Below are 44,276 nucleotides of genomic sequence, written 5' to 3'. Positions count from 1 at the left end.
AGAATTAAATATGATATCAACACATTTGAAACACTACCAAATTAACGATTGCCAAACATCAGGCTGGCTCACCTTATTTCGGTAAATTTCCAAGTGAACCATTATCTAGGTATAACATGAATCCAAATAAAACCATACCTTTAAGACTTGTGCTAGTAGTTCCGTTTGTATTGCAAGTCTTTGCCACCGTCGGACTGACTGGCTATCTGTCCCTGCGAAATGGACAGATAGCCGTCAATGATGTTTCTAGTCAGTTGCGTGAAGAGATCGGCGATCGCATTAACCAGCAAGTCCTGAGCTATTTGGAAAGACCTTATATTGCTGGACAAGCGATCGTCGCGGCTGCTCAAGAGGGGCAGTTAGATTTAACAGATGTCACCAAACTAGAACGGACTTTCTGGCGGTTAGTTAGCCAAGGTACGATCGAATTTATGCAAATTGGCTTGGCTGATGGCACGGGTATCACCTTAGAGAATACACCCAAGGACGGCATCGTTTCTCGTATTGGTTCCAAAGCGAATCTACCTCAGCGTGAAATCTACCAACTGAACGATCGAGGTCAACAAACTAGGTTGGTAGAAACTCAAGCAAAGTTTGACCCCCGGACTCGACCCTGGTATAAAACTGCAGAGAAAGCCGGAAAACCAACCTGGTCATCTCAGCCCTATTTAAGCCAGGTGGATAAATTGGTGACAATTTCTCTATCTCAGCCAATCTACGACAACAATCGAGTATTGTTGGGAATTCAAAACAGTAACTTTCGGATTAGCAAGATTCATACCTTTCTCAGTCAGCTAAAGGTGGGCCAAACAGGACAAACATTTATCATCGATCAATCCGGCAACTTGATTGCCAGTTCAAAGATCGAAAATCCTTACATTATTGACCTTAAAAAACAGGATTTGCAACAAATTCCTGCCGTCAAGTCGGAAAATTCTGTAATTAGTGCCACAGCGCAAGCAATCCTCGATCGATTTGGTAACTTTAACGCCATTACACAGAGTCAACAGCTTGATTTTTGGCTGGCAAATCAGCATCAGTTAGTTCAAGTTTCAGCCATTCGAGACGAACGAGGTATCGATTGGCTCAGCGTCATTGTCGTGCCCGAATCAGATTTCATGGCACAAATTAATGCCAACACCCGCACCACTATTCTGCTCTGTTTGGTGGCGTTGGGTTTGGCAACTATTCTAGGCATCTATACTTCTCGCTGGATTACCAGTCCGATTCTGAAATTACAAAAGGCAAGTGAGGCGATCGCCTCTGGCTCTCTTGACCAAACAGTGGCAGTTAAAGGGATTGATGAATTAGAAGCCCTGGCTGGTTCCTTTAACCAAATGGCAGGACAATTGCGAACTTCCTTTACAGAACTAGAAACTCGTGTAGAAGAACGCACCGCCGAACTCACTATTGCCAAAGAAGCTGCCGATAATGCCAACCAAGCCAAGAGCGATTTCCTCGCCAACATGAGCCACGAACTTCGCACACCTCTCAACGGGATTCTCGGCTATGCCCAAATTCTCGAACGTACTAAAACTATACCCGAAAAAGAACGTCATGGTATAAATATCATCCACCAATGCGGTTCTCATCTACTAACATTAATCAACGATATTTTAGACCTTTCCAAAATCGAAGCCCGCAAACTCGAACTTACCTCCCAAGCCATTTACTTGCCATTTTTCTTGCAAGGAGTAGTAGAAATCTGTCGAGTGCGTTCAGACCAAAAAGGTATCGAGTTCATTTATCAACCAGATACAAACTTACCCACAGGAATTATAACAGACGAAAAACGACTCCGCCAAGTGCTACTCAATCTCTTAGGAAATTCGATTAAATTCACCGATAAAGGCAGCGTGACCCTCAAGGTAGAAGTGATAGAATCAAATGCAACGAGGCCATTGCCTCAGCTTAAATTTCAAGTGATCGATACAGGAGTTGGCATCGCATCTGACCAAGTAAACAAACTATTCCAAGCATTTGAACAAGTAGGCGATCGCAAACGCCACGCGGAAGGCACAGGCTTAGGTTTAGCCATCAGTCAAAGAATTGTGGAATTGATGGGCGGAAAAATTCAAGTTGAAAGCCATCTGGGAATAGGCAGTAACTTCTACTTTGAAATAGCACTGCCGATCGCCACCGACTGGGCTCAAAAAAGTTCAGTCAAAGACGGGCGCACAATTATCGGCTATGAAGGGCCACCACGCCACATATTGATCGTGGATGACCGTTGGGAAAATCGGTCAGTATTGGCGAACCTGCTAGAGCCTCTAGGGTTCACATTTACTGAAGCAGAGAATGGTCAAGAAGGCTTAGAAAAAGCTATAGAAAAACTGCCAGATTTAGTTATAACTGACTTAGCGATGCCAGTAATGGATGGCTTTGAAATGCTCAAACAGTTACGAAAATCGGAGGATATCAAGCATTTACGGGTGATAGTATCTTCGGCATCGGTGGCAGAAATAGACCAGCAGAAAAGCTTAGATATGGGTGGAGATGACTTTCTGGCCAAACCCGTTGATGCAGAGGAATTGTTGACTTTGCTTGCCAAACATTTACAACTCATCTGGAAATATGATGTAACTGAGTTAACAACAAGCAATAATGAAGTATCCACGAAAGAACTACTTCCCCCATCGGCGGCGGACTTGCAAATTTTACTAGAACTGGCAGAGGATGGCTTCCTCATAGAATTGGCAGAAACCGCCGCTCAAATTGGGCAAAAGGATCAGCGCTATCAGCTTTTTATTCAGCAAGTAATACAATTAGCTAAGCAATTCCAAACTGAGAAGATCGAGGAATTAATTCAACAACATCTCACTAATAATAGTTAAAAGTTGGATGGCTATGACTATGACCACAGGTTTAACTGGCTTAATTTTAATTGTTGATGATACTCCCACCAATTTGGATGTCATCTCGGAAGCGTTGAGTAATGCGGGGTATAAGGTGGCTATCGCTACCAGTGGCGAACGCGCTCTGCAACAAGTTGAGCGGCGACCGCCCGATCTGATTTTACTGGATGTGATGATGCCGGGAATTGATGGCTTTGAAACCTGTCAACGCCTTAAAGCTAATTCAAAAACTTGCGATATTCCAGTTATGTTCATGACCGCTCTGGCTGATGTAGACAACAAAATTAAAGGGCTTAACCTTGGTGCAGTAGACTACGTTACCAAGCCCTTCCAAGAACAAGAAGTGTTAGCGCGAGTGAAAACTCATTTACAGTTGCGTCTCTTGACTCAAAACTTAGAACAGCAAGTGGCTCAAAAAACTGCTGAATTACAAGCAGCTCATATCCAAGTCATTCAACGCGAAAAATTGTCTGCTTTGGGCAACTTGGTGGCTGGTGTTGCCCACGAAATTAATAACCCTGTTGGCTTTCTTTATGGCAATATTCAGCCCGCTTTAGACTACATCAAAGATTTGTTTGGATTGCTCGATCTATTTCAGCAAGAATCTGCTAATTTCAGTGTGGCAATTCAAGAGGAAATTGAAGCGATTGACCTCGACTACATCCGTGAAGACTTACCTAAGTTAGTTGGCTCGATGCAAGAAGGAGTAAACCGGCTTAAAGACATTAGCATCAGCTTGCGGACATTCTCGCGTGCTGATAGCGATCGCCCCGTTGCCTGCAATATCCACGACGGCATTGATAGCACAATTATGATCCTCAAACATCGCCTCAAGGCAAACGACACTCGCCCTGAGATTCTGGTCATTAAAGAGTATGGTGATTTACCGGAAGTAGAATGCTATGCAGGACAGATCAATCAGGTATTTATGAATTTGTTGGCTAATGCGATAGATGCTTTAGAAGAATCAAATACGGGACGTAGTTATGCAGAAATCAAAATTAATCATAATCAAATTATTATCAAGACTGAATTATCGGAAGATCGGCAGAAAGCAATAATTCGGATCAAAGATAACGGTATTGGCATGAGTGAGACGGTGAGGCAGAAGGTTTTTGATGATTTATTTACTACCAAGGGAGTAGGGAAAGGCACGGGGTTGGGATTGGCGATCGCACGGCAGATTGTAGTTGAAAAACACGGCGGTACAATCGAGGTAAATTCTCTATGGGGAGAAGGGACGGAGTTTACGATATCATTGCCTACAAACGGATGAAGTTAATTATGCGATCGCCGCATTTAACTCTTACACACAGAGGCGCACATTAATTTTTAGCAGTCAATATTTAAGATGAGGATAGCCAAAATGAATGCAGGTATAGATTTAACCAGTCCAATTGCCGGATACCGTCTAATCGAGCAACTGTACAGTGGTTCTAAAACTCTGGTTTATCGAGCCATTCGAGAAATCGATCGGCTTCCAGTTGTTATTAAACTATTAAATAGAGACTATCCCAGTTTCAGCGAACTGCTGCAATTCCGCAACCAGTACACCATCGCCAAAAATCTACGTCTGCCGGGAGTTGTTGAACCTTACAGTCTGGAATCCTACCGCAATAGCTATGCCCTAGTGATGGAGGATTTTGGCGGTATTTCTCTACGAGACTACGCCCAAGAACGCAAGCTGACTCTAGCAGAAATCTTGGAAATTGCCATTCAAATAACTGATATCCTTGACGGACTGTACCGAAACAGAGTCATTCACAAAGATATTAAGCCAGCTAACGTTCTGATTCATCCCGAAACCAAACAAGTCAAACTGATTGACTTTAGCATCGCCTCCCTACTTCCGAGAGAAACTCAAGAAATTCAAAATCCCAACATCTTAGAAGGAACCCTCGCCTATATTTCTCCCGAACAAACCGGACGAATGAACCGAGGCATCGACTACCGCACCGACTTTTATTCTCTGGGAGCCACCTTTTACGAACTGCTGACAGGAAAACTGCCATTTGAATGTGACGACCCGATGGAGTTGGTTCACTGCCATATTGCCAAACAGCCTCCTGCAATAAACAGCCAAGAAATTCCGCAGGTGGTTTCGGATATGGTGATGAAGCTGATGGCAAAGAATGCCGAAAAACGCTATCAAAGTGCCTTGGGATTGAAACATGACTTAGAAAAGTGTTGGCAGCAGTGCCAAGAAACTGGAAAAATTGAAAGCTTTGAATTAGGAACGCGGGATATATGCGATCGCTTTCTCATCCCCGACAAACTCTATGGAAGAGAAACCGAAGTGAAAACGCTCCTACAAGCCTTTGAAAGAGTCAGCGAAGGTGCAACAGAAATCATGCTAGTTGCGGGTTTTTCAGGAATTGGAAAAACCGCAGTTATAAACGAAGTTCATAAACCCATAGTGCGGCAACGTGGTTATTTTATTAAAGGAAAATATGACCAATTTCATCGCAACATTCCCTTCAGCGCCTTTGTGCAAGCATTCCGCGATTTAATGGGGCAATTGCTCTCAGAATCAGATTGGCAATTAGAAACATGGAAAAGCCAGATATTAACTGCATTAGGAGACAACGGACAAGTCTTAATTGACGTAATTCCTGAGTTGGAAAATATTATCGGTAAACAGCCAGCCGCCCTTGAATTATCGGGAACAGCCGCCCAAAATCGCTTTAATCTCCTGTTTCAAAAATTTGTGCAAGTCTTTACCAGTCAAGAACATCCGTTAGTCATGTTTTTAGATGACTTGCAATGGGCCGATTCCGCATCACTTAACTTGCTGAAATTATTGATGCAAGATGCTGGGCATCTATTAATATTAGGCGCGTATCGAGATAATGAAGTCTCTCCCGTACATCCATTCATTTTAACAGTGGATGAAATTGTCAAAACTGGGGCAACGGTGCATACAATTACTTTACCACCCTTAAGGCAACCTGATATGAATCAGTTGGTGGCAGATACACTGAATTGTAAATCATCTCTAGCCCAGCCTTTAACAAAATTGGTCTATCAAAAAACTCAAGGTAATCCTTTTTTTGCGACCCAGTTTCTCAAAGCATTACATGATGACAAGTTAATTAGCTTTGATTTCGAGATTCAATATTGGCAATGCGATATTGCCCAAGTGAAGGCCTTAGCAATTACTGATGATGTCGTTGAGTTCATGGCATTGCAATTACAGAAATTGCCCAGAGAAACTCAGGATAGTCTCAAACTAGCGGCTTGTATAGGGGCGCAGTTTGATTTGAATACCTTAGCAATTGTCAGTGAGAAATCACCAGACAGTAGCGCCACAGCTTTATGGAAAGCCTTGCAGGAAGGTTTGGTAATTCCTACTACCGAAATCTATAAGTTCTTTACCCAATCTGATAGCGAGGAACTTTTCAATGATTCCGCTAATCCGACTTATCGATTTTTACACGATCGCGTCCAACAAGCGGCTTATTCATTGATTCCTGACGAGCAAAAACAGCAGACCCATTACCATATTGGGCAACTACTCCAACAAAACTTATCAGAGATAGAAAAAGAGGAAAAGCTGTTTGATATTGTCGGGCATTTAAATTTAGGAATTGAGTTCATGACTCAAGCAGAGGAACGGGAAGCCTTAGCCAGATTGAACTTAGCAGCCGGACAAAAAGCCAGAAATTCTACAGCCTATGCAGGCGCCAGAAGTTTTGTGAAAACAGGGCGGGAGTTACTCACTGAAAACTGTTGGCAAACTCAGTATGAATTAACCCTGAATCTTTATGTGGCTGCGGCTGAAACGGCTTACTTAAATGCCGATTTTAATGGCATGGAAGAAATGGCAGCCCAGGTTTTGCGATCGGCGAAAACAATACTAGATAAAGTCAAGATATTTGAGATTCAAATCAACGCACTGACAACTCAGAGTCAGATGTTAGAAGCGATCGCGATCGGCACCAATGCCCTAGCACAATTGGGGATTGAACTCCCCTATGAAACTGACGAAGCATTGACACGCATTGCATTACAAAACCTTGCCAACCAACTGGAGGGCAAACAGATCGAGGAACTGGTTAACCTTCCCGTGATGAGCGATCCTCGGACAATCGCGGCGATGCAATTGTTAGGCATCTTGTTTCCGGCTATTTTTATGGGAAATCCTGCCTTGCAGCCTCTGCTTTGTGCCACAATGGTCAGTATATCACTTCAATTTGGCAATGCACCAGCATCAACAATCGGGTATGTGGGTTATGGCATTGTGCTATCTGGTTTTTTCTCAGAAGTAGAAAAAGGTTATCGCTTTGGGCGAGTAGCACTTAGCTTACTCAATCAGTTGAATTGGCCAGAATTTAAATGTATCACTTTACTTTGGTTTGGCTGTTTTATTCAGCATCGTCAAGAACCACTGAGGGCAACAATCCCAACTGCGAAAGAAGGGTATTTAGTCGGAATGGAAACAGGTGATTTTCTCAATGCTGGCTACTGCGTCAGTAGTTATTTATATAATAATTTTTTTTCGGGGGTAGAGATTGATGATTGGCACGCAGAAATAGAAAATTATTGTGTTGTCTTAACGACTGTGAAGCAATATTCTCCTATGGTTTACGTGAATATGGCACAACAGGCGGTGCATAACTTGAGGGAAATTGTCAATCAACCGGATTTATTAATCGGTCAGGCTTATGATGAAACAGTGATGTTTCCTCAGCATAATCAGAATAGAGAGCTTACTGCACTCGCTCTTGCCTATAACTACAAACTAATGCTTGCCTATCTCTTTGGCAACTACACCAACGCCCTAGACTACATTGCTCAAGCAAGCCTCTATTTGAGGGTGGCGGCAGCAATGATTCATACTCCGGTTTTCCATTTCTATGCCGGGTTAACCTACTTGGCAGTCTGCTCTACGCAGTCAGAAATTGAGCAAGCGAACAGTCTCGCTTTGGCAGAAACCCATCAAACCACTTTGGCTCAATGGGCACACCAGGCGCCGATGAATCACAAACATAAAATTGACTTGGTAGAAGCAGAAAAATGCCGGGTTTTAGGCAAGAATTATGAAGCTGGAGATTGGTACGATCGCGCAATTGCCGGAGCCAAGAAAAACGAATATATCCAAGAAGAAGCTTTAGGCAACGAACTAGCTGCAAAATTCTACTTAGATTGGGGGAAAGAAAAAGTTGCACAATCTTACATAATTGAGGCGTATTACTGTTATTCCCGTTGGGGTGCAAAGGCTAAAGTCGCTTATTTAGAACAACACTATCCACAACTACTAAAAGCTATTCTCCAACCTGCTAACTTTGTAATAACATCTGGGACAACAATCAACCCTACCTGGATGGGAAGCCTAGCTAGCGTCAGTAGTAGCGAGAATTTATGGTTAGATTTTCCAGCAGTAATGATGGCGGCACAAGCTATTTCACAAGAAATTGAATTAGAGAAACTGTTAGCCACTTTGATGCAGATTACGCTGGCGAATGGGGGAGCACAAATCGGTTGTTTAGTGCTTCGCCAAGACCGACAATGGTTAGTCGTCGCTCAAGCCGCACAAAAGCAGACAAAAATATTAGAAATTCCTCTGGAACAATATCAGGAAATTCCTCAGAGTTTGATTTATGCCGTGGCACGAACTCAAGCGACTGCTGTTTTTGACAACTTAAGTACAGCCGACCAATTTGCAGGCGATCGCTATATTATCGCTCATCAACCTAAATCAGTTTTATGTACTCCAATTATTCGGCAAGGAAAACTCGTCGGTATTGTGTACTTAGAAAATAACTTAACACTGGGAGCATTTACTAATGAGCGAGTAGAAATTATCCAGATACTCGCAGCTCAAGCGGCGATCTCTATTGAGAATTCTCGTTTATATAAACAAATAGAGAAATATTCCCAAAGCTTAGAAGCAGAAGTAGCGCAAAAAACGGAAGATTTAAGCCAAAAAGCTTTTGATTTAGAGCAAGCATTTAAAAACTTGCAACAAACTCAAGCACAATTAATTCAGAGCGAAAAAATGTCATCTCTCGGTCAACTGGTAGCTGGGATTGCTCACGAAATCAACAATCCAGTAACATTTATTCGTAGTAATGTTGCACATATAGAGGATTATGTCAAAGATTTGCTTATTTTACTTGATATTTATCACCAAGAGTATCCTGAAGCCAGTGGAGTAATTCAAGCGAAAATAGAAGAAATGGATTTAGAATTTGTCTGGAAAGATTTAATTAAAATTCTAGAATCTATGAAATCAGGGAGCGATCGCATTAGCCAAATTATCGTGAGTTTGCGTAACTTTTCCCGCTTAGATGAAGCAGAAATGAAAGCAGTAGATTTACATACCGGAATTGAAAGCACTTTGCTAATTTTACAAACTCGCTTAAGACTAAGGGATGGCAAATCAGAAATACAAGTTATTAAAGATTATGGAAATCTGCCCAATGTCATTTGTTATGCTAGTGAGATAAATCAAGTATTTCTGAGTATTATCAGTAACGCTATTGATGCTCTTCAATCAATTAATAAAACCGATAAAAATCCTGTCATCACGATTCAGACTGAAGTCATAGAAAAAGACAGGGTTAGAATTAAAATTACTGATAATGGTGCTGGTATCCCGGCGAGTATTCAATCCAGAATATTCGATCCATTTTTTACAACTAAACCAGTGGGTAGCGGTACAGGTTTGGGTTTATCTGTTAGCTATGGTATTGTCAAAAAACATGGCGGTAAATTAACCTGTAATTCTAGAGTTGGAGATGGTACAGAGTTAGCGATCGAGATTCCTATCAACTATATTAGAGCCTAAAGTAGCTTCTTACTGCTACGCCCGTTGGGATGTAAAACAAAAAATATTCGATCATTTATTGACGACGAAAGAAGTGGGCAAAGGAACGGGTTTAGGATTGGCTATCGCACGTCAAATCGTTTTTGAAAAACATAGCGGTTCTATTCACATCAACTCTCGACAGGGAGCCGGAACAGAATTTATCATCACCTTACCCACTAACGCCTAACAAAAAAGTTAATTTTTTTCTCTTCTTCAGACACATTTAACCGCTCGTTAACCCACCAATTATTAAATAACAACAACCATGAATAACTCTCACCAAAACCGTAACCCAAACACAAGCATTCAAATTCCTAACTATCAAATTCTCCAAACAGTTTATTCAGGAAGTCGCACCTTAGTTTATCGGGCCATCCGTACCAGTGACCGATTACCTGTCGTTATCAAACTGCTGAAAAACGAGTATCCCACCTTTAGCGAGCTGGTGCAATTTCGCAATCAATATACCATTGCTAAAAACCTTTGTCAACCCGGAATTATCCAAACGTATAGTCTCGAACCCTCTCGAAATGGCTATGCATTAGTCATGGAAGACTTTGGGGGAATTTCGCTTCAGGAATGGGCGATTAAAGGGAAAAACGCACTATCTTTGAGAGAGTTTTTGGAAATCGCGATCGCTCTTTGCAATACCTTAGATATTCTCTACCGAAAGTGCATCATTCACAAAGACATAAAGCCCAGCAATATCTTAATTAATCCCGAAACCAAACAAGTCAAATTAATTGACTTTAGTATTGCGTCTTTACTTCCAAGAGAAACACAAACCTTGATAAATCCCAATGTATTAGAAGGGACACTTGCTTATATTTCCCCAGAACAAACTGGTCGAATGAATCGGGGGATTGACTACCGGACAGACTTTTATTCTTTGGGTGTGACTTTCTACGAATTACTCACAGGGAAATTACCATTTGAATCAAATGACCCAATGGAGTTGGTACATTGTCATATTGCCAAAGCAGCACCATTAGTACATGAAAATAACCCACAACTCCCCTCGGTAGTCTCAGAGATTGTCAGTAAATTGATGGCAAAAAACGCCGAAGATAGATATCAAAGTGCATTAGGACTGAAATATGATTTAAAAAAATGTTTACATCAACTACAAAAAATTGAGAAAATTCAGAGCTTTAAAATTGCACAACGGGATAGGAGCGATCGCTTCATCATCCCCGACAAACTCTACGGACGAGAAACCGACGCAGCAACCCTGCTCCAAGCCTTTAAAAGAGTCAGCTTAGGCGCAACAGAAATGATGCTAGTGGCAGGTTTTTCTGGAATTGGCAAAACCGTCGTCGTCAACGAAGTTCATAAACCCATTGTGCGGCAACGCGGCTACTTCATCAAAGGTAAATATGACCAGTTCAACCGCAACATCCCGTTGAGTGCCTTTGTGCAAACCTTCCAGGACTTGATGGGACAACTATTGAGTGAAAGTGATACTCAGGTGGCGCAGTGGAAAGACAAAATCCTCTCAGCTTTGGGTGAGAACGGGCAAGTCCTAATTGAAGTCATTCCCGAACTCGAACAGATTATCGGCAAACAACCTGCTGCCCCTGAACTTTCAGGTAGTGCCGCCCAGAACCGCTTCAACTTGCTATTCCAGAAATTCATTGCCGTATTCGCTAAAGCAGAACATCCTTTAGTGATGTTCCTCGATGACTTGCAGTGGGCAGATTCAGCCTCATTGAGCTTGATGCAAGTGTTGCTGAGTCAAAGCGAGGTGGGCTATCTGCTAACGATCGGGGCATACCGAGATAATGAAGTCTTCCCCGCTCATCCACTAATGCTGACATTGGAAGAGATGAAGAAAGACTCAGCAACTATCAGCACCCTTACCCTCACCCCGTTAAGTCAATCTCACATCAATCGTTTGGTTGCCGACACCCTCAGTTGTTCCACAGTTCTAGCGCAACCGCTGACAGAGTTAATCTATCAAAAAACCAAAGGCAACCCTTTCTTTGCCACGCAGTTTCTCAAAACCCTGCATCAGGAGGGCTACATTGCCTACGATCTGCAAGTCGGACACTGGCAGTGCGATATGGTAGCAGTGCGATCGCTCTGGCTCACTTCGGATGTGGTGGAGTTCATGGCGCTGCAATTACAAAAGTTGCCAGAAGCCACTCAAGAGATACTGAAGCTAGCTGCTTGTGTGGGGGCACAGTTCGATCTGGAAACATTGGCGATCGTTTCACAACGATCGCCAACCGATGCCGCAACAGCATTGTGGAAAGCCTTGCAGGAAGGCTTGATTTTACCCACGAGTCAGATTTACAAGTTTTTTCAGGGTGCGGGACAGTCTGAGGCAGAGGATACTGTTAATCCGACCTATCGATTTTTGCATGATCGCGTCCAGCAAGCCGCCTATTCTTTAATTCCCGCTGACAACAAACAAGCAACCCACCTGCAAATTGGACAACTGCTCCAGCAAAAACTCTCAGAAATAGACCGAGAAGACAAGTTATTTGATATTGTCGGGCATTTGAATTTAGCCATTGAGTTAATCGCGCCACCGGAGGAACGGCAAGCTCTAGCACAACTGAACTTGAAAGCGGGAACTAAGGCCAGAAGTGCGACCGCTTATGCTGCGGCAAAGGTTTATTTGCAAAGCGGGTTGGAGTTACTTTCGCCAGACTGCTGGGAAACTCAGTACGAATTGACGCTCAATCTGTATGTAGCCGCCGCCGAAGCCAGTTACTTGAATAGTGACTTTGAGGGCATGGAGCAGCTTGCCACATTCGTCTTGCAGCAGGCACAGACGATTCTCCACACAGTGAAAATCTACGAAATTCAAATCGCAGCACACACGGCTCGCAACCAAACATTGCAGGCGATCGCAGTCGGTGCAAAGGCGTTGAAGCAATTGGGGGTAGAGTTTCCGACAGAAGCAGACTCAGCCAGGATTGGCAGTGCTTTACAGCAGCTTAAGGAGCAACTCCAGGGCAGAGAAATTGCCGAACTGGTTGATTTGCCCGCGATGAGCGACCCCAATGCTCAAGCCGCCATCCAACTGTTAGGAAGGTTATTTTCACCCGTGTACCAGGGGATGCCGGCATTGCTGCCTCTGTTGGGCGCGACGATGGTGCGGTTATCCCTGGAGTTTGGTAATGCCCCCGCTTCAACGATCGGCTATGTGGTTCACAGCATGGTACTGTGTGCCTTTTTCGGCGAAGTCGAAACTGGCTATAAGTTTGGTCGATTAGCACTCTCAATGCTGGAGCAGGTGACTACTCAAAGTATGAAGTGCATCACTTTGGGGATGTTTGGGTTTTTCATTCAACCTCACCAGGAAGCTTTGCGGGCAGCACTTGTGACGTTGAAAGAGAGTTACAAGGCAGGTATGGAAACAGGTAATCTGCTCAGTGCCGGCTACGACATAGGAAGCTACTCCCATCTGGCTTTTTTCGCAGGTGTAGAGCTAGATATGTTAGAACCCGAATTGGCAGCTTACAGTGCTGCTATGGCTCAGATGAACAATGATTCGGCGGGTTTTCTTTTGGACATGACGTGGCAAACGGTACAGAATTTGCGAGAAACGGTGAGCCAGCCCGATCGCCTAATTGGTACTGCCTATGATGAAACCGTGATGCTGCCCAAGCACCAGCAGGATAACGAACTCATGATGATTGTCGTTGTCTACATCTTCAAACTGCTGCTTGCCTACTCATGCGGCAATTATCCGGCTGCTCTCGATATCCTCATCCAACTCCAGCCCTGTTGGATGGTACTATCGGGAACGGTTTTTATTCCCATTTTCCATTTCTATGCGGCGCTGACGCATCTGGCACTCTTCCCCACCGGGTCAGAACCAGAGCAAACTGAACTGTTGACTGTGGTTGCTACCCATCAAGCGGCTCTGCACCAATCGGCGCACAATGCCCCGATGAATCACTTGCACAAATGGCATCTGGTGGAAGCAGAGCGATATCGGGTGTTGGGTGACAAAGCCGCTGCCATTGAGCATTACGATCGGGCGATCGCGCTGGCTCAAGAACACCAATTCATCCACGAAGCAGCTTTAGGCAATGAACTAAGTGCTAAGTTCTATCTGGAATGGAACAAAGAGCGCATCGCCCAGGAATACATGACCCAAGCCTACTACGGCTATGCTCGCTGGGGAGCCAAAGCCAAAGTTGCAGACGTAGAACGTCGCTACCCGCAACTGCTGGCTGCTATCCTTGGGCAAGCTCACTCTGCCCTCTCGGTCAACGAAACCGTCTTTGCAGTAGGAACCGTCACCTCCACCACTTCCTCCTTCAGTGTCTCCAATTCCCTCGACATCTGTGCCATCCTCAAAGCTTCTCATGCTATTTCCGGTGAAATCGAACTGGAAAAACTACTTTCATCGTTACTTTCGATCGTCATCGAAAATGCTGGAGCCGATAAATGCGTGTTAATGCTGTTGCGAGACGATCGCCTGCTGATCAAAGGGTCAATTACTGTAGGGAAAGAGCCAGTCGTGTTGCAGCGCCTTCTGGTTGAAGAGAGTCAAGAAATTCCCCTGAAGCTGATTTACAAAGTCAAGCGTGACAGGCAGACTGTTGTGCTACTTGATGCCAGTGCCGATCCTACTTTAGCCAATGACCCGTATATCATGCGTCAGCAGCCGAAGAGTATCTTGTGTAGCCCGATTTTGCATCAAGGTAAGTTGATGGGCATTTTATATCTAGAGAATAATTTAGCAACGGGGGCGTTCACGAGCGATCGCGTTGAACTACTTAACTTACTCTGCGCTCAAGCAGCAATTTCCTTAGAAAATGCTCGACTTTACGAGCGATCGCAGAACTATGCTCAACAGCTAGAACAGTCTCTGGAAGAGTTAAAGATTAGTGAAGCCCGCTTTCAGAAACTTGCCAACAACGTGCCTGGCTTGATTTATCAGATTCGGATTCAAGCCGATGGTTCTGCTTCAATGCCCTACGTCAGTTCTGGATGTCAAACACTCTATGAAGTGGCGGCAGAGGATATGATAGTAGGAAAATACAGCCTACGCGATTTTGAACATCCCGACGATCGAGCAGAGGCGTTTCGGGCAGTTATCGAGTCCGCTCAAACGCTCACCCCATTTCAACATGAGTGGCGGATTATTACTCCCAGTGGGAAAGTGAAATGGGTGAAAGCCGCTGCTCAGCCAGAACGTAGAGAAGACGGAGAAACCGTTTGGGATGGAATGCTGATTGATATTACCGATCGCAAGCAAGCAGAAGCAGGTGTGATTCAAAAATCACAGGAACTCGAACAGACTCTGGCAGATTTGCAGAACACCCAACTGCAAATGGTGCAAAGCGAAAAAATGGCATCACTGGGAAATCTGGTAGCAGGTGTTGCTCATGAAATCAATAACCCCGTCGGCTTTATTTGGGGCAATTTGAATGAAACCCAGCAAACGGTGCAAGACTTAGTGGAGCATCTCAATCTCTATCGCGATCGCGCTCCAGAAACAGAGGTTGCAGACCATGCCGAAGATATCGATTTAGACTATATCATCGAAGACTTGCCTAAAATGATTGACTCCATGAAAGTGGGATGCGATCGCATTAAAAGTATCAGCACTTCGCTCCGCACCTTTTCTAGAGCTGACAAAGACTATAAAGCGCCCTTCAACATCCACGAGGGCATAGATAGTACGCTCTTAATTCTCAAATATCGATTGAAAGCGAACGATGAGCGACCCGCCATTGAAGTAGTGAAAGACTACGGCAATATTCCGGAGATCGAATGCTTCCCCGGACAGCTTAACCAGGTATTTATGAACATTCTAGCCAATGCGATCGATGCGTTAGATGAATCAAATACTGGTCGAAGTTTTGCGGAAATTCAGGCGAATCCCAACTGCATTACAATTACAACCTCACTAGAAGATAACCAGGCGAAAATTACCATTACTGATAATGGAAAGGGTATGACTGAATCAGTCAAAGAGAAAATATTCGATCATTTGTTTACGACGAAAGCGGTAGGGAAAGGAACGGGATTAGGATTGGCGATCGCACGGTTGATTGTAGTTGAGCAACACTTTGGTATGCTCGAAGTCAACTCAAATTTAGGTCGCGGTACAGAATTTATAATTTCATTGCCATGTTGAGCATTAGCTGGGTAATTTATAGCCAATTTTGGAATTTTTCTTGAAAATAGAAAGTTTTTTACACCCTACTTTACACTTTATAGTAAGCGATAACTTCTGCCAAATTCTTGATACGTCCCTCGCACTAATTTATAAAGGAATCTCGATCGCAAATTCCGTACCTTCTCCTACGGTAGAACGGCAGCTCAAGGCTCCGGCGTGTTTTTCTGCGACAATTCGGTAACTGATGGCTAACCCCAAACCAGTGCCTTTTCCCATCGGTTTTGTCGTGAAAAACGGGTCAAATAATCGGCTACGCACGTCTTCTGTCATGCCGATCGCATTATCGGCAATGCGGATGCAAATACTATTTTCGTTTAGGGCTTCTGTGCGAATGCTAATAGTTGGTTTCCAATCGTCGCCGACCGCCGCAGATCGCCTTTTTTGGTTGCAAGCATCTTCCAATGCGTCAATACTGTTGCTAAGCAGATTCATAAAGACCTGATTGAGCTGACCTGCATAACATTCTATTAAAGGAAGTTGACCGTAATCTTTGATTATTTTTATTTCTGGATAGTCGCCTCTGGCTCGGAGTTTGTTGTGCAATATTAAGAGGGTATTATCTATGCCTTCGTGAAGGTTCGTAGGTTTTTTTACCGAGTCGTCTAAACGCGAGAAATTTCGCAAGCTCAGAACTATTTCGCGAATGCGATCGGCTCCCATTTTCATCGAAGATAATATTTTTAGTAAATCTTCTCTCAGAAATTCTAAATCGATCTTGTCAATACATTCTCGAACTTCTACCACGGGCTGAGGATAGTGTTTTTGATAAAGTTCCACAAGCTGCAACAAGTCTCGGATATATTGGCTGGCGTAGGAAATATTGCCGTAGATAAAACTGACAGGGTTATTAATTTCGTGAGCTACTCCAGCTACCATTTGACCGAGGCTTGACATTTTTTCGGTATGAATTAGGTGAGCTTGAGTTTCTCTAAGTTCTTTGAGAGCGATTTCTAGCTGCTGGGCTCTGTTGTTGGCGATCGCCTCGGAGAGCCGCAAAGCATCCTCCGCTGCTTTGCGTTCTGTTATGTCAAAAATGGCGCCGTTGAGGGATACAACTTCATCGGCTGCGTTGAAAAGGGCTTGACCTTTCTCTGCAACCCACCGCACATTTCCGTCGCAGTGCATCAGGCGATATTCGATGATGTAAGGTTGTTTTGTCTTAATAGCCCGATCGATAATTGTCTCGATCTGCTCAGCGTCATCGGGATGAACTATACTCGGAAAAGCCTGCACCGGTTTTTGCATAAAGTTAGCGGCAGGATAGCCGGAAATAGCTTCTATGCCACTGCTGATAAAAGTTAGGCTCGATCGCCCAGCAGCACTGCACCGGTAAACCGCACCGGGAATGCTAGAAACTAATGACCTAAACTCTTCTTCCCTTTCTCGCAAAGCGGCCTCAATCCGCTTGCGTTCGCTAATGTCACGAGCAAACGCGCACTGATATTCTTTGCCGTTAAATTCCAAATGGTTTATCGTAATTTCTACCGGAAAAATGCGACCGTACTTAGTGATGTGGTGAACTTCAATATTAACCGAACCGCAGCGTTTTAAGACTTTCCAGTGCAAACTCCAAGCAGTTTGGGGAAAATCTGGATTGATGTCGTGCACGGTCATCGAGAGCAATTCTGCAGCAGAATATGCCAATGAAGTGCAAGCAGCGTCGTTGACGTACAAAAATTTACCGTCGGGCCCGATCCAGAATATCGCATCTGCAGATCGGTCGATCGCAAATTGAGTCAGTTGCAACTTTTCCTCAACCCGTTGGCGATCGGCAATTTCTTTTTCTAACTGTTCATTAAGCGAATTGAGAGCTAAAGTGCGATCGACAATAGTATCTGAAGGGTAAAAATTGAGCGCTTGTTTTGCCAATTCTCCTTTCTGGATATCATGGTGGTGCTGATGTTCCTCTACCTGTTTTAACGACTGTTTTTGAAGTTTTTCTTTTTGATTAAAACCAGACTCGGCAAGTGCTTTGGGCATGAGGGCAAGGGCGACTGCGACTAAAAACCACGCAATCAAAGCACTTGCAGCTTTGAGAGTTACTGACAGCCAATATATCGAGTGCCACAGCGTCCAAACTTCCGTCAATTTAGCAGCGCCCCAGGCAAAAAAAACAACGGCAAATACCCGGAAAATCTTGCGGTGAGAACCTTGGCGGGTAAAATAAACTAAAGATAGGGCGATCGAGCAATAAGCCAGTGCCGTCAGCGAGTCAAAAACAGCGTACAATCGCAACTCCGGCACCACGTTGCAGGCGAGTGTAGAAGATACAGCAAGTGTGGAAAAAAAAATTGTTAATTGTTCTTGCATAAAGTTCAAGAAAAAAATTATCTGTACCAATGCAAATCAGATCAAATCTAATTATTTGATTTCGGCTAGTGAAATATTTACATAATTATATACTTTTTTCATTTTTTATGAAACAGCTATTTTTTCAGGAAATCTCAAAACTATCGAGGTGGGGCCCTAGGAACGAAGCTTTTCCCAAGTATGAGCAATGGTGAGCGTCACGGCTAGCAACGCTTACGTTGCTCCCTGTGACGGAATACATAGGTTCGCCTACCTATTGATTCAGAAACATTTAAATTGTTAATGATCGCTATTAAATTTTCTTTTAGATTACTTAAGCAGTGAGCCAGGAGTTTTTAACCCCTGGCTCACAGATGGACTAGCAGACTTTTAAGGCAGAGAAAATCTCAATTTTTGCGCTGGAAATCCACACTTAAGCACCGCCCAGCGCCCAATGCACCAAAGTCCGAACTCCAAAACCGGTAGCCCCAGGGCCATTGTAGCCATTTTCTTTGTCACTCCAAACCGGACCGGCAATATCTAAATGCGCCCATGCAGTATCCTTTACAAACTGCTTCAAAAATAGCGCCGCTGTAATCGAACCGCCGGGACGTGGACCTGTGTTTTTCATGTCGGCGTGCAATGCTTTCAAGCCCTCAAAATATTTTTCTTCCATCGGCATTCGCCAAAATTTTTCGCCGGCCAATTCTGAGGCGGCGACTATTTCGGCGGCGACGCTATCTTGAGGACTCCACAAACCCGCGATATCGTCGCCTAAAGCAATTACGCAGGCCCCGGTTAGAGTTGCTAAATCGACAATCGCGTCAACTCCCAATTTATCAGCAAATACCAACGCATCAGCCAGGGTTAAACGGCCTTCTGCATCGGTATTGTTGACTTCAATTGTTTTGCCGTTGGAAGCTGTAAGGATGTCTCCAGGGCGCATGGCGCGGCCGCTGATCATGTTTTCAGTGACGGCGCTGATAAAGTGAACTTCCACATCGGGTTTGATGTGTCCGATCGCCTTTGCCGCTCCCAAAGTAGCCGCAGCGCCGCCCATATCTATTTTCATCATTTCAATGCCGCTGCCCGCACCTTTGATGTTCAAACCGCCGGAATCAAAGGTCAATCCTTTGCCCACAATTGCTATTTTGCGGCGCGGTGTGCCCTCTGGTTTGTAAGTTAAATGGATGAACTTGGGTGGTAAATCCGATGCTAGGGCTACGCCGAGAAAGGCTCCCATTCCTAGTTTTTCACAGTCTTCCCGCTCCAGTATTTCTAATTCTAAACCGCATTCTGCAGCCAGACTTTGAGCAGTTTCTGCCATGGTAATTGGGGTGACAAAATTTGCCGGCGCTGCGACTAATTCGCGTGCTAAAATGACTCCGGCAGTGATTTGGCGGGCGCGGGCGATCGCACTTTCGGTACCGGCAAAACCGAGCAAATGAATTTGTTCGAGTTGCGGGCTTTTGTCTTCATGTTCCGATTTGAAACGGTTGTCTTGATTCAGGGAGAGTTCTACACCTTCGGCGATCGCGCTTGCTGTAGAATCCGGCGCGTTTTTCCACACCGGAAAGCTAATTCCGAGAGTTTTGCATTTCTCTTTTTTGGCTAACTTGGCGCAAACGCCCGCAGCTTGCCGCACGGTGTCTAATTTTAAGTCCTCTGTTTTGCCCAAACCCACGATCGCAATTTTGCGAATGGGATTATTGCCGCCGACGCGGGTGATGGCGCTCGTACCCACTTTGCCCTTAAAATCTACTTCCAGTAGCAGCTCTTTCAAAGTGCCTGCAAGCTTTTCATCTAATTGTGCCAGATCGCCGGTGAGTTCCAGGGCGTCCTCAAATAGACCAATTGCCAAGGCGTCTCCGGTCCAAACAGAGCGGGGCGTATCGGTGACTAGAAATTCCATGTTTTGATTTAGAGTTGAGATTTTAGACTTTAGATTGTACTTTTTGACACTCCCCCGGCCCAAGCGCGAGGGATTCTAGCGGTTGTCTAAGACGAGGCTGAAGCCGTCGTCAAAGACGCATCACCAGTTAAGGGACTGTCATTGACCCCATCCTCTGAATCAACGATTTCCATTGCAGATACCGCTTTCTGAAGATTCAAAGGACACGCAAATCCTACCCACTGCCCAATATTTTGCGAAGCGTTCCAGTCCGCGTTACAGCGATACCCATCAAATCCTTTGAATTGGTGCTTGACTCGTTTGCCGATAACACCATTTCGATGATCCGATTTACTGGTATAGGGTGCCGGCACCGACTCAACGGGAACACCTGCACGAATCGCTTTATAGCGGGTGAAGATTTCAAGCTGATAGAACGCCCAAGCATCTCGGTTCTGAGCTGCATCCGATTTGGTTTTCTTGCGTTGCTTTGAGGTACTTCTGATTTCAGAAAGATCCTCAAACCGCAATCCCATTCCGAAGTATGAAGCAAACTGAACCAACTGCCTAGAAATCTCGTGATTGATCTGCGTCATGATGCGACGCTCACGCGATTCTAGCTGCTTAACCTTATTCAGCTTTTTCGCTTCTTGGAGAACCTTACGGGTTTTCTGAAACCGTCGTCGGGCGGCTTTAACTTTGCGACCATTCCAGAACTTGCCGAAGGAGTTGGGCAGTGCTGCGACTGCAATATTGTTTTGTCCTCGATCGACTCCAATCCAACCTTTAACATCACCTGCATCGGGAACTTCCATCGATACAGAAATGAGTGCATACCAAACACCTTTTTTGGACTTGCATAGCTTCAGACTGCCTAATTTGACAGAACCTTCGATCGCTTTATCCAAAACTTCGGTATGCGAGGCGGCATGAACATCAAGAGGAATTCTTCCTTTCCGCCCTCGATAGAGACTGAAAGACACAGTGAATAAATTGCCAGACTTGAGAACCTCATAACCTTGGTTGTTCACTTCAAGCCACATTTGCTTAAAGTGCTTCACCTTAGTTTTTGCATGGGTGTTCCGAATGGTTTGATTGATCCACATCGATCCAATCTCAATATGTCTAAACGCGGCACTCGTCAGCTTTTTACGCTCCTTGTTGTCAACTGCCAGCAAATCATTTGCAACAGCCGTATTGACGGCGGTGAGCCGCTCAAATTCAAGTGCTTTGCAGGCATTCAACCTGTGAAACGGAAGCTTTAACGTTAGTGTTAGCTGAGCCATATTAAGAACGACCTTAACTTGACCTGTTAATTGTATCCTGCAAATAGTCGTAGGATATGAAGAATGGTTAAAGATCCGACCCATACTGCGGGAAGACAGCCTGTTGTTAGCTTTCCTCCCCCGGCCCCAGCACGGAGGCTCTAAGCATAAGTTTTGGTAGTTAGTGGTTTGTCGTTTTTCCTTTGTGCGGGCAAATAGATCGATCGCACAAATTTTCCGCTCCACATCAAAATAAATTCTGCTACTATATCAGCCAAGTCCGCCTGCGATCGGATCTTCCACCAATCTCAATCATCTGTTTGGGGGTCGGCTGTCCGTTTTTGCCCCACTCTTAACATTTATTTCTCGTTAAACAGGTCTCCTGCCTGTGATGGCGTGGAACACCCATCCTGCCTCTGATGGCTTTTGACAAACGATCGCTTATCTATTGTTATTCTCTTAAATTTTCCCATGCTAAAACGACGCCGGGCCCGATTTTCTGTTTTAATCAGCGTTTCAGTTTGCGTTATTGCGATCGGCTCTTTGGTTGCTGCGATGAAATGGATGGGTTTTGGCTCGGTCCAGAAGGCTCAGCAGCCCCTGAATGCAGCGAATTCCGAATCGGAAGTCAAGATGCTGGTGTCGCTGTCACCGAGCGAGCGATCGGCGAAATTAGTTGAACTCGCAACCAGTCAGTCTGCAAGTACGAACCCGCAGCAGGAAATCTCCCCTCAAAGCCGCGCCCGCTACCTGCTTGCCAGCGATTTAATCCAGCAAGGAAATGCCGCCAAAGCATTAAAATTATTGGACAAATTAGAGCAAGAATATCCGGTTTTAGCTGCTCACATTGCCCTAAAAACGGCGCAAGCTTACCAATTGAGCGGCGACAAAGGCAAAGCCCAAAAAGCTTGGCAGGAACTGCTCAAAAACTATCCGAGCGACCCCGTAGCAGCAGAAGCTTTATATGTTTTAGGCAAGTCAAAACCGGAATATTGGCAACAGGCAATTACTGACTTTCCTGGTCATCCCCGCAGCGTAGAAATTGCCCTCCGCAAGTTAAAAGAAAATCCCAATCAGCCGCAGTTGATGCTGCTCGTAGCAAAACACGGTCATTATGTCAAAGATTACGGGACAATTTTGGAACAACTTGTGCAGCGAAACAGCGCCGCTTTGAAACCGGAAGATTGGGAAGAAATTGCCTTTGGCTATTGGGAAAAACAAGATTACGGCAAAGGAGCTATTGCTTATGGGAAAGCTCCCCGCAACGCCAAAAATCTTTACCGCAAAGCTCGCGGTTTGTGGCTCGACGGAAAAATCCCGGAATCGAGAATTGCCTATCAAGAATTAGTGCGCGAGTTTCCCGATGCCGAAGATACTGGTTTGGGTTTAATTCGGCTATCGCGGCTGAGCGAACCGAAAGAAGCGATCGTTTTGCTCGATCGAGTTATTAGCAAATTTCCCAATTATGCCCCCGAAGCTTTGTTAGATAAATCGCAAATTCTCGACAAAGCACGCAGCGGTCAATCCGCCTCAGATACCCGCAAGTTGCTCTTGACAAAATACAATAATTCTGATAAAGCAGGCGAATTGCGGTGGACGATCGCCCAGCAGTTTGCCAAAGGCGGAGATTTAAAATCAGCTTGGCAGTGGGCAAGAGAATTAACCACCCACAATCCCGACAGCGAACAAGCTCCAGAAGCCGCATTTTGGGTCGGGAAATGGGCACAGCAACTCGGTCGGCAACAAGACGCCAAGACTGCATTTGACTACACGATCTTACGCTATCCAGAATCATATTTTGCGTGGCGATCGGCTGTACTTATTGGCTGGCCAGTCGGCGACTTTACCACAGTCCGAGATTTGTCTCCCAATGTAGTGCGGCCCCCTCAGCGCCCCGAACCAACTGCGGGTTCTCCTGCGTTGAAAGAACTCTATCAATTAGGTCAAGATAGAGATGCCTGGACGCTGTGGCAAATAGAATTTATCGATCGCGTAGAACCAAGTATTGCCGAACAGTTTACCGACGGTTTAATGCGAGTAGGAGTCGGAGACAATTTAGACGGTTTGTGGATGGTTGGGAGTTTGCGGCAGCGCGATAAACCAGATGATAGAACCCAATACCTCGAACTCAGACAGCAACCGATTTATTGGCAAGCACTTTATCCTTTTCCTTACTTAGAAACCATTGTCAAGTGGTCGCAAGAACGCAAAATAAATCCCGTATTAGTAACAGCATTAATCCGGCAAGAATCGCGATTTATGCCCGCAATCAAATCATCAGTTGGCGCCACAGGTTTAATGCAAGTAATGCCGGAAACAGCAGCTTGGGTTGCCTCTCAAATCAGCCTCAAAAAGTATTCATTGGAGAATGTGGACGACAACGTTAAACTCGGTACGTGGTATTTGGATCACACTCACGACGAGTACAAGAATAACTCGATGTTAGCTGTGGCGAGTTATAATGCCGGGCCAAATGCAGTATCAGATTGGTTGAAGAGGTTTAATTTTAATGACCCGGATGCTTTTGCGGAAAAGATTCCGTTTCCTGAAACGAAAGGATACGTGAAATCGGTGTTTGAGAATTACTGGAATTATCTGCGGATTTACAATCCAGAAGTTAATCAGTTAATGAGTGAGCATTATGCGGCTGCTCAGAAAAAAGCAAAGCCTTAGTAAATTGGGTTTAGGCTAAGCTTTCAGAAACGGACTCTCCGGCCCGTTCCACAAACACCTTTATTTTGTGTATTGATTTTGTGGGGTGAGCTTCAAGCGCGCCCCTACCAATATTCCAGCAGTGAAATTATGGAATGATAAAATAAATCAGCGGCATCCCAAGGAATCACGAGTAGAAATCCCTGTTTGAGAATTAATACCGCTGGCTTTTGTGCACAATTCTTTAACTTGTGAGCCGTCCATAATTGCGTCTGTAAAGTCAGCGCCGGTGATATCTACACCCTCAAAAGTAGAACGCAGCAAAATTGTTTCGGCTAAAATTGCATCACTTAAATCGGCATTAGTAAATTTAACTTGATCAATCATTGCATTAGTTAAATTGGCTCCGTGCAAATTCGCCTGAGTCATCACAGAAGCGCTCATAATTGCTCCTCGCAAATCGGCATTAGAAAAATTAGTCAAATCCATATTAGCGTTAGAAAACTCAGCGGCGCGCAGCATTTGACCCGAAAAATCGCGTCTTGTCAGTTCGGCGTTGCTAAAGGACAACGGCGGAGCGTAATATTTAGATTGAGCCTGGGCTGGCTGCTGCAGGATGAAGATAGTTAGTGCCAAGAGGAATGCTGCTAGTTGCCGGAGTTTCATAAGTCTGATATTCTCGCAAGGTGGGTATTTCGTAGTGTATCCCGAACTTTGGTCGATCGACTAAACAGTTACAATCTTAATTAATAGTGATGGAGAGGGAAAAAAAGATATGCTAAGTTTTTTCTTAACTTGGATAGTAGCAGCGGTTTCGCTGATTATTACCGCTAACATTGTACCAGGTATTTCGGTGGTTAGCTTTCCGGCGGCGATGCTGGCTGCTGTTGTTATCGGATTGGTGAACGCGGTTGTCAGACCGATTCTTACATTGCTGACGCTGCCTTTGACGATTATTACTTTAGGTTTGTTTTTATTCGTTGTGAATGCAATTTCGCTTTCCCTGGCTTCGTGGTTGGCGGGTGCGTTCAATATCGGCTTTGTGGTTGGCGGTTTTTGGCCTGCTTTGGTGGGTTCCATTGTGTTGTCATTTGTTTCTGGGTTGATTGGTCGATTTGTGAATGCCAATACTTTGTCTCAGTAATACATTATCCCAGATACTCGATCGGGCAAACTGCAACCGCTACTGTTACCGCAGAACCCGCCCTAACCCCTCCTTGTGAAAGGGGGGGATTTTTGCTGCGAAATATTTTTTTAGGAACTAAGAGGGGATGTGAACCGCAGATGAACGCAGATGAACGCAGATGGTGGATGGATATCTGCGTATCTTTGTGTTCATCTGCGGTTAAAATTTCTTCGATCGCACAAAGTGCGGCAGCTTCTGCTACGCTGGGCGTGCCGACTTCTTTGACTACAATATTTGAAGGGTTGGGGACTTCTACGGAACTTAAAATGTCAGCAGCAAAGGTTTTTAACGGCCAGTTTCGCGCTTGACAAAGTTCTAACAAGCCGACTTCACCAGCTTTAGTGTCGATTGTAGCAATACCTGCGATCGCACTTTCCGCTAAATGATTAGCGCGACATACTTGTTTAATCGCTGTTTCGATTAATTCTCGCCCTGTTCCGCGTTCACAACCTATCCCTATCCACAACACTCTTGGATGCCACTGAACCTTTGGCAAAACAGATTCCGGCGAAAATCTTCTCTGCGTAAAACTAATCCAAATTCGGGCTTTGATAGTTGAGAGATTTTCCCCCTCCCAATACAAAGAATGTTTTTCTGGCAGACTGTTTTGCCACAAAGTAGAACCAACTTCTTGAATTACTTCGACAGTTTCCCCTCCAGCAAGAGCTGCCGCTACTCCAGTCCAGTCCCCTTCGCCTCGACTCCAACCGCTGGGAATGTCTAGCATATCTAAAGTGAATTCATCGCTCATTATTCAGTTATCTATTCTGTAGTTTCACTGCGACCGCAATCTTAAAAAAAAATTAACACTCTGTTTAGTGAAAATTTTGGTATAATTGTAGCACAAACTACAAAAAATCAAACATTTAAGATGGTAGAACTAAATCAGTTAGTGTTAGAGCTTGAAAGCAACCTCAAATCGGAAGGAGTGAAAAAAGAATGGAAAGAGCGCCGACCAAGTTGGGTGAGCGATGTGGCAGCATCAGTTAACCTGACTTATCTAGCAGAATTGCTAGTTGAATGGCAATCTCACTTGCAGGGTAAATCGGTGGATATTCAGTGGGAAGAACGTCGGAACCGTTGGGTAGAAGAATGTCTGGCAGCATCGATTGTTCAAGAAGTATCAAGTTTATTGCTGGAACTAGAAACCAATATAAATTCGGAAGCTATGGCTGATGAATGGCAGCAGAATCGCGATAATTGGGTACAGCAAATGCACAAGTTTAACGAGTAGTGTCGAGGAGCCAGAGCCTTTAGATATTGCGTTTTCAGGCTCTAAAATTTCCTCATGACTAATGACTAATGATTCATCTTTCTGCCAAACCCCATTCAGAAAAATATCAGCGAGTCCTTCAGCCATTTCCTGCATTTGCTACCGAGAAGGATTCGCTTCCATAATCGTATTTTGACTGAAAGGCGCGACTGCAAACATTCCCAAAAATACCTGAGTGACAATCTTCGGATTCATCTTTGGATAAACTTGTTTTTCCATCGCCGTTTCCAAAAAAGCCTCAGCAAAATTGCTCATTATAAAAAACCCACAGTCTAAATTACTAAAATTTGTACAAAAATAGCACAAACTGCAAACAAGAAAAAATTTAATATGGTAGAACTAAACCAATTACTGTTAGAGTTTCAAGCCCACCTAAACGGGGACGCAGTGACGGAAGAATGGAAAGAACGTCGCAACTGTTGGATGAGCGAGGTGTCAGCAGCAATTGACGAAAAACATTTAGCAAAATTGCTAGTTGAATTAGAATCAAATTTTCAGCGAGAAGCGGTACAAAGTCTCTGGAAAATGATCCGTGAAAGTTGGGTAGAAGAATGTCATATAGCATCGACGCTAGAAGAAGTATCAAGTCTATTGCTGGAACTAGAAAGCAATACAACTTGGGAAGTAGTGACAGATGAATGGCAGGATAATCGCGAGAAGTGGGTACAAAAGATGTACGATTTTATCGAGTAATAATTCACTTAATTAAAATCCACTTTCATGGTGAATGATGTCCCTCCTGTGCGGTTCATTGTCTCGCTTCCCTCAATTACTTTAAATCCCGATCGCTCGTACAAACTCAGGGCTCGATTCGAGCTTCTGACACTCAGGGATACCGATCGATAAGAGACTTTTGCTGCTGACAACAAACGATCGAGCAACTGCGTTCCTACACCCTGATTTGTATATTCTGGAAGAACGGCGATCGCCAATTCCGGGATAGTATCGTCAACCCAGCCAAAGCCCTTGTCATCCTCTGTAAACAAACGCAGCCAGGCCGCTCCTACTGGCTGGCTGTCGTTCAATTCGATCGCTGCGAAGCCCAGATCGTTTGCACGTCCCCAATTCTTGACATATTTCGCAATTAAAGGATGATTCACAACCGCTTGCACCGTTGATTCGCCTTCTTCTGCCATGTGCGCCGCTTCATATAGCATTTGCCAGAGAAAAGGCTCGTCTTCCTGGGTTAGCGATCGAATAGAATAGTGCAAAATTTTGCCCATAACAACTTTTCCCTGTTGCCCTAATTATTCATCTTTGACCAAAACCCCATTCAGAAAAATATCGGCTAATCCTTCAGCCATTTCCTGCATTTGCTGCGGCGAAGCATTCGGCTCCATAATCGTATTTTGACTGAAACCCGCGACTGCAAACATTCCCAAAAATACCTGAGCGACAATCTTCGGATTCATCTTCCGATAAACTCCTTTTTCCATCGCTGTTTCAAAAAAAGCCTCAGCAACATCGCTCATTTTTCCGATGACTTCCAATTGAATTCGATCGCGCAAATCCGGGTGAAATTGCGCCTCCAAAAAACACACCCGCATCATGTCGCTATTCTCGCGGATATTCAGCATCCGCCGCCGCATCACCTGAGCCACTGCTTTGTAACTGCCCATCTCGCTTAATTCAGTCAGCAAATCCGTCAGCAACTCCACCCATCCTTCCGTCGCCACCTCAATCAAAATCGCTTTTTTATTATCAAAATGCCGAAATAGCGTACCCTCGGCCACCCCCGCCGCCACTGCTAAATCGCGAGTTGTCGTGCCGTCGTATCCGCTGCGGGCAAACAACCGCTGAGCGGCTTGTAAAATCCGCTTCTTGGTTTCTGTTTCAGAAGGAGGAGACTGATTAAAAATTCGCATGGCTTTGCAATCGGTAATTTGCGACTTGGAACTACGGGTTCGGGACTGAAGCGCTAAATAATGTTAAGTTTTAAGTTGTGCGCGGCTTTTATCCCAAACTTAAAACTCCTCGCCGGGCCCCAGACCCTTTTTGAGATTTGCTGTATCAGCCTAACATCTGCGGCGCAACAGATCGCTTATGCCTCCAAAAATCTTTATCCTGAGAAAAGAATCTCTGGCCACCGAGCACAAACATTTTTTTGTTTGACCATCCAAAATCTAAAATCTAAAATCCAAAATCGAATGACCCCGCAGTTCCAAAAACCCCGTGAAGCGAAGCTATCCCGTAGGGAATCGCCCGATCGCCAAACTCGATTCATCGCCTCCCTGCTGGCCGCTGTACTGCTGTGGTGGGGCATTTCTCCCGAAATCGCCCTCGCCCGCCCCAACCCCGCTAGCGGCTCCCAAGCAGTCTCTGTTCAACCGTCGCTCGATCGAGTAATCAGCCAAGTCAGCGAATTTAAGCTCGACAACGGCATGAAATTCATCGTACTCGAAAGGCCCAGAGCCCCCGTAGCATCGTTTCTGATTCACGCCGATGTCGGCGGCGCAAACGAACCCGAAGGTCAAACAGGTGTCGCTCACTATCTCGAACATTTAGCCTTCAAAGGCACGCCAAAAATCGGCACTACCGACTACCAAGCCGAAAAGCCGCTGCTAGAAAAACAAGACCAACTCTTCGAGCAAATGCAAGCAGCCAAGGCCAGCGGCAAAATTGAAGAAGTCGCCCAATTAAAAGCAGAATTTGACAAAGTTGAAGCCGAAGCTTCGCAATTTGTCAAGCGCAATGAACTCGGCAAAATAGTGGAACAAGCAGGCGGAGTCGGACTAAATGCCGCTACTTCCACCGACGCCACAATGTATTTTTACAGCCTTCCAGCTAACAAGTTAGAAATGTGGATGTCGCTGGAATCCGAGCGATTTCTAGAACCAGTATTTCGGGAATTTTACAAAGAAAAACAGGTAATTTTAGAAGAGCGCAGGCTGCGAACCGAGAATTCTCCGATCGGGCAAATGGTTGAAGTTTTTGCCAACAAAGCTTTCTCTGCTCATCCCTACCGCCGCCCCGTAATTGGCTACACTGAAGACATTAAAAACCTCAGCCGCAGCGACGTGCAGAAGTTTTTCGAGACTCACTACGTCCCCAGCAAGCTGACTGTGGCGGTGGTAGGAGACGTGAAAGCTTCGGAGGTGAAGCGACTCGCTCAAATTTATTTCGGCCGTTACAAGGCGAAAACAGCGCCTCCAGAATTGCAGATTGTCGAACCTCCCCAAACTCAAACTCAGGAAGTCACGCTGAAATTAAAAACTCAACCTTGGTATTTGGAAGGATACCACAAACCGGCGATGAATCATCCCGACAATGCGATTTATGAAATGATTGGTTCTTTGCTCAGCGATGGCCGCACTTCTCGGCTTTACAAATCTTTGGTAGAACAACAGCAATTGGCGCTCGCGGCTCAAGGTTTCAGCGGTTATCCGGGGGAAAAGTATCCGAATTTGATGTTATTTTACGCTCAAACTGCTCCGGGTCGTACGGTTGATGAAGTAGCTGCAGCTTTGAGCAAGGAAATCGAGCGCCTGAAAACTGAGCCGGTTTCTGCTTTGGAATTGGATCGCGTGAAAACTCAGGCGAGAGCCGATTTGTTGCGATCGCTCGATTCTAATATGGGCATGGCATTTTCGCTGGTGGACTATCAAGTAAACACCGGTTCGTGGCGAAATTTGTTCAAGGAATTGGATGCGATCGCGGCTGTTACTCCCGCTGACATTCAGCGTGTCGCTCAGGCAACTTTCCGCCCGGAAAATCGCACGATTGGTAAGCTTTTGCCACTCTAATCAGAAGGTTCGGCAACGAGCACTGTACAAGATGTAACGGATGTAACGGATGTCAGTCCGATGTCCGTCGGAAGAAGGAAGAAGGAAGAGGGAAGAGGGAAGAAACACTCGTTTCCAGGCTCTGCCTGGGAACGCATATGGGCGAGGCTCTGCCTCGAATTGTCAACTTATGAAACATTGGAGAAAGAATGAAAAGGACTAAATTGAGACTGAAAAAAGTAAAGTTATTTCTGCTGTCGCTTTGCTTTTTTACTGTTTCACTGGGCACGTTTAATTTGTTACCTTCCTTTGCGGCGGCACCCAAACACTACGACGAATTAACATTCCCGGCGGTGCCAGAAATTAAATTACCTAAATATACTCGATTCGAGCTAAAAAATGGCATCCGGGTGTATCTGATGGAAGACCGGGAACTCCCGTTAGTCGGGGGAACTGCGCTATTTCGCACTGGCGAGCGCTTTGAACCTGCCGAGAAAATTGGATTGGGAGGATTGACGGGAGAAGTGATGCGAACTGGGGGCACGAGCCGACATACGGCTGATGAACTAAATCAATTGCTAGAACAGCGAGCAGCTTCCGTAGAAACGGGGATTGATGTTAGTTCGGGCAGCGCTAATTTTAGTGCTTTAGCTGAAGATGTGGAACCCGTGTTTGACTTATTTGCGGAAGTGATTCGGGAGCCAATATTTGCTCAGGAAAAGTTAGATTTAGCGAAGAATCAAACTCAAGGTGCGATCGCCCGCCGCAATGACGATCCTGACGATATTACCGGCCGCGAGTTTGAAAAGTTAATTTATGGATCTCGCAGTCCTTACGCGCGCACGGTAGAATACAAAACCCTCGCCAATATTTCCCGCGACGATGTGGTGAGTTTCTACCAGAAATATTTCCATCCCAAGAATATGATTTTGGGTATTTCTGGTGATTTTGATACAGCTAAAATGCGATCGCTCGTCGAGCAAAAATTCGGCAACTGGCAACCGAGTCAAAAAGCAGAAGTGCCTGCACTACCAACCGTATCGCCCGCAAATGGGGGCGGCATATTTTTGGTAAATCAGCCGCAATTAAGTCAAAGTTACGTGCAAATGGGACATTTGGGCGGAATGCTCAGCAGTCCAGATTACGGTGCTTTGGACGTGATGAACGGGGTTCTCAATGGTTTCGGTGGCCGTTTGTTTAATAACGTGCGATCGCGCCAAGGCTTAGCTTATTCAGTATACGCGGCTTGGAGTCCGAGATATGACTATCCGGGGGTGTTTGTCGCTGGAGGCCAAACGCGATCGGATGCCACAGTACCGTTTATCCAGGCGATTCGCGCCGAGATCGATCGTATCCGCACCGAACCAATTACCCCGGCAGAATTAGCTTTTGCTAAAGATTCCACCCTGAATTCTTTCATTTTCAAATTTGAAAATCCCAGTCAAACTTTGTCGCGATTAATGCGCTACGAATACTACGGTTATCCCGAAGATTTCATTTTTCGCTACCGCCGTAGCATCGAAGCAGCAACAATTGCCGACGTGCAGCGCGTAGCTAAGACTTACTTGAAACCGGAGAATTTGGTAACATTAGTAGTGGGAAATAGTGCGGCAATTGAACCGCCGTTATCGAGTTTGGGAACTTCGGTAAAAGTGCAATCTGTTGATATCACAATTCCCCCAGCCACTTAATTTATTTGTGATTAGGACTCGCAGATTCGAGTAAGGACACGGCAATGCCGTGTCCCTCCTCTTTGGCTCACAATTTTCAACTAAAAATCAATACTCAAAGGCGCTCTCGGAAACGGAATCACATCCCGAATATTCCCCATTCCAGTCATAAACTGCACTAAGCGCTCAAATCCCAAACCAAACCCAGCGTGAGGCACAGTACCGTAGCGGCGCAAATCCAAGTACCACCACAATTCCTCCTTATTCATACCCTGGGCTTCCATGCGCCGCTCCAACACATCCAGCCTTTCTTCCCGCTGCGAACCGCCGATAATTTCCCCAATATTAGGAGCCAAAACATCCATGGCTCGGACGGTTTTCTCGTCCTCATTTAAACGCATATAAAATGCTTTAATCCCGACGGGATAATCGCTGACAATCGTCGGCTTTTTAAACAAGTCCTCAGCCAAATAACGCTCGTGTTCCGACTGCAAATCTAAACCCCAACTCACTGGAAAATCAAACTTTTTGTCGGCTTTTTCCAAAAGTGCGATCGCCTCTGTATAAGTAATCCGCTCGAACTGATTATTAATGATATTTTCAGCAGTAGCCAAAACCGTTTTGTCAATGCGTTCGTTGAAAAACTCCATATCTTCGGGGCAATGCTCCAAAACGTATTTAAAAATGTACTTTAAAAACGCCTCAGCCAAATCCATATCTCCCTGCAAATCGCAGAAAGCCATTTCCGGTTCAATCATCCAAAACTCAGCTAAATGTCGCGAAGTATTAGAATTTTCCGCTCGGAAAGTCGGGCCAAAAGTGTAAACATTTCCGAAAGCCATCGCCATAACTTCCGCTTCCAACTGGCCGCTAACTGTTAAATAGGCGCGCTTTCCAAAAAAGTCTTTAGCATAATCAACCTCTTGCGAATCAGTGCGCGGCACATTCTTTAAATCAAAGTTGGTAACGGCGAACATTTCCCCCGCACCTTCGCAGTCGCTAGCAGCAATAATCGGAGTGTGAACCCACAAAAAACCGCGTTCTTGAAAAAATTGGTGTACCGCCGCCGAACAAGCATTGCGGACTCTAAAAACAGCACCGTGGGTGTTTGTGCGCGGCCGCAAATGCGCGATTGTCCGCAAAAACTCAAAGGAATGCCGCTTTTTTTGCAGCGGATAAGTTTGCGGGTCTGCATCCCCGTAAACTTGTACTTGTGAGGCTTTCAACTCTATTCGCTGTCCTTTTGCTGGAGATGCTACCAGCACTCCCGACACTTCTAGAGATGCACCTGTATTCAGTTGTTTCAGTACATTTTCAAAGTCTGGCAAATCGGAATTTATGACTACTTGCAAGTTAGCCATGGCCGAACCATCGTTGACTTCGACAAAGGCAAATTCTTTCAATTCGCGTTTGGTACGAACCCAACCTTGAACAGTTACAGTTTCGTCGGGTTCACCTGCGCGCAAAATTGCTGCAATTCGTTGATTTGTCATATCCACTCCTGTTTATTTAATATTTATTTTGCACCATCTTTCTCTCTTTTCTCTTCCTCTGCGTCCTCTGCGCCCTCTGCGGTAAATAAAAAAATCAAAAATCCCCACATTGTTCAACCTGCATAGGATTTCAAAATCCAACCGATCAAAATACCGAGTCCCCCAAAGCGAACTGCTTGCCAAAAAGGTTGTTTTATGCTTCCCCAAGAAAACAGGCTGCTTTCTAAATTCAACTCGATAGTTTCCAATTCTTGCTCAATTTCCCGCAATTCTTTTTTGAGTTGCGGCAATGGATTTCGGCGTCCCGACTGGCGGATTTCTTCGCGCCGATGGCCGAGTTCGACTTGGCGCTGTCGATCGACCTGAATTTGAGTGTACCGTTCTTTGAGTGCTGCGAGCGATCGCTCAACTGCTGCGATCGCTTGAACAAACTCACTTTCTTGCTCTTCCGGATTTAACTCTGACGGCTGTTGAGGCATTTCGATCTGCAAACCTGACAATAACAATAAAAAAAACCGATTTCCAATTAAGTTGTTATTATATGCAGTATATTTTTTAAATTCAGAAACGGCAGCCAAATCCGTATAATTGCCAATTATGCTTGAAACTACACAAACAACCCAAACTGTCAACCTCAACGAGCTGAGCACGGTAGAACTAGCCCAAGCTCTCGCCGCGCGCCTCGCCATCCACGAAAAAGATTGGCACCGCCTCAAAGCCAACCGTTCGGCGCGGGCCTGCGAGCAAGCTGCGGCCGCTTTGGTGTTTTTGCTTAAAAAACAGCCAGAAGAAGCTCTCCCGCGCTTAAACCAAGCAGCAGGATGGTTGGATCGATCGATATCTGCTCCTCCCTGTCCCACCCACGGCAAATAATTAGATTGCTCCGTTGTTCGTAACGCTGGGCGGTTTAGAGTTTGAAGTTTTGACTTGATTAGTCGCTCAAAACTTAGACAATCGCGCCGCTCGATCGAGCAGCGCGATTGTGAGTTCAAAAGATTTATACTTTTTTAACTCAAAACTCACATTTTGCATTATGATCAGCTATCAATAGCCAGAGCGTTCAAATTCTCACTGCAAACTTCAGTCCGGAAACGAAAAAATTTCCAGGTCTAGCTGAGGTGAAAACTGCTGCTTTCATAGCGGTGCTAGCGCAAGCGAGGCAGTCGGTAGCGACTGGGAAGTTCTTTGCACAGCCGTAACTCTGTACCTTGAGAATTCCACTCTACCCGATCAAATATTTGGTAAAGAATAAACAACCCCCTACCGCATTCCTGTTCCACATGGGGTAGTCCAGAGTCATCTGCAACATCCTCTGCTAGGAGACTGTCGCAATCATCGGTATAAAGGTTGCAACTGCAAGGAGCCTTAAAGCCAGAACCTTCATCCGATATCACCCACCAATATTGGTTTTGGACGATCGAAAAACGGACTCCAACAGTTTTACCGGGGTCTAATTTGTTTCCATGCTTAGCAGCATTTACCAAAGCTTCTTGAAGCCCCAACCGCAATTCCGCTTGCCAGTGATCCGGAAGCTCTGCTAGGAGCAGATCCAAAATAGGACAAAGGTATAGGGTAGAAGCGAAGCTAATCGTAATCCAATTGCGTCCGACGGGACGAGGTGAAATAGCAATCACTCAGAAAACTCCCTAACTTTCAGGTGGATAAAGTTCACACCCTGCATAGTTGGCTCCCTAGTATTCAAAATGCTAATTAATTGAGCGGCGCAGCTCTACTTCTATCTTAGAGTATCAAAGCAATTAAGAACAGCAAACAACGTCACAAAATATTCAGCGATTCTGAGAAACTTCTGCAGAGAACTATCAGTAATTTTACTTATAAGTTCTCCTAGCAGCGAAATTTTTGAGGTTGACTTTTGCCAACTAGCAACGCTGAGGCTAGCTGCATCCGCGAAGCCGTCAACACCTCTTGAATAAACGATCCCCACCTTGAAAAGCTCGTAAATAACTATAAAAAAGTCGATCCCTTGACCCTCGCCCATCAGATTCGACCCTCGCAGCCCCTGGGCAAGCGCCATTGCCCAGAACTTGCTCAGGCCGCCAAACAGCAAAATCATCATACCTAGGTATGTTGCAGCCAAAACCCGATTTATTTTCCTAAATGCGATCGGGCAAAACATCTCCTCTTGCTGCGACCCTCACAAAATCAATATTCGTTACAAAACTTATTAATCCTGAGTGCGGAAGATCGCCAGATCCCAACTCGCTCACATTGACGAATCCTTTGCTAGCGGAAGCCCGGCGCGGATGCCAAACTTTATAAATCTGAGCGTCGCGATACAATAGTTAAAGTAAATAATTATTTCTTTACATCATGCAAACAACCCCAGCCATCACCACAGCCCCCATAGCCGGCACTTACTGGCAGTGGCGGGGGCATTCAGTATACTACGTTCGATCCAGCGATCGGCATCCAGAACGCCCTCCCCTGCTGTTAATTCACGGTTTTGGAGCCTCCACAGACCACTGGCGCAAAAATATCAGCGGGCTGAGCAAAGACTTTGAAGTGTGGGCGATCGACCTGATCGGATTTGGGCGATCGGCAAAACCCGAATTACAGTACAGCGGCGACCTCTGGCGCGACCAACTCCACGACTTTATCACTAACATCATCGGCCGACCCGCCGTACTAGCGGGCAACTCCCTCGGAGGTTACGCCGCCTTGTGTGTAGCAGCCCAGCGCCCCGAATCAGCAGCCGGACTCATATTAATCAACAGCGCCGGCCCCTTCAGCGAACCGCAGCCCGCACCCGAAGCCCCGCCATTGCAAAAAGCCATATCAGCAGTAGCTAAAACTTTATTTCAGCAAGATTGGGCAAGTTTTCTGCTGTTCCAGTACGTGCGCCAGCGATCGACAATTCGGAAAACCCTAGAAAAAGTTTATCTCGACCAAAGCGCCGTCACAGACCAATTAGTAGAAGAAATTTACCTTCCCTCCTGCGATCCCGGTGCCCCCAAAGTATTCGCTTCCGTATTCCGAACACCCCAAGGCGAAAAAATTGACGTATTACTTAGTCAATTAACCTGCCCGTTGCTAATGCTTTGGGGAGAAGGCGATCCGTGGATGAATTCCACAGACAGAAGCGCTAAATTTCGCAAACACTATCCGCAGTTAACAGAACACTTTATCAAAGCTGGTCACTGTCCCCACGACGAAGTACCAGAACAGATAAACGAACTGATTCGCGCATGGATAATTGACCAATAGTCGATCGGCACATAGATAATTTTCCCACGGCCCTCTCCTCCCTCGGAGAGGGAGAAAATTATCAGATTTGCAGTAAAATTTTATGTATTGTGCCAACACAAACGCGGTTAATTTCTCTCATATATTCTGAGGAGACGGAAACAATGACCCGCAAAAAGACTCGTCGCAATTTTATATTGAGCAGTATAGCTGTTGCCAGCGGCATTGCAGGTGCTAAGGCGATCGAACAGCAGGATCTGGAAATCGCAGCCGCACCCAATAACCAGGTAGCCACCACAATAAAAATGCCAGAACGACTGTTAGGCAACACCGGCGTGAAAGTGCCGATTTTCGGTTTGGGGGGAGGCGGACAAACACCGCTGTCGCAGGCGGGAAGAGAAGCAGAAGCGGCGGTACAAATTGAACGTGCGATCGAACTAGGCATTCGCTATTTTGACACGGCGGCCGAGTACGGGCCCAGCGAAGAAAACTTAGGCAAAGTTTTGCCACCATATCGAGATCGGCTATTCCTAGCCACAAAAACCGCCGCCAGAGACAGAGATGGCGCCTGGAGAGAGTTAGAGCAATCGCTCAAAAGATTGAAAACCGATCGGCTCGACTTGTGGCAACTCCACCACGTCTCATTCCAAGCCGAATTAGACCAAATTTTCAGTGCTAAAGGAGCAATAAAGGCGATCGAAGAAGCCAAAGAGCAAAAAATAATTCGTTTGACCGGCATCACCGGACACCACGAACCTGCTATCATTGTGGCCGGCTTGGAGCGCTATCCTTTCGACACAACATTAATCTCCCTCAACGCCGCCGAAAAACATCACCCGCGCTCCTTTGTTACCAGCGCTTTACCACTTGCCAAAGCCAAAAACATCGGCGTCATAGCCATGAAAGTACCAGCTTATGGCAAATTATTTCAGAACGGTGTTTTAGATGGAATGCACCAAGCAATGGGCTACACGCTTTCACTTCCCGGCGTGCACTGCTGCATCATCGCCGCCGAGTCAGTAAAGCAATTAGAAGAAAACTTTAAAGTTGCCCAAGCATTCAAACCGCTGAACACAACAGAAATGGCAGCACTTGAAAAACGCACCGCTGCGGCTTGGCAAGAAAATACATTTTTCAGACAGTGGACTTAAAATACCAACTCCAAAATCTCCTTTTTCCTGTGTGTTCGTTTTGGTGTATTTATTGTGTCGCGGGCGAGACGCCCGCGATCTCAAATCCACGCTTCATCGGAATTATTCATCTCTCTTATCTCCCTCTGTGTTCTCTGCCTTCTCTGTGGTTAAATCCTTCCGATCCAACCGGAAACGATATGAATCATAGTTTTGTATGAAAACTCAAGTCCTCACTACGAACCTACAACGTTTATGTTACCAAACTTAATATCATCTGCGGTGAAAATACCTCAAATCACAAAACAAGGCGATCGCACCAGGTCGCCTTGTTTGTTATCATAAAAAATGCACTTTGTCAACAGCAAAAAGCTACTTTTTTTTCCGTTTAGCCTTATCTAACCGCCTGCGATCGCGCCACTCAACAGAAGTCAAATAAGCGACCCCGCCAGTCACCGTCACCAGCAGTACAAAGGCCACTAAAACGAGAAAATTAGCAATCGAAAATTCCACAACCCCTCTTCCTCTGATGTTACATTGTCTACTTTCGATTTTAGATGAAAAATGTTAACAATTAACAGTTGAATATAGACGGCTAACTGTTAACTGTTAACACTCGATTCAAACTGCTGGCAAATCTTCCAAAATTGTAAACCTCACATGATTAATTGCCAGACTCCCCACGGAAACATCCTCCTTGTTCAAAGGAAGACCGCCGCTCGTGAGACTTTGAAACCGAATTCCCTTGCCAATTTCTACGTGATACCAAGCCAAACCCATAAAAAATCGCAAAGGATAAGGGCCTCTGTCTTGAATATCATCAGGATTAGATTCCATCGGCACCCAGCCAAAACCCGGAATGTAAAATTCCAGCCAAACGTGATTGAAATCCGGCTCCAGCGACACACCTTTTCTGTCAGCAAAAGCCGGACACTTGTAGCGCCCGATCGTGCGGCAAGCAATCCCGTTCAACCTTGCCAAAGCCAACAACAACCCCACGTACTCGCCGCAAGAACCGATGCCGCGGCGTAATACAATATCGGGAGTGTCAATGTGAGGCCTAATCCCGTAAGAAAGTTGGTCGTAAACAAAATTGCGAATGCTCAGTAACTGCCTCAGAATATTAGTTTCCGAGCCAATGGCAGCCACAGCAGCCGATCGCACAATCTCCGTATCCATCGCCAAATTGTCATTATCCACCAAATACTTAGCTGCAAACTCCGGCGATAGCTTAGGAATCTTTTCGACATCCCTAGGTGACAACTGATACTTAATCGATCGAACTTCTAACAAAGCCTTCCAGCCAAAAATCCGGCGTTCCCCAGGGCGCAGTCGATCGAACTTAAACACCGCCACCCGTTCCCCTTCCTGAATTTCCTCAGTAAAAGGCATTCCGATAGGCGTAACACTCCTTACCTTTTGCCGATGAGTTTCCGAAGGCAAAGCAATCCGCCACTCCAAATTTTCGATTTCTACCTCATCGAGAGGAGACAGTTCCTCCACATAAGACATTTCCATCAAAAAACCGTTTGACAGAGCGTAGCGCTCGGCTTCATTGTAGTGAAAAGACAAAGGCTGAATAAAAGTGCGATCGCGCTTCGTCAACTGAAAAGGATCTTCCGAATTCGGGTCATCCCGGATGTAAAGTTCATCCCCGGCATAAGCCACGTACAGAACCTCCTCCCCGGTTTCGGAATCCTTGTGAAAAGCCAAACCAGAAGGCGACTCAAAGGGAGTCAAAACGCTAAATTTAATCTCCCCAGTTGCCCGTTCCAAACAGTAAACAGTTTGCTCAGTCTTGTCGCAAACCCAAATTTCCTCATCCCGGACTGTGATATTTTCCACCCCTATACCGGGAGCGTAAAACCGAGTAATTTCCCGACCTGTTTTCAGGTCAAAAACCAGAATCGAGTTTAATCTCTGGCAAGTCGCATAAAGCGTAGATTTCCACACAGCAATCCCGTCAGCAGGATAAGAAAGTGAAACAAAATGTTCTGGTTTAAGTTCAGCGATCGCCCCGTCCCGAACTGCGCCCCGACAGCAACAAATATCCTCATCTCGCGCAAACCAGAGAGTATCTTCCGAAATAGCCAGCCCGGTTGCGCCCGCAAACTTAGCCGTTTGATAAGGATTCAAAACAGTAGTGTTGTCACTTTCTCGATCGATCTCCAATAGCAGCCCTTCGGCGCGATCGACAGCGAACAACCTATTTCCTAAAAAAGCAATGCCGTGCAGTGCCAAGACTCCGATGGGTCTGACCATCCGCAGCCCCGAAGGCTGTTTGTCCGAGAGAACAGGTGAATCGAGATTCATGCTAAATTTCTTGCCGCTATTGTACAGAAAACCTGATTTTTGACTTGTAGCCGATCGCTTGAGGTTCACCAGAAAAATTGCCGAGTTTCCTGATATCCAGGATTGACGCATCAACCGGGTGTTTTTACGAAAAGGCGCCTTGTATCCTCTTGCTAGAGTTAAAAGAACCCGAATATGAGTCTTTGTCAAAGTTGGGTTTAACAAGCTCAACCCAACCTGCTGCCGTGAATGGAAGTAAGTATAACTACTAAGCTACCACTGACAAAGGCGACACAGAATTCTATGTTGAGCACAGCGACCAAAATAATCGTATCTGCCTAAAGATATAAATTAAGTACAACAGATTACTATATCCATCAAAACCTTGGATAGAATAAAACCGTGCGATAAAGTTCCTAGGTTCATCAAAAGGCAGGTTCGTCATGGCTTTGAAGTCTGCTCTAAATATCGGTGCTCTTTCATTAATTCTGTCTTTAGAGGCAGTTGCCGCCGGTAGTGTTTTAATACCAGCAGAGGCTCTCAACAGCCCCGCAAACATTGTCAAGCGCCCCTCACCACGGCAGCTACCCCTCAACTGGCAAACAGTTCAACCCCCTGAAACCAGCGGAAGCAGACCGAACATTCAGCCAACGGGTTCCACGTGGAATAGCTTTCAACCGCCGGAGGACGGAGTACCCGGAAGGCGGGAAGGGGGAGGAACCCGCGGCTTAGAATGCCCCACGGCCACAACTACCTTAACTGCCTTGATTCCCCAATCAACTATGGGGCAAACCATATCAGCAAAGCCAACTTTTTTCTACTACCTTCCTGTAGCCCTCGACAAAACAGTTCAGTTTGAGTTAGCAGACGAAAGGGACAAAACACTATACAAAAAAAGTTTTCGCATGGTAACTAGCCGTGCAGGTGTAGTTAGCGTCAGCCTCGCCTCCGACGACAACTCGCCAGCGCTGGAAGTTGGCAAAAACTATCAATGGTACTTTACTATCAAATGCAACCCAAAAAATACAACAGATGATGTTCTCGTTTCCGGGTGGATCAACCGCACCGCACTCGCCCCAACCGTGCAAACAGACTTGGATCGATCGCCCGATCGCACCAAGCTCAGTATCTTCGCCCAACAACGTCTTTGGTACGAGTACCTGGCAACTCTAGCTCAATTGCGTATCGAGTCTCCCAGCGATGCCAGTTTAGCGATCAAGTGGTCAGCACTCTTGAACTCAGTCGAACTCGGCAAAATAGCCCAAGAACCCTTAGTCGCAAGTGAGTTAATGCCTATCACAAGAAAATAATTAAACACCAGTTTCAAAAAAGAATGCAACGGTAGGCAAGCCCCAAACGGTGATTGCCATCAGTCAGTCGATTTTAGATTTTAGATTTTAGATTTTAGATTTACTTGCTGCATTGAATCTGGGATGAGGAACAGGAGTCTAAAATTTTATGATCTACACTGATGAGCGTTCGGGGCACGGTATCCGTTTTTGGGCGAGTCATTGCCAAATCTCGAATCTCAAATGGTATGACTGGTGCAGCAAGTACGAAAAACTCGGTTTCGAGCGCGGTATTTGGCAGGGCCACAGATGATTTTTGGCTGTTGCGGGTTGTTTGGTCGATCGTCCTAAATCAATTAAAATTTGTGTACTGATCAGCAAGCAGTTCGGACGGCTGGCATCTTGAAAGCCGGACTGTGGAAATTTTGATGGTCAAATTTCGTCTAATACTAAATGATAAACTGGCATAGTCAAGCAGCCGACAAACTTATTTTAGAGAAATTATTAATTATGCGCCCGAATGCAAATATTGCACTATTTCGGTTGGGGATTTCACTTCTAACTTCGCTCCCGATGGTTTGCTTTTACGCCAATAAAGCTATATCCCAAACAAACGATATTTCTCTGTTGCCCGTCGCCGCTGACAACTCAGCAGATACGGGCAATCAAGTATTAGCACTGCAAAAACTGGAAATCAAGCAGGATGAAACAGCAACAAACTTAAATCAGCTTCCCGATGCGATCGAGAGCAACCCTGAACCAGAAACACAATCGAACCCCGCCGAGAACAGCCAAGATGCCTGTTCCACAATCGATGAAACTGATTGTGGTGCGGGCATCTTGCCCGAACAAACAAATCTGGTTGACAACGATCCCCAATGTCAGAACCAGCTACATTGCAATCATGTTTTAGCCCAGAACCCGCAGACGCCACCGGGAAACCTCCCGCCCGACTTAAACCGCGATCAACTACCAGATCGGCTGTTACCGTCGCCACCGACTCAGCCAGATCCAAATCGTGATCGATTTCTGCAACCGGCCCCGCAGCCTTCCCCAGAACCTCCCCAAGTACCACCCACAGTAACGCCGCCGTCCCCGTCGCCAGTTCCCTCAACGCTGCCGAATACACCAATTGAGGTGCAGAAAATTCAAGTAGTTGGCAGCACAATTTTAAGCCAAGACGAAATTAATGCCTTAGTCAACCCCTTAGAAGGCCGTTCTACCACCCTAGAACAGCTCAAACAAATCGCCGACAAAATTACCGAAATTTACCTCAATCGTGGCTACATCACTTCGAGAGCAGTCTTGCCGCCCCAAACTATCACAGCAGGGGTAGTCCAAATTCAAGTGATTGAAGGCAAGCTAGCCAGAATTGAGGTAGAAGGAACTAAAAGATTGAATCCAAATTACATCCGCAGCCGGATTCGACTCGGGGCGGGAATGCCTTTAAGCACAGCTTCATTAGAAGACCAACTCCGGCTGCTGCGAGTCGATCCTTTATTTGACAATGTAGAAGCCAGTCTGCGGGCTGGGGATAATGAAGGCGAGAGCATTCTGATAGTCCGAATCTCGGAAGCTAATCCGTTTCAACCTACTTTCAGCATTGACAATTACTCGCCTCCCAGTGTCGGTTCCGAAAGATTGGGAGTTAGTTTGCGGCACCGCAATATAACAGGAAATGGCGACGAACTGGCAGGGGCTTATTATCGATCACTCGGCGATTCAGACGTGTTTGATTTCAGCTATCGCGTGCCGCTAAATGCGATGAACGGCACTTTGCAATTGAGGGCGGCGCCGAATCGCAACAGTATCGTACAACCACCTTTTAACCGTGCTGACATTTCGGGAAAATCGCATTTATTTGAAATTAGTTACCGCCAGCCGTTGCGGAGAACGCCGATCGAAGAATTTGCCTTGTCTGCCGGTTTTACTTATCAGACAGGTAGAACTTTTCTCGCCGGCGAACCGGTTCCTTTTGGCATCGGCCCGGACTCCAATGGTGTCACCACTACGAGTGCAATTAAGCTGGGACAGGACTACATTCGGCGCGACCCGCAGGGCGCTTGGGCCTTGCGATCGCAATTTACGATCGGCACTAGCTTGTTTGATGCTACTCAAAACGAAGGTTCTGATCCGGACGGACAATTTTTGAGTTGGCTGGGTCAAGTGCAGCGAGTACAGCGATTGAATGACAAACATTTATTAATTTTGCAGGCAGACTTGCAGTTGTCAGCTAATAGTTTGTTGCCTTCCCAGCAATTTGTAATTGGCGGCGGACAATCTTTGCGCGGCTACCGCCAAAATGTCCGTTCTGGCGATAACGGCTTCAGAGTTTCGATCGAAGATCGGATTACTTTGCAGCGCGATGCTTCGGGAAATCCCAAACTTCAATTAGCTCCCTTTTTGGATGCGGGTACGGTGTGGAACGTTGCGAACAATCCTAATACATTAACCAATCAGACCTTTTTAGCAGGTTTAGGTTTGGGGGTAATCTGGGAACCGATACAACGGGTGAACCTGCGCGTAGATTACGCTTTTCCTTTGGTGAGAATTAGCGATAAAGGCGACAATCTGCAAGATAACGGCATTTACTTCAACATAATTTATACACCCTAAAGGGACTTACTGATATCTGGCAGCATTGTCAGCAACAGGCAAGATGCCTGTTCCACAAAATATAAATTTTCTTGTGGAACAGGCATCTTGCCTGTTCCTAAAAGGCTAATTGAGAATGGTGCAACATATGAGGACTTAGGCACTCGCGGTGTCCTGACTGGGGGTAATATTAATTCCCACGCTACCGGAGTTGGTATTACACCCAGGTAGCTGTCCCTTGAGAAAAATCAGCTCGCTTTACACACCACACTCAGCCAGTCAAAAGATAATAACATCGACGAGCCAACGCCCCGCCGCCGATTCCAGTTACATCCCTTAACGTCTTTTCCTCATCCTTGACGCAGCCAATGACAGACAAAGATTATGAAAAATGATAGAGTTTGTCCTTAACATAAATAATTTTTTCTGACAACTAAGCTGATACGCAGCTAGATTGTATAATATAAATATAAAATAAGCGCTCATTAGTTAGAATGTATGCCAGCCAAAA

General features: G+C 45.5%; 30 protein-coding genes and 1 pseudogene. 17 read left to right on the top strand and 14 right to left on the bottom strand.

Going from position 1 to position 44,276, the window contains the following annotated elements; translation table 11 throughout:
* The first annotated feature begins 116 nt into the window (after window positions 1-116).
* The 5 genes from QUA25_RS08155 to QUA25_RS08135 all read left to right on the top strand — a co-directional run bounded on the left by QUA25_RS08155 (window position 117) and on the right by QUA25_RS08135 (window position 15,772).
* On the top strand, window positions 117-2,834 hold the full coding sequence (locus tag QUA25_RS08155; RefSeq protein ID WP_333036948.1) for an ATP-binding protein: 2,718 nt from the start codon (window positions 117-119) through the stop codon (window positions 2,832-2,834).
* 7 nt (window positions 2,835-2,841) lie between these two features.
* Entirely contained in the window at window positions 2,842-4,131 is a 1,290-nt protein-coding gene (locus QUA25_RS08150) for a hybrid sensor histidine kinase/response regulator (RefSeq protein WP_445242243.1), read from the top strand.
* 90 nt (window positions 4,132-4,221) lie between these two features.
* Window positions 4,222-9,645, top strand: a complete 5,424-nt coding sequence (locus tag QUA25_RS08145; protein ID WP_333036946.1) for an AAA family ATPase — start codon at window positions 4,222-4,224, stop codon at window positions 9,643-9,645.
* A 58-nt stretch (window positions 9,646-9,703) separates the two neighbouring features.
* A complete protein-coding gene (locus tag QUA25_RS08140; protein WP_445242242.1) occupies window positions 9,704-9,853 on the top strand; it encodes an ATP-binding protein in 150 nt (49 codons plus the stop codon).
* 78 nt (window positions 9,854-9,931) lie between these two features.
* Window positions 9,932-15,772, top strand: coding sequence for an AAA family ATPase (locus QUA25_RS08135; RefSeq protein ID WP_333036945.1), 5,841 nt, complete (start codon window positions 9,932-9,934; stop codon window positions 15,770-15,772).
* 129 nt (window positions 15,773-15,901) lie between these two features.
* On the opposite strand, the gene QUA25_RS08130 is transcribed toward QUA25_RS08135, so the two are convergent.
* The 3 genes from QUA25_RS08130 to QUA25_RS08120 all read right to left on the bottom strand — a co-directional run bounded on the left by QUA25_RS08130 (window position 15,902) and on the right by QUA25_RS08120 (window position 21,280).
* Window positions 15,902-18,124: a PAS domain S-box protein gene (locus tag QUA25_RS08130; RefSeq protein ID WP_333036944.1), complete on the bottom strand. Its 2,223-nt coding sequence runs from the start codon at window positions 18,122-18,124 to the stop codon at window positions 15,902-15,904.
* A gap of 412 nt (window positions 18,125-18,536) precedes the next feature.
* Window positions 18,537-20,015: a leucyl aminopeptidase gene (locus tag QUA25_RS08125; protein WP_333036943.1), complete on the bottom strand. Its 1,479-nt coding sequence runs from the start codon at window positions 20,013-20,015 to the stop codon at window positions 18,537-18,539.
* A gap of 86 nt (window positions 20,016-20,101) precedes the next feature.
* The gene (locus QUA25_RS08120; RefSeq protein WP_333036942.1) at window positions 20,102-21,280 is read right to left on the bottom strand and encodes a transposase; all 1,179 of its coding nucleotides are present in this window, start codon (window positions 21,278-21,280) and stop codon (window positions 20,102-20,104) included.
* A gap of 450 nt (window positions 21,281-21,730) precedes the next feature.
* On the opposite strand from QUA25_RS08120, the gene QUA25_RS08115 reads away from it, so the two are divergent.
* Window positions 21,731-23,932 carry a transglycosylase SLT domain-containing protein gene (locus QUA25_RS08115; RefSeq protein WP_333036941.1) on the top strand — a complete coding sequence of 734 codons (2,202 nt, stop codon included), beginning with the start codon at window positions 21,731-21,733 and terminating at the stop codon, window positions 23,930-23,932.
* A gap of 147 nt (window positions 23,933-24,079) precedes the next feature.
* Here QUA25_RS08115 and QUA25_RS08110 read toward each other — a convergent pair whose 3' ends face one another.
* Window positions 24,080-24,577 carry a pentapeptide repeat-containing protein gene (locus QUA25_RS08110; RefSeq protein WP_333036940.1) on the bottom strand — a complete coding sequence of 166 codons (498 nt, stop codon included), beginning with the start codon at window positions 24,575-24,577 and terminating at the stop codon, window positions 24,080-24,082.
* Window positions 24,578-24,686: 109 nt separating this feature from the next.
* On the opposite strand from QUA25_RS08110, the gene QUA25_RS08105 reads away from it, so the two are divergent.
* Entirely contained in the window at window positions 24,687-25,055 is a 369-nt protein-coding gene (locus tag QUA25_RS08105; RefSeq protein WP_333036939.1) for a phage holin family protein, read from the top strand.
* A 4-nt stretch (window positions 25,056-25,059) separates the two neighbouring features.
* Here the strand turns inward: QUA25_RS08105 and QUA25_RS08100 are convergent, their stop codons facing one another.
* Window positions 25,060-25,848 (bottom strand): cobalamin biosynthesis protein, encoded by a 789-nt coding sequence (locus QUA25_RS08100; RefSeq protein WP_333036938.1) that lies wholly within the window; start codon window positions 25,846-25,848, stop codon window positions 25,060-25,062.
* A 120-nt stretch (window positions 25,849-25,968) separates the two neighbouring features.
* Here QUA25_RS08100 and QUA25_RS08095 point away from each other — a divergent pair, with 120 nt between their 5' ends.
* The gene (locus QUA25_RS08095) at window positions 25,969-26,331 is read left to right on the top strand and encodes a hypothetical protein (protein WP_333036937.1); all 363 of its coding nucleotides are present in this window, start codon (window positions 25,969-25,971) and stop codon (window positions 26,329-26,331) included.
* A 72-nt stretch (window positions 26,332-26,403) separates the two neighbouring features.
* On the opposite strand, the pseudogene QUA25_RS08090 reads toward QUA25_RS08095, so the two are convergent.
* A pseudogene (locus tag QUA25_RS08090) lies at window positions 26,404-26,625 on the bottom strand (TetR/AcrR family transcriptional regulator); the annotation flags it as partial.
* Window positions 26,626-26,700: 75 nt separating this feature from the next.
* Between QUA25_RS08090 and QUA25_RS08085 the strand changes: the two are divergent.
* Entirely contained in the window at window positions 26,701-27,063 is a 363-nt protein-coding gene (locus QUA25_RS08085; RefSeq protein ID WP_333036936.1) for a hypothetical protein, read from the top strand.
* Window positions 27,064-27,071: 8 nt separating this feature from the next.
* Here the strand turns inward: QUA25_RS08085 and QUA25_RS08080 are convergent, their stop codons facing one another.
* Together QUA25_RS08080 and QUA25_RS08075 are read right to left on the bottom strand one after the other, a co-directional pair.
* Window positions 27,072-27,593: a GNAT family N-acetyltransferase gene (locus QUA25_RS08080; protein WP_333036935.1), complete on the bottom strand. Its 522-nt coding sequence runs from the start codon at window positions 27,591-27,593 to the stop codon at window positions 27,072-27,074.
* 24 nt (window positions 27,594-27,617) lie between these two features.
* A complete protein-coding gene (locus QUA25_RS08075; RefSeq protein ID WP_333036934.1) occupies window positions 27,618-28,235 on the bottom strand; it encodes a helix-turn-helix domain-containing protein in 618 nt (205 codons plus the stop codon).
* A gap of 282 nt (window positions 28,236-28,517) precedes the next feature.
* On the opposite strand from QUA25_RS08075, the gene QUA25_RS08070 reads away from it, so the two are divergent.
* Window positions 28,518-30,113 (top strand): pitrilysin family protein, encoded by a 1,596-nt coding sequence (locus tag QUA25_RS08070; protein ID WP_333036933.1) that lies wholly within the window; start codon window positions 28,518-28,520, stop codon window positions 30,111-30,113.
* Between the two features lie 188 nt (window positions 30,114-30,301).
* On the top strand, window positions 30,302-31,783 hold the full coding sequence (locus QUA25_RS08065) for a pitrilysin family protein (RefSeq protein WP_333036932.1): 1,482 nt from the start codon (window positions 30,302-30,304) through the stop codon (window positions 31,781-31,783).
* Between the two features lie 80 nt (window positions 31,784-31,863).
* Here QUA25_RS08065 and asnS read toward each other — a convergent pair whose 3' ends face one another.
* Together asnS and QUA25_RS08055 are read right to left on the bottom strand one after the other, a co-directional pair.
* Complete coding sequence (gene asnS / locus QUA25_RS08060; protein ID WP_333036931.1) at window positions 31,864-33,255, bottom strand: asparagine--tRNA ligase; 1,392 nt, start codon at window positions 33,253-33,255, stop codon at window positions 31,864-31,866.
* 113 nt (window positions 33,256-33,368) lie between these two features.
* A complete protein-coding gene (locus QUA25_RS08055; RefSeq protein ID WP_333036930.1) occupies window positions 33,369-33,734 on the bottom strand; it encodes a DUF2203 domain-containing protein in 366 nt (121 codons plus the stop codon).
* Between the two features lie 118 nt (window positions 33,735-33,852).
* Between QUA25_RS08055 and QUA25_RS08050 the strand changes: the two genes are divergently transcribed.
* The gene (locus QUA25_RS08050; protein ID WP_006631172.1) at window positions 33,853-34,128 is read left to right on the top strand and encodes a DUF6439 family protein; all 276 of its coding nucleotides are present in this window, start codon (window positions 33,853-33,855) and stop codon (window positions 34,126-34,128) included.
* A 272-nt stretch (window positions 34,129-34,400) separates the two neighbouring features.
* Here the strand turns inward: QUA25_RS08050 and QUA25_RS08045 are convergent, their stop codons facing one another.
* Together QUA25_RS08045 and QUA25_RS08040 are read right to left on the bottom strand one after the other, a co-directional pair.
* Window positions 34,401-34,889: an anti-sigma regulatory factor gene (locus QUA25_RS08045; protein ID WP_333036929.1), complete on the bottom strand. Its 489-nt coding sequence runs from the start codon at window positions 34,887-34,889 to the stop codon at window positions 34,401-34,403.
* A 101-nt stretch (window positions 34,890-34,990) separates the two neighbouring features.
* A complete protein-coding gene (locus tag QUA25_RS08040) occupies window positions 34,991-35,353 on the bottom strand; it encodes a hypothetical protein (RefSeq protein WP_333036928.1) in 363 nt (120 codons plus the stop codon).
* 233 nt (window positions 35,354-35,586) lie between these two features.
* Between QUA25_RS08040 and QUA25_RS08035 the strand changes: the two genes are divergently transcribed.
* Complete coding sequence (locus tag QUA25_RS08035; protein ID WP_333036927.1) at window positions 35,587-36,480, top strand: alpha/beta fold hydrolase; 894 nt, start codon at window positions 35,587-35,589, stop codon at window positions 36,478-36,480.
* 143 nt (window positions 36,481-36,623) lie between these two features.
* A complete protein-coding gene (locus QUA25_RS08030; RefSeq protein WP_333036926.1) occupies window positions 36,624-37,610 on the top strand; it encodes an aldo/keto reductase in 987 nt (328 codons plus the stop codon).
* Window positions 37,611-37,961: 351 nt separating this feature from the next.
* Here the strand turns inward: QUA25_RS08030 and QUA25_RS08025 are convergent, their stop codons facing one another.
* Both QUA25_RS08025 and QUA25_RS08020 read right to left on the bottom strand, forming a co-directional pair.
* Window positions 37,962-38,102 (bottom strand): hypothetical protein, encoded by a 141-nt coding sequence (locus tag QUA25_RS08025; protein ID WP_190736053.1) that lies wholly within the window; start codon window positions 38,100-38,102, stop codon window positions 37,962-37,964.
* A 108-nt stretch (window positions 38,103-38,210) separates the two neighbouring features.
* The gene (locus tag QUA25_RS08020; RefSeq protein ID WP_333037006.1) at window positions 38,211-39,902 is read right to left on the bottom strand and encodes a transglutaminase domain-containing protein; all 1,692 of its coding nucleotides are present in this window, start codon (window positions 39,900-39,902) and stop codon (window positions 38,211-38,213) included.
* A gap of 422 nt (window positions 39,903-40,324) precedes the next feature.
* Here QUA25_RS08020 and QUA25_RS08015 point away from each other — a divergent pair, with 422 nt between their 5' ends.
* From QUA25_RS08015 to QUA25_RS08005, 3 genes are all read left to right on the top strand, one after another.
* On the top strand, window positions 40,325-41,191 hold the full coding sequence (locus tag QUA25_RS08015; protein WP_333036925.1) for a DUF928 domain-containing protein: 867 nt from the start codon (window positions 40,325-40,327) through the stop codon (window positions 41,189-41,191).
* 227 nt (window positions 41,192-41,418) lie between these two features.
* Window positions 41,419-41,544 carry a hypothetical protein gene (locus QUA25_RS08010; protein WP_333036924.1) on the top strand — a complete coding sequence of 42 codons (126 nt, stop codon included), beginning with the start codon at window positions 41,419-41,421 and terminating at the stop codon, window positions 41,542-41,544.
* Between the two features lie 79 nt (window positions 41,545-41,623).
* The gene (locus QUA25_RS08005) at window positions 41,624-43,786 is read left to right on the top strand and encodes a ShlB/FhaC/HecB family hemolysin secretion/activation protein (RefSeq protein ID WP_333036923.1); all 2,163 of its coding nucleotides are present in this window, start codon (window positions 41,624-41,626) and stop codon (window positions 43,784-43,786) included.
* The last annotated feature ends 490 nt before the right edge of the window (window positions 43,787-44,276 follow it).

Source organism: Microcoleus sp. Pol17C6 (genome assembly GCF_036701145.1).
Lineage (GTDB): Bacteria > Cyanobacteriota > Cyanobacteriia > Cyanobacteriales > Microcoleaceae > Microcoleus.
Note: the sequence above shows the minus strand (reverse complement) of the source record. Positions and strands in the feature narration are given on the sequence as shown.

What these genes read in the sequence shown, in the direction of transcription:
- QUA25_RS08155 (WP_333036948.1), top strand. Translation starts at nt 117, where the DNA reads ATGAATCCAAATAAAACCATACCTTTAAGACTTGTGCTAGTAGTTCCG.
- QUA25_RS08150 (WP_445242243.1), top strand. Translation starts at nt 2,842, where the DNA reads ATGGCTATGACTATGACCACAGGTTTAACTGGCTTAATTTTAATTGTT.
- QUA25_RS08145 (WP_333036946.1), top strand. Translation starts at nt 4,222, where the DNA reads ATGAATGCAGGTATAGATTTAACCAGTCCAATTGCCGGATACCGTCTA.
- QUA25_RS08135 (WP_333036945.1), top strand. Translation starts at nt 9,932, where the DNA reads ATGAATAACTCTCACCAAAACCGTAACCCAAACACAAGCATTCAAATT.
- QUA25_RS08130 (WP_333036944.1), bottom strand. Translation starts at nt 18,124, where the DNA reads ATGCAAGAACAATTAACAATTTTTTTTTCCACACTTGCTGTATCTTCT.
- QUA25_RS08125 (WP_333036943.1), bottom strand. Translation starts at nt 20,015, where the DNA reads ATGGAATTTCTAGTCACCGATACGCCCCGCTCTGTTTGGACCGGAGAC.
- QUA25_RS08120 (WP_333036942.1), bottom strand. Translation starts at nt 21,280, where the DNA reads ATGGCTCAGCTAACACTAACGTTAAAGCTTCCGTTTCACAGGTTGAAT.
- QUA25_RS08115 (WP_333036941.1), top strand. Translation starts at nt 21,731, where the DNA reads ATGCTAAAACGACGCCGGGCCCGATTTTCTGTTTTAATCAGCGTTTCA.
- QUA25_RS08110 (WP_333036940.1), bottom strand. Translation starts at nt 24,577, where the DNA reads ATGAAACTCCGGCAACTAGCAGCATTCCTCTTGGCACTAACTATCTTC.
- QUA25_RS08105 (WP_333036939.1), top strand. Translation starts at nt 24,687, where the DNA reads ATGCTAAGTTTTTTCTTAACTTGGATAGTAGCAGCGGTTTCGCTGATT.
- QUA25_RS08100 (WP_333036938.1), bottom strand. Translation starts at nt 25,848, where the DNA reads ATGAGCGATGAATTCACTTTAGATATGCTAGACATTCCCAGCGGTTGG.
- QUA25_RS08095 (WP_333036937.1), top strand. Translation starts at nt 25,969, where the DNA reads ATGGTAGAACTAAATCAGTTAGTGTTAGAGCTTGAAAGCAACCTCAAA.
- QUA25_RS08085 (WP_333036936.1), top strand. Translation starts at nt 26,701, where the DNA reads ATGGTAGAACTAAACCAATTACTGTTAGAGTTTCAAGCCCACCTAAAC.
- QUA25_RS08080 (WP_333036935.1), bottom strand. Translation starts at nt 27,593, where the DNA reads ATGGGCAAAATTTTGCACTATTCTATTCGATCGCTAACCCAGGAAGAC.
- QUA25_RS08075 (WP_333036934.1), bottom strand. Translation starts at nt 28,235, where the DNA reads ATGCGAATTTTTAATCAGTCTCCTCCTTCTGAAACAGAAACCAAGAAG.
- QUA25_RS08070 (WP_333036933.1), top strand. Translation starts at nt 28,518, where the DNA reads ATGACCCCGCAGTTCCAAAAACCCCGTGAAGCGAAGCTATCCCGTAGG.
- QUA25_RS08065 (WP_333036932.1), top strand. Translation starts at nt 30,302, where the DNA reads ATGAAAAGGACTAAATTGAGACTGAAAAAAGTAAAGTTATTTCTGCTG.
- asnS (WP_333036931.1), bottom strand. Translation starts at nt 33,255, where the DNA reads ATGACAAATCAACGAATTGCAGCAATTTTGCGCGCAGGTGAACCCGAC.
- QUA25_RS08055 (WP_333036930.1), bottom strand. Translation starts at nt 33,734, where the DNA reads ATGCCTCAACAGCCGTCAGAGTTAAATCCGGAAGAGCAAGAAAGTGAG.
- QUA25_RS08050 (WP_006631172.1), top strand. Translation starts at nt 33,853, where the DNA reads ATGCTTGAAACTACACAAACAACCCAAACTGTCAACCTCAACGAGCTG.
- QUA25_RS08035 (WP_333036927.1), top strand. Translation starts at nt 35,587, where the DNA reads ATGCAAACAACCCCAGCCATCACCACAGCCCCCATAGCCGGCACTTAC.
- QUA25_RS08030 (WP_333036926.1), top strand. Translation starts at nt 36,624, where the DNA reads ATGACCCGCAAAAAGACTCGTCGCAATTTTATATTGAGCAGTATAGCT.
- QUA25_RS08020 (WP_333037006.1), bottom strand. Translation starts at nt 39,902, where the DNA reads ATGAATCTCGATTCACCTGTTCTCTCGGACAAACAGCCTTCGGGGCTG.
- QUA25_RS08015 (WP_333036925.1), top strand. Translation starts at nt 40,325, where the DNA reads ATGGCTTTGAAGTCTGCTCTAAATATCGGTGCTCTTTCATTAATTCTG.
- QUA25_RS08010 (WP_333036924.1), top strand. Translation starts at nt 41,419, where the DNA reads ATGACTGGTGCAGCAAGTACGAAAAACTCGGTTTCGAGCGCGGTATTT.
- QUA25_RS08005 (WP_333036923.1), top strand. Translation starts at nt 41,624, where the DNA reads ATGATAAACTGGCATAGTCAAGCAGCCGACAAACTTATTTTAGAGAAA.